Raw genomic sequence first — 56,268 nt, 5'->3', positions numbered from 1 at the left:
TTCGGCGGGCTGATCGCGCATGCGATCGCGGCCCTGCTGCAGGAAACCGGTGACCGGGTCGGGCTGCTCGCGCTGCTGGATTCCGATACCGCCGACGTCGACGGCGACGCCGTCGAGCAGCTCACGGCGGGAGCCTTCGTCAACAGTTTCGGCGCGATCTTCGGGATCCACGACGTGCCCGCCGAGGCCACCGCGGGCGAGGCCGCTGACCTCATCCGCGACCGGCTCGGCGGACTGACGATCGTCGACGCGGACATGATCGAGCGGCTGGCCGAGTCGTACAACGCGGCGGCGCGTGCCCGAGCGGGCTATCAGCGGCCGGTATTCGACGGTGACGTGCTGTATTTCAGCGCGACCGTGGACAGCTCCGACGTCGTCGGCCCGCACGGCTGGCGGCCGTACGCGACCGGGGACGTCCTCAACTACGACATCGACGTCACCCATAACGAGCTGACCGCGCCGCACGTACTGCCGGTCATCGCGCGCGTACTCGACGAACATTGGAAGGGACAGGCATGAATTCCGATCAGGGCGTAGTCGTCGAGGGAGTCGAGAAATCGTTCGGCGCCGTCAAGGCGTTGCGCGGAGTCGATTTCGCGGCGGCGCCGGGTGAGATCCTCGGCATCCTCGGCCCGAACGGCGCGGGCAAGACCACCATGGTGAACATCCTCTCGACGCTCATCGCGCCGGACCGGGGCCGGGCGCTGGTCGCCGGGCACGATGTCGTCGCCGATCCGGCGGCGGTGCGCCGATCCATCATGCTGACCGGACAGTATGCCGCGCTCGACGACATGCTCAGCGGCTACGAGAATCTCGTGATGTTCGGCAGGTTGATGGGACTGCGCAAGCGGGCCGCCCGTGCTCGCGCGGACGAGCTGATCACCGAGTTCGATCTGGTCAGCGCGGCAGGCCGCCGGGTCGGCACCTATTCGGGAGGTATGCGGCGGCGTATCGACATTGCCTGCGGTCTTGTCGTCCGGCCGGATGTGGTGTTCCTCGACGAACCGACGACCGGGCTGGATCCGCGCAGCAGGCAAGGGGTTTGGGATCTGGTGCGCAGTTTCAAGAAGGCGGGCATCACCACGTTGCTCACCACTCAATATCTGGAAGAGGCCGACGCACTGAGTGACCGGATCATCGTGATCGATCACGGCGTGGTGATCGCGCAGGGCACCGCGGACGAACTGAAGTCGCGGACCGGTGGCAGTTACTGCGAAGTGGTGCCGCTGGATCTGAAGGATCTGTCCGTCATCGCCGATGCGCTCGGAACGCTGTTGCCGGAGGACAATCGAGCCGCGATGACACCCGACTCGGACCGCATCACCATCCCCGCTCCGGACGGCGCGAAGACACTCGCGGAGGCGTTGCGCCGCTTGGACGGGGCGGAGGTGGAGCTGGTCGACATCGCGCTGCGCAGGCCTTCGCTCGATGATGTGTTCCTCCAGTTGACCGGGCACCTTGCTTCCACCGACGGCCATATCGACGCGAAAGCTGTTGATGTGGAGGCGGTCTCGTGACCGCGGGTACCTGGCTGGCCGATGTCAGAGCGACGCCGGATCGAGCGCGGCAGTGGTGGGTGCTCACGACTCGGCTGATCGTGCCCTCGGTCAAGACCGGTGAGGTACTGACCTCGATCTTGGCCCCCGCGACCTTCACCGCCGGGTTCTACATTCCGTTGAAGACGGTGATGACGTTCGCGGGCACCGGATTCAGCAGCTATGCCCAGTTCATGATGCCCCTCGTGGTGCTGCAGGCCGCCGCGTTCACCGCCATCTCGGCGGCCTTCCGGTCGGCCACCGACTCGGTGGCCGGTCTCAATCGGCGATTCGGGTCGATGCCGGTCGGGCGGCTCGTGCCCGCCGCGGCACGGATGTCCGGCAATGTCTTCCGGCTGGCGCTATCGCTGTGTGCTGCCATTGCCTGTGGTTACGTCATCGGGTTCCGGTTCTATCTGGATACCGCGCACACCATCGGCTTCCTGCTGTTGTCGATGCTCATCGGCACCGCACTGACGCTCGGCGCCGATGTGATCGGCACGGTGTCACGCAGCCCAGAAGCGGTTACCCAGGCACTTGTGCTGCCGCCCTTGATCTTCGGCATGCTGTCGGCGGGCCTGGCTCCGGCACACCAGTTTCCGGCGTGGGTGCAGCCGTTCGTGCGCAATCAGCCGGTGTCGCAGTTCGTGCTCGCCCTGCGCGCATTGGCCGGCGACACGTTGGGCAACGCGGGCCAGGTGACGTGGTCGCTGATGGGGCCGTCACTGGCCTGGACGGCCGCGATTCTCATCCTGTGCATTCCGCTGACCATCCGGCTGAGCTCGGGGAGGGCATGATGGCACTACTCGCCGATCGCACCGAAGATGTCCGCAGCCAATCCGAGGTATCGTCCGCATCTCTGGTGCGGCACACCATGATTCAGACGCAACGCCTGCTGCTGCGCTGGGTGCGTAACCCGATCACCCTGCTGGAAGCCCTGATCATCCCCTGCCTGCTGCTGATCATGCTGGAAACGGTTGTCGGCGGCCAGATTCGGAAGTTCACCGGCGACAGCGCCCTCTACGGTTCCGTCCCGATGGTCACCATCACCGGTGCCGTCTCCGGCGCCGTCGCCTGCGGTGTCCTGCTCGGCCGCGAACGTGAAGCAGGCCTACTCGCCCGCTTCTGGGTGCTGCCTGTACACCGCGCCTCCGGCCTCGCCTCCCGCATCATCGCCGAAGGCTGCCGCATCTTCGTAGGCACCCTGGCCATCATCCTCGTCGGCTACCTACTCGGCTTCCGCTTCCACCAGGGCTTCCTCCCCACCCTCGTATTCCTCACCATCCCAGTACTTTTCGGCCTGGCCTTCGCCACCGTGGTCACCTCGGTAGCCGTCTTCACCGCCAAAGCCGCCCTGGTGGAAGGCATCACCATCCTTACTTCCCTGATGATGTTCTTCAGCACCGGTTTCGTCCCCCTGGCCGCCTACCCCCACTGGATCCAACCGGTAGTCCGTAACCAACCCATGTCCGTCGCCGTAGACGCCATGAAAGCCCTTGCCTTGGAGGGCCCGCTCGCCCGCCCCTTAACCCTCACCCTCACCTGGTGCCTCGGCGCGATCATCCTCTTCGCCATCCCCGCGACTATCGGCTACCGACGCGCAAGCAGGAGATAACGGGCCACTCCGCCTGGCCAGGCGATCGTTAGTCGTGACGCTCACCGGACAGGGGTGGGCGATCAGCTACTCAGTAGTCGCTTTTTGCAGTGGGTGGGACAGATTTCGCTGATTCGCCAGCGCGCCGCGACGCTTCGCGCTGGGCCCGGGTGGTTCGGCCTGCTCCCCAACCGGTGAGTGGCAGCTCGACCCCGGTGGCCCAAACGCCCACCGGGGCCGAGGGATTCGGCGGGTTACTGGACGGAGAATTGGCGGGCCAGGGCCCAGATCACCAGGATGTCGATGGCGATGATGACGAGGGCCCAGAAGGGGTAGATGGGGGCGAAGAGGAAGTTGTCGAGGATGCTGATCGAAGCCATCACGATGCCGGCCAGGTAGCCCCAGGTCTTTCCGGTGACGATGCCGAAGCCGGCGATCAGGACCAGGGCGGCGATGGCCAGGTGGATCCAGCCCCAGGCCGAGACGTCGACCAGGAAGACCTGATCCTTCGCGACGACGAAGATGTCGCGACCCGCGATGGCGGCGATGGCGCTCAGCAGGTGCAGCAGGCCGGTGATGAGGATAAGGACGCCGGCGAAGATGGTCATGTCGTTGAGCACCGGGCCGGTCCGTACGGGGCCGGGACTGGTCATAACACACACTCCTTCCGAAACGCGTGAGACATCTTTCGGCCCAACGTAGCCGGTGATCAGGCAAAACCGGCGGAGGTCGGCAAACAATCGGCGATCTCACGCGGCGCGCCAGCACCGATGTGGCTGTTCGCGCGATCGTGGCGCAGAATAGGGGGCCGCGCGCGATGGCTCCCGGCGTTTCCCGCCTCGGTGACACGCATCGCAGCGACACAAGGTGTTGTGCTGCACGGACTTGTCACCCCCAAGGAGTAGTGTCCGTGGGAGATAATCCGTCGCGGCAGCGGGCTCGGGAAAGGTGTGGAGGCAGGATGAAACTGATCGATCGGGTATCGGCCATCAACTGGAATCGGGTGCCCGACGAAAAGGATGCCGAGGTCTGGGACCGGCTGACCGGCAACTTCTGGCTGCCCGAGAAGGTTCCGGTGTCCAACGACATCCCCTCGTGGGGCACGTTGACCGCCGACGAGAAGCAGCTCACCATGCGGGTCTTCACCGGCCTCACGCTGCTGGACACCATCCAGGGCACCGTCGGCGCGGTGAGCCTGATCCCGGACGCGCTCACCCCGCACGAGGAGGCGGTGTACACCAACATCGCGTTCATGGAGTCGGTGCACGCCAAGAGTTACAGCTCGATCTTCTCCACGCTGTGCTCCACCAGGGAGATCGACGACGCGTTCCGCTGGTCGGAGGAGAACCGCAACCTGCAGCGCAAAGCCGAGATCGTGCTGGACTACTACAACGGCGACGATCCGCTCAAGCGCAAGGTGGCCTCGACGCTGCTGGAGAGCTTCCTCTTCTACTCCGGCTTCTACCTGCCGATGTACTGGTCCTCGCGGGCCAAGCTCACCAACACCGCGGACCTGATCCGGCTGATCATCCGCGACGAGGCCGTGCACGGCTACTACATCGGCTACAAGTACCAGAAGGGCCTGGAGCTGGTCAGCCAGGCCGAGCGCGACGAGCTGAAGAACTACACCTTCGAGCTGCTGTTCGAGCTGTACGACAACGAGGTCGAGTACACCCAGGACCTCTACGACGAGGTCGGCCTCACCGAGGACGTCAAGAAGTTCCTGCGCTACAACGCGAACAAGGCGCTGATGAACCTCGGCTACGAGGGCCTGTTCCCGAAGGACGAGACCGAGGTGAATCCGGCCATCCTGTCGGCGCTTTCGCCGAACGCGGACGAGAACCACGACTTCTTCTCCGGATCGGGTTCGAGCTATGTGATCGGCAAGGCCGTGAACACCGAAGACGAAGACTGGGAGTTCTGAGCGACACTCCCGGTTGCGACGGCGGCGGATTATTCCGCCGCCGTTTCGCGTCCCGGGGATGAGGTGCGGCGACGCTTGCGTTGACACCGGCGACAACGTTTAGCGTGGCCCTGACGGTCGCTCGGAGGAGGTCGGATGCTGATCGGTGAGCTGGCGCAACAGGCCGGCACGAGTACCCGCACCCTGCGGTACTACGAGCAGCACGGGCTGGTGCGGGCGCGGCGCTCCACCAACGGGTATCGAGTCTACGACGAGACGGAGCTGCCGGTCGTCCGGAAGATCCGGCGGCTGCTCGACGACGGTTTCGATCTCGACGACATCCGCCCGTTCGTCAGCTGCCTACGGGCAGGCAACAGTTCCGGCGACGGCTGCCCGGATTCGGTGGCGGTGCTGCGACGCAAGCTCGACGAGGTGGACGACGCGCTCACCCGGCTGACCGCGTTGCAGGCCGAACTGCGAGTCCGGCTCGCCGGGGCCGCGAAGCCTGCCTGCGAATTCGGGTAATCACCTGTCCGACAGCCGGTTTCGATAGGCCGGTTGTGCGATCGTCGCTGCCACGTCACCCGAGGAACGCTCGATGAAGTTTGCGATCAGTTACAGCACACCGTTTTACGGCACAGATCCCGATCGGATCATCGCCTTCGCCCAGCATGCGGAGGCCTGCGGATTCGAGGGGCTGTATCTCCCGGATCACATCGCGCTGTATCCGGGAGCGAAGGTCGGCAATTTCGAGATGCCCGCCACACTGCCCTATCCCGATCCGCTCGACTGCCTGAGCTTCGTCGCCGCGGCCACCCAGCGGATCCTGCTCGGCACGGGGGTGCTGCTGCTGCCGTATCGGCACCCGGTCGTGCTGGCCAAGCGGCTCGCGACCATCGATGGGCTGTCTCGCGGACGCATGCGGTTGTTGACCGTCGGGCTCGGGACATTGCCCGGTGAGGCCACCGCGACGGGTGTCGACTTCGCCACCCGTGGCCGACGGGCCGATGAGGCGATCGATGTACTGCGGCTGCTGTGGTCCGGCGGCGCGGCGGGGGTCAGCTTCGACGGCGAGTTCTTCGCCTTCGACTCGCTGGTCAGTTTCCCGAAACCCGTTGGCGTGTCCGAGTTGCCGATCCACGTCGGCGGCTCCAGTCGCGCCGCCGCCCGGCGGGCCGGGCGACGGGGCGACGGGTACTTCCCCGGCGGCATGCTCGGCCCCACCGAGCGGGGCATCCAACTGGACCTTGCCAGGTCGGAAGCCGTTGCCGCGGGACGTGATCCGGCGGCGCTCGAGTACACGCGCTGGGGATCGATCGATATGCCCGTCGAACGTGTCGAAGGTCTTGCGGCAGAGGGCGTTACCCGAATCGTTGTCGGCAGTATCGATCCCGAGGATCAATTCGACCAAATGTCGCGCTTCGCTGAGCGATTCGGTCTCAACGGCTGACCTGACCGATCCGCCCTACTCGGCCCCGGCACTCCCCTCCGAGTGCCGGGGCCACGCACTGTCCGCCCCGTGTTGCCCGCCGAACAACCGGTAGCCACGGATGCACCGGAGAATGCACAACACATCTGCACTGTCCGCTGCGAGACCGCCCACATCGAAGCGGATGGCACCGACGGCCACCTCCAGCGATCGCAGTCGCTCCTCGATCCGCCCCGTTCGGTCCGCGAGCACCGATAGTCCGAACTCCACGTGGGACTCCCGATTCGCCACGGCATCCAGCTGGCATTTCATGTCTTCGCACACTTTTTAATTGAGCCTTTCCGATAAGGAATTGCCGTTCTGGATTGTTCCTGTTGTCGTGCGGCACTGAGCAATTCGGCAATTCGGTGCACCTCCATTACAGTCAGCTGATTGTATGAGCACGGAAGCCGATCGGGGTCGGCTTTCTGACAGACCAGCGGTGCAACTTTGCGGCCAAACATTTGGAACATTCCAGGACTGAGCTCGCCAGCATTTCGGGAATGTTCCACAGTTGCTGCCGCATATGAATTCCACAACAGACCCTCTTCAGCAACCTTCGGAGATGCCACCATGACGACTGGTTCGACCCTTCCGCGCAGGCTACTGGCCCGCGAGCTTCGCAATGCCCGTGCGGCGGCGCGTATGAGCTCGGAAGCCGCGCGGAATCAGATCGGTGTCAGCAAACAAACGTTCTGGCGCATGGAGAACGGAATCCCGACCCGGTTGAACCCGTTGTTCGTCAAGCGGTTATGCGAGATCTACGGGATACCGGCCGACCTGACCCAGGTGCTGCTCACGCTCGTCGAAGAGACCAAGGACAAAGGGTGGTGGCTTGCGTTCGATGAGGCGATCCCCAAGAGCTTCGAGCTGTTCCTCGGACTGGAAGACGCGGCCGACCGGGTCATTTCATATCAGACAACGTTCCTGCCCGGAATGTTGCAAACCAACGAGTACCGCCGCGCAATGCTGTGGATCGAGAAGCCGAACAGGCCGGAATCGAATGTCGAGACGGCGATCAATATCGTGGCACTGCGACGGGCTCGACTGTTCAGTGCCGCCGATCCCCTGACAATGGATGCGTTCATCGACGAATCGGCGCTACGCCGCTCGACCGGCGACGCGGGAGTCATGGTCGGCCAGTTGACGCATCTCGCCGAAACCGCACAGCGGCCGAATGTTTCCGTGCGTGTTGTGCCGACTTCGGCAGGCACCTATCAGGCCCTGACGTTCGGCACCTTCGTCCTGCTCGAGTTCCCGCCACACCCCGTCGCGCAGCTGACGGAGCCGCCGGTGGTCTACGTCCAAGGCTTCACCGACGATCTGTATTTGGAGAACCCCGAGGAGGTTGCGATGTATCGATCGGCGCACACAGACCTCGAGCGCCTGGCATTGAGTGCGGCAGATAGCGAAGCTCTCATCCTCGATATCGCAAAGGAGTTCGGCGCGTGAAAATCGATCTGACTCACGCACGATGGTTCAGCAGCACGCACAGTGCTACTACGACAAACGGTGTGGAAGTAGCACATCTCGATAGCGGCCAAGTCGGTATCCGCGACTCCAAGAACCCCTCCCACCCCGCCCTGGTCTTCACCCCGGACGCCTGGGACACCTTCACCGCCGGCATCGTCCACGGCAATTTCAGCCGCCCATAGATCGACTCGACACACGAGACCCCCACTTCCCGTGGGGGTCTCGTGCTCTGCGTCGAACTACTTGTCTCCGTTGGGCTTCCGCAAAATGCGCAGAATCTGCGCGACATCGGACTTGATCTCACCGACATCGGACTCCACTGTTGCCAGGCGGCCGTTCATCGAACCGACCTGGCCACCCAACGACCCGACCTGGCCACCCAACGACCCGACCTGGGCGCCCAACGACCCGATCTGGCCGTCCATCGACTCGATCCGGGCGTCCATCGACCCGATCCGGCTATCCATCGACTCGATCCGGGCGTCCATCGACCCGATCCGGCCATCCATCGACTCGATCCGAGCCTCCATCGACTCCTGCCGAGACATCAGATTGCCGATGTCGATATTCATCGAAATCAACCGGGACGCAACCGAGCGCCCGTCCAAATCGCCGATACGGCTGTCCAAACTATCAATTCGGCTGTCCAGGACGCCGATGCTGGCCTGAATACCGTGCAGGCCGACGTAGACGGCGTCGAACTTCTCCTCGAATCCGGTCACTGTGACAGTATCGCGCGTAATTTGCTGATCCCGCCACCGTTCTAGCTGAGAAACACGTGCTTCCAAAGACTCCTTGCTGCTCATGGGTCGAGCTCTCCCCTCGTCCGCTACTGCATCGAAAAATACGAACGGATCGTATCCCTGGTCACCGACACTTAATTGCTATGCGAGAGAGCGGATTTCAGAATGTGTGCGTTTGCCGCACGGCATCTGCGATGCAGGCACCAGTGCCCCATGATCGTTCGAGCAGGTCAGTGGCCGACTACTACCAGCACGAACTGCTGGGTCGGGTTGTTCTGCGCCGGACGGCTGACGACGCCGTAGTCCTTTTCGGCGTATTCGTGGGCGTCCATGTAGCGGTTGTTGGAGGCTTGCTGGAAGGTGTACTTGCCTGCGCCGATGGAGTTGATGTGCCAGACCTGGGTGGGGTTGTCCTGGGCGGGGCGGGTGACCAGGTGGTAGTCGAGGGACTCGATCTCGTGGGCGTCGAGGTAGCGGTGGCTGCTCACTTGCTGCACGGTCCCGGTCCCGGTGCCGCTCTGATCCCAGTGGATGCGCCACTGCTGGCTGGTGTCGCCCTGCTTCGGCCGGGTGACGACGTTGTAATCGTGCGTGCCGTCGGCCCATGCGTCGAGATAGCGGCCGCTGGATACCTGCTGGATGGTGACGACGTCATCCGGCTGTGCGGCGTTGGCGGTGGCGGGAACTGCGCCGATGCTGACGGCGGTGAGGGTTCCGAAGAGCAGTCCTGCTGCTGCGCGGCTGATGAAGTGTGTCAAGGACTGATCTTTCTGGTGGAAGTTGTTGCGTTGCTTGTCTGAACCAATGTTCGAGCAAACGCAACCACTCCATAAGGCACCCTTGGGCGGTTGCCGAGCCGCTGCGGGGTGCGGAAATCACCCCCGAGGGTGGCCCCCGATGCTGAGCGTTCTCATTCGGTCAACCGATGGCGGCGAGGTATTCGCCGTAGAAGAGCATCAGGCCGACTGCGGACGCGATGCCTGCCAGTAGCCAGAAGCGGATGATGACGGTGGTTTCGGCCCACTCGCTGAGTTCGAAGTGATGATGGAAGGGCGCAAGTTTGAACAGTCGGTTGCCGGTGGTGCGGAAGACGACGATCTGCAGCAGGACCGAGAGGATTTCGGCGAAGAAGAGGGCGCCGACTACCGCGGTGAGCAGCTCGGTGCGGGTGGTGACGGACAGGCCCGCGAGCAGGCCGCCGAGTGCGAGAGAACCGGTGTCGCCCATGAATATTTTGGCCGGGGCCGCGTTCCACCACAGGAATCCCATGCAGGCGCCCGCACCGGCGGCACAGACCACGGCGAGGTCGAGTGGGTCGCGCACGTTGTAGCAACCCGCGTTCGGGGTGGCCGCGCAGGAGTTGGTGTACTGCCAGAAGGTGATGATCACGTAGGCGCCGAGCGCGAAGCTCATCGATCCGGCGGCCAGACCGTCGAGGCCGTCGGTGATGTTCACCGCGTTGGACCAGGCCACCACCAGGAAACTGACCACGAGCAGGAAGCCGATCAGCCCGAACGACACGGTCTCCACGTCTCGCACATAGGACATGTGCCGACTGCCCGGCGTCAGCCCGGTGCTGTCCGGAAACCGCAGCGCGAGCACGCCGAATATGATCGCGGCGCCGAGCTGGCCGATGTACTTGCCGGTCGCGGTCAACCCGAGATTGCGCCGCTTGTGGATCTTGATGAAGTCGTCGAGGAAGCCCACCACACCCAGCGCGGTGGCCAAGCCGAGCACCAGCAGCCCCGACACGGACAACCCCTGCGGATCGTGCCGGATGCCGAGCAGATGCGCGCCGAGATACCCCGCCCACATACCGATCAGGATCGCGATGCCACCCATCGTCGGCGTGCCACGCTTGGCCTGATGGCTGGCCGGTCCTTCGGCCCGGATCTCCTGCCCGACCTTTCTCCTGGTCATCACCTTGATCAGCAAGGGTGTCAAGGTGATCGAGACCGCCAGCGCGATCATCGCCGAGTACAAAATCTGTCTCATGCGCCCCTCATGCGGCCGTCGTCGGAAAGTCGAGTAATTGAAACATCAACGCACGGGCACCTTTTCACTGCCCGGCCTGGTCGATACCCGACGCACGCTCATACCGCTGCCGTCCACCGAACCCGCCATCGTCCCTCGCGAATCGCCCCGACGTTAGCAAGCCGAACGGATGTATGCGGACTCCTGAAGCTGGGCTAAAAGCCGCTGCCGCGACCGTCCACCAGGACGGTCGCGGCAACGGTAGGCGTCGGCTCAGATACCGAGGACCACCTTGGCGGTGGTGAAGTAGATGATCAGGCCGGTGGCGTCGACAAGGGTGGTGACCATGGGCGCGGACACCACCGCGGGGTCGATCCGCAGCTTCTTGGCGAGCAACGGCATGGTGCCGCCGATGGTCGCGGCCCAGCCGCAGATCAGCACCAGGGTGATGCCGACGACCACCGCGACGCGCGGGCCGACGAACAGCCCGCCGATCACCAATCCGGCTGCGGCGAGCATGGATCCGAGCACCAGGCCGACCCGGCATTCGCGCCAGATCACCTTGAACAGGTCGGACACCCGGACCTCGCCGACGGCGAGCGCCCGCACACAGGAGGTCGCGGCCTGCGCTCCCGCATTGCCGCCCGCACCGATGAGCAGCGGAATGAACAGCGCGAGATGCGCGGCCTGCTGCAGCGTGCCTTCGAACATGTCGGTGACGCTGACCGTGAGGGTCGCGGCGAACAGCAACAGCAGCAACCACATCGCGCGATAGCGCGCCAGCTGGAACACGCCGGCGGCCATGTAGTGGCCCTCCCAGGGCGCCGAGCCCGCCTGCCTGGCCACGTCCTCGCTGTCCGCGGCCTCGATGACCTCGACCGCGTCGTCGATGGTGAGCAGGCCGACGAGCCGGTTCTCGCTGTCCACCACGGGCATGTTGAGGTCGTTGGTCTCGCGCATCAGCCGGGCCGCCTTCTCGGCGGAGTCGGTGGCGCGGGCGCAGACCGGTTCGGTGACGACCAGCTCGGCGATCATCGTGTCCGGCTTGCTGAGCACCAGCTCGCGCAGTTCGACGATGCCGGTCAGCCGTCGGCCCGCGTCGACAACGGGCAGCGTGTAGACGGTTTCGGCGTTGGCGCCCTTGGCCCGCACCATGGCCAGCGCCTCGGCGACGGTCAGGTTCTGCGGCAGCGCGACGACCTCGGGGGTCATGTACTGGCCCGCCGAACCCTCCGGGTAGCCGAGCAGCGCGGCGGTCATCCGCCGTTCGCGCGGGCTCAGCCCGGCCAGCACCTTCTTGGCGACCTTCGCGGGCGCCTCACGCAACATCCGGGCCCGGTCGTCGGGCGCCATGCCCTCGATCAGGTCGCGGAAGCTCTGGTCCCGCAGGCCCTGCAGGATCTGCTGCTGGTCGACCGGTTCGAGTTCTTCGAAGACCGCCAGCGCCAGGTCCTTGTCGAGCAGCCGGAACGCCATCCCGGCCTGGACGGCGTCCATCCGGGCGAGCTGGTCGGCGATGACATGTGGCGGGTGGTTGTCGAGCCAGGCGAGCGCGGCGTCGACGCGGTGGCTGTCGTCGATGTCCTGCAGGGATTCGGACAGCGTCGGACGTACTTCGATGATCTGCGACATGGGATGTCCTCAGCAAATACGCGTGAGTGAATGGGAGCGCGAAAATTCACACCGCGGGCGCCGGCCCCATCCGTCGCTGACTACTCAGGAGTGCGAAGGGGCGACGCCGCGCGGCCTTCGACTGGGAGGTTCGCTGCGCATGGCAACCCCACCTCCTTCTCGTCGCTGCCGCAGACCTGACTCGCCTGCACCATCGGTGAAACGTTGATCGGATGCGAAAGCATCCTTGTGCAGGATACAGCCAAACGGTTGAAGTTCTCACCACGAACGAGCGCGATGGTCAGCCGACCAGCGTGTCTGTGATCGCGGTCTCCACATCGCGCCACGTGAGCACGTGCCGCACCCAGTCGGGCACCGGCTCCGATTGGACGCCGAACAGGTAGCGGTGCGGCACCAGGTCGCGCAGCGCGTGGTGCACGTCGATCCGGTCGTCGATCATGTGTGTGATGCCGAGGTCGGCACAGCGGCCCGCCTTGTCCGCGCGCTCGCGGCAGAAGCGCAGGTTGTCCCGCGCGATCCCGGTGCGGTCGTAGAAGTCGTGATGGTCGAGCCATTGCCGGGTGCGCTGTTCGATCCGCTCCCCGCACTTGGAGATCACCCACGCCCGGCCCTCGAACAGCTGGACCAGCCGGGGCAGGACGTCGAAAGCGTTGGGGCTGGGCGGAGTTCGCAAGGCCTCGTCGAGTCCGCCTGCGAGGAATACCGTGTCCGCGGCACCGGCCCGCAGGGCCGCCCCCTGGATGACGCGGCCGAAATCTACGCCGAGTCTTGGTTGTCTATCTCTATTCATTTCCGTCCAAGCATGACCCGGATGACAGTGCCGAAGCGAGCGAATTTCCTTCCCGCGCAGCGGATCAGACCGGCGGCATCGGGTCGTATTGGATGAGGCGGCGCACCTCCTTGGCGCGCTCGGCGCTCGCCAACCGTCGCACCAGGTGCAGTGCCATGTCGATGCCGGCGGAGACACCTGAGGAGGTGATGATGTCGCCGTCGTCGACGTATCGCTCCTCGGCGCGTACCTCGATGGTGGGATCCAGTTCGGCGAGCCGATCGAGTGACCTCCAGTGGGTGGTGGCCGGTCGACCGGCCAGCAGACCGGCCGATGCGAGGACCAGCGAACCGGTGCACACGCTGGTGATCAGCGGTGTCGTTTCGCGTTGGGCCCGGGTCCAGGTGAGCATTGCCTCGTCGTCGATCATCGGCCGGGTGCCCATGCCGCCGGGGAAGATCAGCACGTCCCGGCGCGGTGCGGTCTTGAACGAGTACTCCGCCTCGATCGTCAGGCCTTTCGCACACTTGACCGGTCCGCCGTCCATCGAGAACGTGAACGCCGCGTAGCCGTCGTCGGGGTAGTACTGGGTCCAGAAGGCGAGCACCTCCCACGGGCCGACCGCGTCGAGCTCTTCGACTCCGGGGAACAGCAGCAGGCCGATGGTGCGCGTCATAACTCTCCTCATGCCGGAAGCACTCGTTCAGACCGTAGCGGTCGATGCGGACGGCAGCGTGTCCCGGACTGTCCGCCAATCGTTTGCCAGGAAACTCGCAACGGGTTAGAGGCTTTCTCGTACCTCAAGTTTTGTTCCCACCCACCCGACCGACCGGGCATCACGGCCTAGCTTCAAAAGCCGCTTACATCACGCTTTACGGTCCAGAGAATCACGGACCACAACCCTCTTCCATGGGCCATAACGTTATCTCCGAACAGGTGACGCGACTATTAGCTGCAAGTTAGCCTGTGGCATGACCAAAATACTGGCATTCACCTCACCGGCAAAAGGACACCTGTATCCGGTCGCGCCGGTCCTGGCGGAGCTGGTATCGCGCGGTCACGACGTGACCGTGCTGACGCTGCCCGGCAGCGAAGCGGCCTTGGAACCGTTCGGCATCACGGTGCGCGACCTACCGCCGGCGCTGGCACGCGACACCCTCGACGACTGGGCCACCACCTCGCGGATCGCGACCCTGCGCGCGGCGCTGCGCGCCCTCATCGGCCGCATCCCGGACGAGATCCAGGCCTTGCGCAGCGCGATCATCGCCGAACGACCAGATGTGCTGCTGATCGACGTCACCGCGCCCGGCGCCCACATCCTCGCCGAGGCCAGCGGACTGCCGTGGGCGTCGTGGGCACCGGCGCTGCTGCCGATCCCCTCGCGCGACGCGCCGCCCTTCGGCCCCGGACTGCGGCCGCGCACCGGCCTGCTCGGCCGTGCCCGCGACAACAGCCTGGCCTGGTTCCTCAATCGCCGGTGGAACGAGGTGCTGCCGCAGCTCAATCACATGCGCCAGTACTACGGACTGGATCAGCTGGACAACACCGTCGACTATTTGCGGCAGCCACCGCTGATGCTCAACTTCACCGCGCCGCCGTTCGACGACGCGCGCGGCGACTGGCCGCTGACGGTGCATCAGATCGGGCCGGGCCTGTGGGCGCCGGACGTCGAACCGCCCGGGTGGCTGACCGAGATCGATCGGCCGCTGGCGCTGGTGACCTGTTCGACCGAGTTCCAGGACGACGGCAAGCTCGCGCAGGCCGCGATGGACGCGCTGACCGACAGCGGGCTGTACACGGTCGTCACTTCGGGCGCCATCGACCCTGGCACGTTCACCGTCCCGTCGAACGCGCGGGTCGAGCAGTTCGTGCCGCACCACCTGCTACTCGACCGAGCCGCCGTCGTCGTCTCGCACGGCGGCATGGGGATCACCCAAAAGGCTTTGGCCGCAGGCGTTCCGGTGTGCGTGGTGCCGTTCGGCCGTGGCCAGTCCGAAGTGGCGCGGCGGGTGGTCACCAACGAGGCGGGCAGTTGGGTGTCCGCGAAGCGGCTCACCGTCGCCACCCTGCGCGCCGGTATCGACAAGGCGATGGCCTGTCGCCCAGGCGCGGCCAGAGTGGCTGCCGGGTTCGCGGCGGCCGGTGGCACGCTGCGCGGCGCCGAGCTGCTGGAACGGCATTTCGCCGGGCACCCGATCGGGCACGCGGCCAAGACCGGTGCCATGCCGATCCATAGTTCACATCCCTATCCGACCAATGAGGTTGCGCCGGAGATCACTCAGGGCGAGCCGGACCCGATTGTCCTCCCGCCCAACGACTCTCCGCCCACCGAAGACCGCTATTGGACGACCTGGCAGCGCCGCGATCACTGACCCGGCAGCCGGCAGCCATGGTTACTCGGCTGCGCGCCGAACCCGACAGCGCCGCGATCGGCGTGACCATCGGCGACTTCGCGACAACTGGGGTCGACGGCCCGTTTTCCGTCGCCTACCTGGTCTTCAACACCATCATGAACCTGACGACACAAGCCGAGCAGGTCGCGTGTTTCGCCAAGGTCGCCGCGGCCGAGGCGAATACCGATCGATCCCGTTCCGCTATGCGTGGCCCGCCGAGCTCGATCTGATTGCCCAGCTCGCCGGGCTGCGATTGCGCGAGCGCTGGGGTGGCTGGCTGCGCGAGCCCTTCGCCAACGAGAGCCGCAAGCACGTGTCGATCCGGGAAAAGCCCATCGGCTGACAGGGGTAGACGCATTCGGCGTCGAAGGGTTGTTCGCGCGACCGAGTATCTGGTGGTCCACGCCACGATCGACCCCATCACGGGATGATTGACTAGGTTTGGGGCAAACACACGAAGGAGAAAACTGTGCGCTTCGGCATCTTCATCCCGCAGGGCTGGCGGCTCGACCTGGTCGGCATCGACCCGGCGGACCAGTGGCGGGTGATGCGGGATCTCGCGCAACGCGCGGATGCCAGTGACACCTGGGAGTCCCTGTGGGTATACGACCACTTCCACACCGTTCCGGTGCCGACCGAGGAGGCGACGCACGAGGCGTGGACCCTCATGTCGGCGTTCGCGGCGACCACCTCGCGGATCCGGCTCGGGCAGATGTGCACCGCGATGAGCTACCGCAATCCGGCCTACCTGGCGAAGGTCGCGGCCACCGTCGACCTGATCTCGGGCGGCCGGGTCGAGATGGGCATCGGCGGCGGCTGGTACGAACACGAATGGCGCGCTTACGGTTACGGCTTCCCTGGCGCGGGCGAGCGGCTCGGCCGGCTGGACGAGGGCGTGCAGATCTTCCGGCAGGCCTGGACCACCGGTAAGGCCACCCTGGACGGCAAGCACTACCAGGTCGACGAGGCCATCGTGCGGCCACTTCCGTTGCAGGACGGCGGGATTCCGCTGTGGATCGCCGGCGGCGGCGAGAAGAAGACGCTGAAGATCGCGGCGAAGTACGCCCAGTACACCAACTTCAGTGGCGCGCCGGACGAGTTCGCGGCCAAGTCCGAGATCCTGCGCGCCCACTGCGCCGACGTCGGCACCGATTTCGACGCCATCGTGCGCTCCTCGAACTTCAACGCGGTGATCGCGTCCACCGAAGCCGAAGTCGAAGAACGACTGGCCGAAGTCCAGGCCAAACTGGCCTCGGTGATCGGCGACGACCAGGCAAAAACCTTCGTCGACAACATGTTCCGCCCCTCCTTCGCGGTCGGCACCCCGGAACAGATCATCGAACGCCTCACCCCCATCCGCGACCTCGGCCTCGGCTACGCCATCTTCAACTTCCCCGAGGCCGCCTACGACACCTCCAGCATCGAGCTCTTCGAAAAGGAAGTAGCCCCCGCCCTCGCCTGAGTTCGACGAACACGGGGAGCCGGTGCCGCCACCGGTCCCCGTGTTCGCTCGATCGGTTACTCGAAGCGACGGTGGATTTCATATTCCGCTGTCAGACTTGGCGCATGTACGACTTCGACGTGCTGGTTCTCGGGTCGGGTCCCGGCGGCCAGAAGGCGGCGATCGCCACCGCCAAACTGGGTAAACGGGCTGCGGTGGTGGAGCGGCGGGACATGGTCGGTGGGGTGTGTATCAATACCGGCACTATTCCGTCCAAGACGCTGCGCGAGGCGGTGCTCTACCTGACCGGGCTGAGTCAGCGCGAGATGTACGGGCAGAGTTACCGGGTCAAGGACGACATCACCGTCGCGGACCTACTCTCCCGGGCCCAGCATGTGATCGGCCGTGAGGTCGACGTGGTCCGTAATCAGTTGTCCCGCAACCGGGTTGCCATGTTGCCCGGTCTCGGATCGTTCGTGGACGAACACACCGTCGAGGTGATCGACGGCACCGGTCAGGAAACAAAGGTGACCGCGGAGAACATCGTGATCGCCACGGGCACCCAGCCCGCCCGGCCGGACACGGTGGACTTCGACGGCAAGACCGTCATCGACTCCGACGGCATTCTGGAGCTGGAACGCGTGCCGCAGTCGATGATCGTGATCGGCGCCGGGGTGATCGGCATCGAGTACGCGTCGATGTTCGCGGCGCTCGGGTGCAAGGTGACCGTGGTGGAATCGCGGGAGCGGATGCTGGACTTCTGCGATATCGAGGTGGTCGAGGCGCTGAAGTACCACCTGCGCGATCTCGCAGTGACCTTCCGCTTCCAGGAGACGGTCACCGCGGTCGAGCGGCATCCGCGCGGGGCCATCGCGATCATGGCGAGCGGCAAGAAGATTCCGGCCGAGGTGGTCATGTATTCGGCGGGCAGGCAGGGCATGACCGCGAGCCTGCGGCTGGAGAAGGCCGGGCTCAGCGCGGACAAGCGCGGCCGGATCGCGGTGGACGAGTTCTTCCGCACCGAGGTTCCGCACATCTACGCGGTCGGCGACGTGATCGGGTTCCCCGCGCTGGCCGCGACCTCGATGGAACAGGGACGGCTCGCCGCGCACCACGCGTGTGGCGAACCGGTGCAGGCACTTTCGGCGTTGCAGCCGATCGGCATCTACACGATTCCGGAGATCAGCTTCATCGGTCAGACCGAGGACGAGCTCACCGCGGCGCGAATTCCGTTCGAGGTGGGCGTTTCCCGGTATCGCGAGCTGGCCAGGGGCCAGATCATCGGCGACTCCTACGGCGTGCTCAAGCTTTTGGTCTCGTGCGAGAACCGGTCGCTGCTCGGCGTACACGTATTCGGCACCGGCGCAACCGAACTCGTGCACATCGGCCAGGCGGTGATGGGTTGCGGTGGCACGGTGGACTATCTGGTGGACGCGGTGTTCAACTACCCGACGCTGGCCGAGTCCTACAAGGTGGCCGCGCTGGACGCGATGAACAAGATCCGGCAGATCGAGCGGATGGACTGACCGGCGTCACTGCGGCCCGGCCGCCACCGCCGGGCGGTGACTGAGCACCGTCCGGCGATGGCAGCGGATCCAACCTCAGTGTGCGGGTGGGTCCGGGAGCTCCAACGCAGCGAGTTGGGCGGGGTCGGACACGATCGCGATGGCGGTGATTCGGTGGTCGGTGACGGTGAACGAGATGACGGAGAACACGGATCCGTCCATTCGCCAGGAGACATACCCGGGCCGGCCGTTGACGAGCACCGCCCGCTGCTGAGCGACCGTGCCCGCGAACATTTGCGCACCCGAGGCGACCTCGGTGGCGCCGAGGACGACGATCTCCCCGCCCGGGCTGGCGACAGTCAGTCGCACGTCCGGGTCGAGCACCCGCAGCAGCGCCGCGAAGTCACCGCCGAACGCCGCCGCACGGAAGGCCTCGACCACCGCGCGCTGCTCGCGTCCGGCGGCCGGCGGCGGCGAGGTCGACCGCACCTTTCTACGGGCGCGGCTGGCGATCATCTTGGTGGCGTCGGCGGACTTGCCGAGGATCTGGCCGATCTCCTGGAACGGCACCGCGAACATGTCGTGCAGGACGAAGGCCAGTCGCTCGCTCGGCGTCAGCGAGTCGAGGACGACGAGCAGCGCGAGGCCGACCGAGTCGGCGAGCGCCGCGTGCTCGGCCGGTTCGGGCGCGTCATCGGCCGTCACCACGAGCTCCGGCAAACGGTCGCCGTAGGACGCTTCGGGATGAGTGTGGCGCGACCGCAACACATCCAGGCTGATCCGGCCGACCACCGTGGTCAGCCAACCCGCCAGATTGTCGATAGCCGCCGCGTCCTGACGGGCTAGCCGCAGCCAGGCTTCCTGCACCACGTCCTCGGCGTCGGCGTGCGAGCCCAGCACCCGATAGGCGACCGCACGCAGCCGATCGCGCTGAGCCTCGAATGCCTCGGCCACCAGATCCGGACGGTCAGCCATCGGTGCGCCGCTGTTGCCGGAGCGCAATCCGGTTACCGTCCGGATCCACCGCGTCGATCCGGACTCCGAACGGATAGTCCGTCGGCTCGGGCTGCGTGAATGTCACGCCGCGTTGCCGAAGCACCTCGAAATCCTTCCTCAGGTCATCGAATTCGAGGATCACCGGCCCGGGAACCTCCTCCGAGGCCGCCGCAACCGGCTGCCCCGCCGACGGCGCATGCGACCACAGAACGATCCCGATCGGATTGCCGGGAACACCGACAGTGAGGAACCGTCCAGTGGGCCCCGTCACGTCGATACGCTTCTCCAAGCCGAGCCTGTCCGTATAGAACGCCAGCGCCCGGTCTTGATCGGTCACATAAATCGTCGTGTACATGATGTTCGTCAGCACCAGTCTGCTCCACTCCCATTGTCGCCAAACGACCTCGGAAATTCGGTCGTCGCCCATATGACGGGTGCCGACGCGAGAAGGTAACAGAGACCTGTCGGTGGCGACGCCTCACACACGAAAACCCCAGTGCGGCAATGACACTGAGGTTTTCGCGAACTAGCGATAGGGGTTGATCCCTACAGCATGCAGGAGACGCAGCCCTCGACTTCGGTTCCCTCCAGGGCCATTTGGCGCAGGCGGATGTAGTAGAGGGTTTTGATGCCCTTGCGCCAGGCGTAGATCTGGGCGCGGTTGAGGTCGCGGGTGGAGGCGGTGTCCTTGAAGAACAGGGTCAGCGACAGGCCCTGGTCGACGTGCTGGGTGGCGGCCGCGTAGGTGTCGATGATCTTTTCGTAGCCGATTTCGTAGGCGTCGTCGTAGTACTCGAGGTTGTCGTTGTCGAGGTACGGCGCCGGGTAGTAGACGCGGCCGATCTTGCCTTCCTTGCGGATCTCGATCTTCGACGCCACCGGGTGGATGGAGCTGGTGGAGTGGTTGATGTAGGAGATCGAACCGGTCGGCGGGACGGCCTGCAGGTTCTGGTTGTAGATGCCGTGCTCCATGACCGAGGCCTTGAGCTCGCGCCAGTCCTCCTGCGTCGGGATCTTCACCTCGGCGTCGGCGAAAAGCTGCGCCACCCGTTCGGTTTTCGGCTCCCACGCCTGCTCGGTGTACTTGTCGAAGTACTCGCCGCTGGCGTACTTGGACTCGGGGAAGCCGCCGAAGTAGCTGCCGCGCTCCTTCGCGATCAGGTTCGACGCTCGAATCGCGTGGTAGACCACGGTGTAGAAGTAGATGTTGGTGAAGTCGATGCCCTCTTCGGAGCCGTAGTGCACCCGCTCGCGGGCCAGGTACCCGTGCAGGTTCATCTGGCCGAGGCCGATCGCGTGCGACTCGTTGTTGCCCTGCTCGATCGACGGCACCGAGTAGATGTGCGTCTGATCGGACACCGCGGTGAGCGCCCGGATGGACGTCTCGATGGTCTGCGCGAAGTCGGGTGAGTCCATCGCCTTCGCGATGTTGAGCGACCCGAGGTTGCAGGAGATGTCCTTGCCGACCTTGGCGTAGGACAGGTCGTCGTTGAAGATCGACGGCGTCGAGACCTGCAGGATCTCCGAGCACAGGTTCGAGTGGGTGATCTTGCCCGCGATCGGGTTGGCCCGGTTCACCGTGTCCTCGAACATGATGTACGGGTAACCGGATTCGAACTGCAGCTCGGCGATGGTCTGGAAGAACTCGCGCGCCTTGATCTTCGACTTGCGGATCCGCTTGTCGTCGACCATCTCGTAGTACTTCTCGGTGACGTCGATGTCGGCGAACGGCTTGCCGTAGATGCGTTCCACGTCGTACGGCGAGAACAGGTACATGTCCTCGTTCTTCTTCGCCAGCTCGAAGGTGATGTCGGGGATCACCACGCCGAGCGAGAGGGTCTTGATGCGGATCTTCTCGTCCGCGTTCTCCCGCTTGGTGTCCAGGAACCGGTAGATGTCCGGGTGGTGCGCGTGCAGATACACCGCGCCCGCGCCCTGACGCGCACCGAGCTGGTTGGCGTAGGAGAACGAGTCCTCCAGCAGCTTCATGATCGGGATGACGCCCGAGCTCTGGTTCTCGATCTGCTTGATCGGCGCGCCGTGCTCGCGAATGTTGCTGAGCAGCAGCGCGACCCCGCCGCCGCGCTTGGACAGCTGCAGCGCGGAGTTGATGGAGCGCCCGATGGACTCCATGTTGTCCTCGATGCGCAGCAGGAAGCAGGACACCGGCTCGCCGCGCTGCTTCTTGCCCGAGTTGAGGAAGGTCGGGGTGGCCGGCTGGAAGCGGCCGTCGATGATCTCGTCGACCAGCTTGCCCGCGAGTACCTCGTCACCGGCGGCGAGGGTGAGCGCGACCATGCAGACCCGGTCCTCGAACCGCTCCAGGTAGCGCTTGCCGTCGAAGGTCTTCAGCGTGTATGAGGTGTAGTACTTGAACGCGCCGAGGAAGGTGGGGAACCGGAACTTCTTGGCGTAGGCCTGCTGGAACAGCTGCTTGATGAACCCGCGGCTGTACTGCTCGAGTACCTCCGGCTCGTAGTACTTCTCGTCGACCAGGTAGTCCAGCTTCTCGTCCAGGTTGTGGAAGAAGACGGTGTTCTGGTTGACGTGCTGCAGGAAGTACTGGTGCGCGGCCTCGCGGTCCTTGTCGAACTGGATCTCGCCGTTCGGGCCGTACAGGTTCAGCATCGCGTTGAGGGCGTGGTAGTCCATGACCTCGCCGGCCTCCGCACCGCGGCCCGATGACTGCTCTAAGCGAGCCGTTTTTCCGGCCGGTGCTGTCGTTGTTGTTGCCAAAACAATCCCAATCCCTCTCGGACGCGCTCGACGTCCTCAGCGGTTCCCATGAGTTCGAAGCGATACAGGTACGGCACCCCGCATTTACGCGAGATCACGTCTCCCGCATAGCAGTAGGTATCGCCGAAGTTCGTGTTTCCCGCCGCGACCACCCCGCGCAGCAGAGCGCGGTTGTGCGGATCGTTGAGGAACTTGGCGACTTGCCGCGGCACGAAATCCTTGTCGGATCTGTTCCCACCCAGAACGTGCCGACCGCCCCCGTAGGTGGGGACGATCAGCACGAAGGGTTCGTCGACGCGCAGCGAATCGGCGGTGTGCAGTGGAATGCGAGTTGCCGGGAGACCCAGCTTCTCGACGAAGCGGTGCGTGTTCTCCGAGGCGCTGGAGAAGTAGACGAGCGCGGCCTGATCGGACACGGTCACCCTCTCCTCCCGGAGGAACGAAAGCGGAAGCGGTCAGGCCGCCACGGTGGCGAGCGACTTGATGCGGTCGGGGCGGAAGCCGGACCAGTGGTCCTCGCCGGCCACCACGACCGGAGCCTGCAGGTAGCCGAGGGCCATGACGTAGTCACGTGCCTCGTCGTTCTCGGAAATGTCGATCACCTCGTAGTCCACCCCGGCCTTGTCGAGGGCCTTGTAGGTGGCATTGCACTGGACGCAAGCGGGCTTGGTGTACACGGTGACGGTCATTGGATTCCCTCTTCTCCTGGTGCCTGATCCACAGCCTGTGATCCGTATGCCGACCATTGCTAGTGACCTGCAAGCAGTCACTAGCGACGCACTATCCGACCTTGCTGCGCAAACTCCTGGATCTGGCTGTAAATCCCCTGCTCAACCCCTTCGGGCCGATGCTCGCAGAGCGGGGTGTCATGCCGTCTTCCAGTACCGAAGACACTACACCTAGTGGCCGACAGAATCATCCAACACGACATGTTGCGAGTCACATTGATGAAATTCGAAGGCGGTAAGTACCTGGACGCTCGATTCGCAACCCGACACGACCGTGGTGCAGATCACAATTTCGTACCGTAGCTGATTTCCAGCAAACCCCCGGATCAGACAAAGAGGGCCACCTCCGCCGCGCGGAGATGACCCTCGAGAAGACCGGACGCGAAGCTTACACGGCGGCGAATTCGCCCCGAGTGGCCTGCACCAGTTCGTGCACGGTGGCGGCCAGCTTGGTGAGCGCCTCGGCATCCTCGCGCGGATGCGTCGCGCCGAACCGCTCGCCGATCGTCGCGAAGTGCAGGTGCGCGGACTCCACCACACTGGCACCCGCCACGCCGAGCGACTTGACCGTGTCGCCGTGCGCCCACTGCGCGGCGTTCGGGCTGATCGACGCGCTGACCACAGCGGTCGGCTTGGCCTTGATAGCACCGGCGCCGTACGGACGGGAGGCCCAATCGATCGCGTTCTTCAACACACCGGGCAGCGTGCCGTTGTATTCGGGCGTCACCACGAGCAGGCCGTCCGCTGCGGCGACCGCGTCGCGCAGCGCCTGTGCGGCGGCGGGTACGACACCCTCGACATCGAGGTCTTCGTTGTAGAACGGAATGTCGGCGAGGCCTTCGTAGATGGTGATCTCGACGCCCGCGGGGGCCGTCTGTGCTGCGGTCTCGGCCAGCTGCCGATTGATGGACGCGGCGCGGAGGCTGCCGACGAGAGCGAGGATGCGGGTCTGGCCCATGACAACTCCTGGTGTACTGAGTAAGTGGTGTCCGAACTTTCATCGATGACTAACCGGACCGTGGTCCGATTACTTCCCGCGGAGATTGCGTGGCTGCTGTGAGCTACCCCACATCGGATCTCCCCATGCCCGGGACACGTCCGCTGCTCGGGATCGGCGCGCCGCTACCCGGCGCGGCCGGACCGACCGAACGCGCCGACGCGGCACGCAACCGGCAGCTGCTGCTGGACGCCGCGCAGCAGCTGGTGCGCGAGCAGGGCGTCGACGGCCTCACCATGGACGCGCTGGCCAAGCGGGCCGGGGTCGGCAAGGGCACCGTCTTCCGGCGGTTCGGTAGCCGGTCCGGGCTGCTGCTCGCGCTGCTCGATCACTCCGAGCGCAAGGCGCAGGAGGCGTTCATGTTCGGGCCGCCGCCGCTGGGTCCCGGCGCGGCGCCGGTGGAGCGGCTCGTCGCGTTCGGGCGCGCGCGGCTGCTCGATATCGATGTGGAAGGCGAGTTGTATCGCGCCGCGGAGGTGGGCGAGGCGCGCGACCGCTACTCGGGTGCGCCCTATCTGTTGCTCAAGGCGCACGTGTCGATGCTGCTGCGGCAGGCCGGAGTGCCCGGGGAGATCCCGTTGGTCGCCGACAGCCTGCTCGGTGCGCTCAGCGCCGCGCTGATCATGCATCAGATGCGCGCGCAGGGATATACCCGCGATCAGATCGGTGACAACTGGGAAGCCTTGGTTCGCCACGTTGTTTCGCGGTGAACAGTCAGTAAAGTGGGCTGCCATGCGGAACCTGCGCGAACAGATCATCACGGAATTGGGCATCCAGCCGACCATCGAACCGAAGATCGAGGTACGGCGGCGGGTCGATTTCCTCAAGGATTATCTGAAGGCCACTCCCGCAAAGGGTTTCGTGCTCGGCATCAGCGGCGGACAGGACAGCGCGCTGGCCGGTCGACTGTGCCAGTTGGCCGCGGAAGAGTTGCGAGCCGACGGTGCGGACGTGACGTTCCTCGCGGTGCGACTGCCCTACGGCGTGCAGGCCGACGAGGTCGACGCGCGCACCGCGCTGCGGTTCATCCAGCCGGACAGGTCGGTGTCGGTGAATGTCCGCCCGAGCGCGAACGCGACCGCGGGCGAGGTGGCCTCCGCGCTGAAGATCGATAAGCTCCGGGATTTCGTGCGCGGCAATATCAAGGCGCGCGAGCGGATGGTGATCCAGTACGCGATCGCCGGTCAAGAGAACCTGCTCGTGGTCGGCACCGACCACGCGGCGGAGGCGGTCACCGGCTTCTTCACCAAGCACGGCGACGGCGGCGTCGACCTGACCCCGCTGACCGGTCTCACCAAGCAGCAGGGCGCCTCGCTGCTGCAGGAGTTGGGCGCACCGGCCAGCATCTGGTCGAAGGTCCCCACGGCCGACCTGGAAGACGATCGGCCGGCGCTGCCCGACGAGGAAGCGCTCGGCCTGACCTACCGCGAAATCGACGACTACCTCGAGGGCAAGGACGTCACCCCCGAGGTCGCCGAGCGAATCGAGTCGATCTATCTGAACACCAGGCACAAGCGCACGGTTCCGGTCACCCCGCTCCACGCCTGGTGGCGCGACTAGCTTGTCGCAGTGCCGGGCGGGTCGGCGCTGGCGGCGTAGTTCTGCATCGCGTCGGCGATCGCGCCGGTGTTGTCGGTCAGCGCCTTGTCGCTGATGTTGGTGGTCGTGTCGCAGGACCGGTGGTAGCAGGAGTCGTAGGCGCGGCCCGCTTGGCCGCCGAACATCTGCTGTTCCTGCTGTGTCTTGATGCCCTCCGCGCCGGTGAACAAGCCACCGACCGCGATGCCGGCGCGCATGAAGGCACCGTAGTCCGAGCGGCCGTCGAGCGCAGCACCGTTGTGCCGCAGGCCTTTCGAATCGAAGTAGCGGGCGAAGTTCTGCTCGATCTGGGCGGAACCGGCCGGGCCCTGGCTGCCGTTGTAGATCTTGTAGGCGTAGTTCGGCGAGCCGATCATGTCGAAGTTGAGATACAGCTCGAGCTTGGCGCGGTTGGCTGCGGACAGGTTCGCCACGTAGTACTTGGAGCCGACCAGGCCGAGTTCCTCGGCGCCCCACCAGGCGAACCGGACCTTGTTCTTCGGTGTGGTCGTGGCCATGTGGAGGGCGACCTCGAGCAGGCCCGCACTGCCGGAACCGTTGTCGTTGATGCCCGCGCCGGCGCGCACCGAGTCGAGGTGTGCCCCGGCCATGACGACCTTGTCCGGGTTGCCCTGCGGGGACTCCGCCAGAATGTTGTGCGTGGTGGCCGGGAGGGACTCGGTGTCCGTCTTGAGCCGGACGACGGTGTTCGCCTTGGCCAGGTCCTTGCCGACGGCGAAGCTGGTGGCGACCACCGGCACGGTGATGCCGGTCTCGTCGAGCGGCTCGGCGAAGGTGTCGGTGCGGCCGGGCTGGCCCTCGTTGCAGATGATGACGCCGGAAGCCCCTGCGGCCTGGGCATTTCGGGCTTTATCGGCGGACGTGCAGGTGCCGCGCTGCAGCAGCGCGATATTGCCGCGGGTGAACTCGGCGAAGTCAGCGGTGTCGCAGCCGGAGGTCGAGGCGTTCGTCGTCGAACCGGGCGACAAGGCGAGATCGACGCCTTGGACGGTCGCCTTCGTTTCGCCCGACCCCGAATAGGTCAGGGTGGCGAAGTCGCCGAGCTGGCTGCGGTCCGGTGCGCTCGGCTTGTATGCCGTGTGGGCGGACGAAACCCGTTCCAGGACCGGCGTGGTCCGTTCCCGGAAGGACTGAAAGGTGAACGGCTGCAACGTCACCTGGTAACCCGCGCGGCGAAGTTCGCCCGCCACGTAGTCGCGGGAGGCATCGTAGCCTGCGGTGCCAGCGGCCCGGGTACGGCCGTTGGCATTGGCGATCGACTGGAACTTCTCCAGGTGTTGCTTAACGGCGGGCGCCTTGATCGAGTCGGCCAGTCGCCCGGGCGGCGGACTGGGGTCGGCATAGGCCGACCCCGCGATGGCGAGGGATAGCGCTATCGGCAGTGCGACGGCGGTGGCGATGACGCGACCGGCGGTGGCACTGCGGAAGATTCGGGGCATAGTCAGCTCCTCCAAAGGGACGGATGAATCCCGATGGATCGGAGATTAAGCCGGGGCGTCAGCTTGATGAAACCCCAGTTGTAGTGGGGAAACAGGTTGGGCCAGTGGGCAATCCACCCGCACACCCCCCCGATCTCACCCCGCGTGCGGCTCGGGTTGTGTTGCCCCATAACCCATCAACTCATGCGAAACGCAGGCCGTCCGAGGTCGCACTAGCGACGATGAAACCTACCTGTGCGCAATGGCTTCCGGGGTTTCGGCAGGGTAGAACATTGAATCCAAGATATGTGAGATGTCGTCCGGTTCTCCCGGTATGTGCCCGAAGGGGTAGCTGAATCCGATCTTCGGTGGACCACCATTCGGGTCGATCCAGACTTGCACTGTCCACAGCCGCGGGTGGGCGATTCCGAGGGGCGTCAGTGACAGCAGCGGAGGCTGCGACCATCCTTGGACTTGACCGGGCCATTGCTCGGCCGGTGGGTCCATCACCATTTCCATTCCGGGGAACACGTGCACGCCTCGTTCGTGGACGAACCACTCCTGGGCCGGTATGCACATCCCCGTCGCGACCGGGACCGCCCCGGGGTTGTAGGCGGTTCCGTATACCCAGCCGACGAGTTGATAGGGAAAGCTGGGCACCGACGTGCTTCCGGTATCGGCCGCCTCGGTGGAATATCGGGGAGCGTAGAACAGATCCGACGGCCGTCCGGCGACGAAAGTCGAGGTAGGCAGGAAAATGTGCTGCAGCGCTTGGGCGCCGTCGGAGACCACGACACCCATATTCTCGAACGACTTCATTCCGTGTGCAACGGACACGTACCCGTAGCCGGCGAGATCGGCCACGTCTTGCGGACCGGTGAGGGTGATGAGATGACCGAGTTGCTGAACGATTTGGTCCTGCCCCTTTTGCAGCGAGTAATCGCGGTCCGTCGGACTGCATTCCCCGCCGGCCGGCGGCTCAGCGCCGGCGGTCTGAAAAGCTGATAGACACAACACAACCACCGACGCCAGACTGCACGCCATTCGAATAGCGCGTCGAAGCATCATCGAACTGGTTGACATGGACGCTGACGGTACCGGCGTGCACACCAATTCTTTGCCAGGTCACACGATCGCCCGGCGTGTTGCGGTCGGCCAACTCTGTCTCCCGCGGTCGCCCGCCGACGGCCGGGATGAACCGCCCGACCTCGGCGGTACAGGCGTGGTAGCGATCGCCGTGCACGTCGCGCAGCGACTTGCCGCACGACACACCGTCTACCGCATCAAAGGGGGTGCGGGGATGCCGCTCGCGCTACCTCGGCGAGGCGCCGGGACAGGAAGCGGTGGACCTGTTCGTTAGGCGTATGTTCCAGTGCGGTACGGTAATTCGCTGCCGACTCCGGGTAGCGGCCCGCGCGGCGGAGCAGGTCGGCCCGGGTGACGAGTACGAGGTGTGAGGCGGCCAGCCGTGGGTGGTCGGCTACCTCATCGAGGGCGGCGAGGCCGGCGTCGAAGCCGCACAGGAAGCCGACGGCGATCGCGCGGTTCACCGCGACCATGGGCGAGTCGGAGTACGTGATCAGCTCATCGTAGGCGGAAACTATTGCCGCCCAATCTGTTTGCTCCCAGGTGGCGGCGATGGCGTGGGCGCCTGCGATGCGGGCCTGGGCGAGGTAGGGACCGGCACCATCCGCGGCGGCGGAAATCAGACAGCGCAGCCCGGCTTCGATCTGCGGCCGGTTCCACGCGGTGCGATCCTGGTCCTCGATCGGCACCAATTCCCCTTCCGCACTACGCCGTTGGGCGCGACGGCTGTCGTTGAGCAGCATCAGCGCGAGCAGCGCCCGCGCCTCCGCATCGTCCGGCAACAGACCGCACAGCAACTTGCCGAGCCGAATTGCCTCGTCGCACAGCTCATCTCGGACCGCAGTCGGTCCAGCGGTGGCGAAATAGCCTTCGGTGAAGACCAGATAGACGCACGCCAGCACCGCGGGCATGCGCTCCGGCAACAGCGGCGCTGGCGGCACCCGCAGCGGAATGCCCGCCTGCCGGATCTTCGCCTTCGCACGGGTAAGTCGTTGCGCCACAGTATGTTCGGGCTGCAGGAAGGCCCTGGCGATCTCCGCAGTCCGCAACCCGCACACCAGCCGCAGCGTCAGCGCCACCTGAGACTCCGGCGACAGCGCCGGATGACAGCAGGTGAAGATCATGCGCAGCTGGTCGTCCGATACCGCCGACATGTCGGCCTCCTCGCTCGGCACGGCCAGCAGGGCGGCGTCCTGCTCCTTGCCGCCTCTGGCCGACTCGCGCCGTAACCGATCCAGTGCGCGATTACGCGCCGCGGTGGTGATCCAGGCACCCGGATTGGCAGGCACACCGCGGTCCGGCCAGCTGCGCAACGCGTCGGTGAACGCCTCCTGCACCGCGTCCTCGGCCAGCCCGATGTCGCCGACCAGCCTGGCGACGGTGGCCAGGGCCCGGCCGAATTCGGCACGGTAGACGCCGTCGATGGCCGGGCCCGGCACGATCAGAAACCGACGTCGACGATGCGGCGAATCTCCGAGCGTCCGTGCGGTCGCCGCGGAATCTGGGCCGCGATCTCCGTGGCCTCCGCCGGACTTGCCGCCGTGAAGACGTACAGTCCGTCGACCACCTCGGCGCCCTCGGTGAACGGGCCATCGGTGAGCAGCAACTTCCCGTCGCGCACGCGGACGATGGTCGCGGTATCCGGCGCCTGCAATGCCCCGCCACCTCGAATCGCCGCGCCGACCTTCGCCGCGAACTGCCCGTGTTCGACGGCCATCTTCTCCCACTCCGGGCCGCCCGGGGCGATCATGTCTGCCTGCGACTCCCACAGCAGCGCGGCCCACCAGTCCGCGCCCGGCGTGTCGTGCGGCGCCCACATCGCCATCGGGCGCACCTCGATCGCGTTGTGCAGGGCGGCCGGAATCTGCCGGGCGAGCTGAATGGCCTCGTCCAGATCCTGCACGTCGAACACGTAGAACCCGGTGACCACCTCGGCCTGCTCGGTAAAGGGTCCGTCGGTCACCAACGTCTGCTCGCCACTGCCCCGGACGTTGACCGCGGTGGCCGCCGGGAACAGCGCCGCGCCACCCGCGATCGCCGCACCGGCCGCCTCCTGGAATGCCGCATATTTCTCGACCCCCGCAGCGAACTCCGGCGATCCCGGCTGGGCCGTCTGCTCGTTTCCCACAATCGTCGCCAAGTAGTGCATGGTCGCCAACCTTCCGCTGATGGAAGAGTCCGTCACCCTTCCCTACCCAGACGACGAACAACGCACGGCGATATACACATCGCCGCAAATTATTTCTACTCCGGTTTCGCGTGATCCCGACGCAGCAGTTCGGTGGTCATCGCGTGGATCGCCCTGGTCAGCTCGGTGTTGGTTTTGAGCTCGAGCTCCTGCTGGGTGAAATCGTGGTCGGCCTTGATCTGCTGGAACTGGGCTTGACGGTTCTGGCCGATCATCACGAACGTGGACAGGAAGATCGCCTCCAGCGAGACGATCAGGGTCAGCGTCGGCCAGGGGTTCGACTCGCCCCACACCATCCACACGACGAACAACACGGCGTGGATGTAGACGAACTGCATGGACCCGGCGAACTTGGTGATGGCGTCGGCGAGCCGGAGTTGCAGGCTGGACGCCCGGATCTCCTCCTGCCGCAGGATCGCGGGATGGCGTAGGAATTGCGGCGACTGTGACATGTCCGGTCGGCCTCCTCGATCGGCGAAAGGCGTTGGCGCGCCGATGCTAACCCCCTGGCGCCGACCGAGCACGCAACCGCGCGCCCTAGGGCTGGCTCAGCCGCCCGCGAACGGCGGCAGCACGTCCACTCGCGGCGTCAACGCGGTGTGCGGGTCGCGGGTGAGTTCGTCGCCGACGAGGTAGGCACACACCGACAGCATCTTGTCGAGGTTCGGCCCGTACGAGGCGGACAGCGTCGAGCGCAGGTCGGCGACGGTGGCGCCGCTCGGCAGGTCGAGGGTCTCCCGGTCCTTGCCGACGGCGTCGGCGATGGCGGCGAAGTAGCGGATCTCAACCACCGATGGCTCCCATCGTGCGTTCCGGCGGCACGAAGCCCTCGATGTCGATGCCGTGGCCTGCCCACTTGTTCCACATCGCGCCGCGCCACAGCGTCGCCAGTTCGGCGTCGTCGGCGCCGGAGCGCAGCACCTGCCGCAGGTCGTACTCCTGGTCGCTGAACAGGCAGGAGCGCAGCATGCCGTCAGCGGTGAGCCGGGTGCGGTCGCAGGTGTCGCAGAACTTGCGGGTGACCGAGGCGATGATGCCGACGGTCGCGGGGCCGCCGTCGACCAGCCATTTCTCGGCGGGCGCCGAGGGATCGTCGCGGCCCGCCGGGGTGAGGTCGAAACGGGCGCCGAGCACGCCGAGCAGTTCGGCGGCGGTGACCATGTTGGCGCGGGCCCATTCGTGATCGGCGTCGAGCGGCATCTCCTCGATGAACCGCAGCGAGCACGATTCGTCCAGGCACCATTGGAGCAGATCCGCTGCGCCGGACAGGGTTTCGCGCATCAGGACGGCGTTCACCTTGACCGGGGCCAGCCCGGCGTCGCGGGCGGCGCGAATGCCGGCCAGCGCCGAGTCGAGCCGGTCGCGCCGGGTCAGCTTGGCGTAGCCGGCGCGGTCGACAGTGTCCAGCGAGACGTTCACCCGGCTCAGTCCGGCCGCCGCGAGCGCGGGCGCACGGTGCTCGAGTCCGACGCCGTTGGTCGTCATGGCCAGGGGTGTGTCGGGCACCTGTTCGTGGCAGCCCGCGATGATCTTTTCGAGGTCGCGGCGCATCAACGGCTCACCGCCGGTGAACCGGACCTCCTGCACGCCGAGCTCGCGCACCGCCAGCGCCACCAGGCGCACGATCTCCTCGACGGTGAGCAGTTCGTGGTGCGGTATCGCGGGCAGCCCTTCCTCGGGCATGCAATACGTGCAGCGCAACGAACACTTCTCGGTGATGGAGACGCGCAAATCGCGGGCCACCCGCCCGAATCGGTCGAGCAGGAACGGCGTATCGGGGCGCCCGTCGAGCGAGGGACGCCCGGAACGCACGGCAGGAATCCCCATCTCGACCAGAGTCACCTGTCCATTATGACCTCTGCCCGCCGTTGGTCAGTCGCAGAAGGTACGGAATCGCGCACCGCGCGCCGCACGAGATTGTGAGGTTCACACAAGCCAGACGGCCGATTGACCTCGATCGGCGGACGTTAGGCTGGCTCATATGAACCCTCGGCCCGCCAGCGTCTCGGCCCGGCCCGTCGACGACTACCGAGACAGCATCGAACAGCTGCTGCGGCCATTGGCCGCGCGCTCGATCGAAGACGTCTCGGTGCCGGAGGCACTCGGCAGGCAACTGGCCGACGACCTCCGCTCCCCGGTGGATCTGCCGGTGTTCCGCAATTCGGCGATGGACGGCTATGCGGTGCGCGCCGCGTCCGTGGTGGTCGCGCCGGTCACGCTGCGGGTGGCCGGTGTCGTCGCGGCGGGCAATGCCGGGCAGACGCCGCTGCCGCCCGGCGCCGCGATCAAGGTGATGACCGGCGCGCCGATCCCGCCCGGCGCGGACTGCGTGGTTCCGGTGGAGGACGTGCGCGCCGGCAACGGCACCATCACCATCGAACGCGGCCGCAGCGCAGGCGAATTCGTGCGCGAGGCGGGTACCGACGTGCGCGCCGGCGACCTGCTCGTGCACGCGGGCACCACGCTCGAGCCACGACACATCGCGGCGCTCGCCGCGGTCGGGTTGCCGACCGTGCCGGTGTTCCGCACGGTCCGGGCGGCGGTCATCACGACCGGCGACGAGCTCGTGCCTGCGGGCAGCACGTTGACGCCGGGGCAGATCTACAACTCTAACGGCATCGCGCTGGCCGCCGCGCTCACCGCGAACGGGGTCACCGTCGTCTCGGTCACGCACAGCACCGACGATCCCGACCGGTTCCGCGCGCTGCTGGCGGATGCGACCGGATCCGCCGATGTCGTTTTCACCTCCGGCGGGGTGTCCAAGGGTGACTTCGAGGTGGTCAAGGACGTGCTCGGACCGCTCGGCGGCACGTTCGGCTCGGTCGCCATGCAGCCGGGTGGGCCGCAGGGCCTGACCGTGGTCGACGGCGTGCCGGTGCTCAGCTTTCCCGGTAATCCGGTCAGCACCATGGTGTCGTTCGAGGTGTTCGCCCGGCCGATCCTGCGCGGCCTCGCCGGGCTGCCGCACGTCGACATCTACGAGCTGCCGCTGCGCAACGAGGTGGCCCGCTCGCCGCACGGCAAACGGCAGTTCTTGCGCGGCAAGCTGATTCGCGCGAAGCACGGCGATCTGCCCGCGCTGCACCGGCATCCGGAGGCGGTGGAGGTGGTCTCCGGTCCCGGGTCCCATCTCGTCGCGAGCATGGCGTGGGCGGATGTGCTGATCGATATTCCGGCCGAGGTCACCTCGCTGCCCGCTGGTGCCGTCGTACGCGTGTGGTCGCTGTGATCCGCCCTGTCCCAGGAGTTTTCGATGAGTGAGTTGTCCCATGTGGACGGCGAGGGCCGCGCCCGCATGGTCGATGTCAGCGCCAAGTCCGACACCACCCGGATCGCGGTGGCCGGCGGCGAGCTGCTGACCACCGCCGAGGTGATCGCGCTGGTGCGCGCCGACGACATGCCCAAGGCCGACGTGCTGTCCACCGCGCGGATCGCGGGCATCGCCGGGGCGAAGAAGACCTCGGAGCTGATCCCGCTGTGCCATCAGCTCGCCCTGTCCTCGGTGCAGGTCGAATTCGGCTTCACCGAGTCCAGCATCACCATCGAGGCCACGGCAAAGACCAAGGGGCCCACCGGCGTCGAGATGGAAGCGCTGACCGCGGTCGCGGTCGCCGGGCTGACGCTGCACGACATGGTGAAGGCGGTCGATCCGGCGGCGACGCTCAACGGAGTGCGGCTGCTCACCAAAGAGGGTGGCAAGCATGGACATTGGGTGCGTCCCGAGTCCGCCGACCATCAGCAGGGTAGCGCCGCAACGAAACCCGTCCCCGGCGAGCCACACGCAGCGAGCACCGCGTCGCCAGCACCCATTTCGGGCGCTCGATCCGCGGTTGTCCTCGTCGCCTCGACCGGTGTCGCGGCGGGCACCCGGGAAGACACCACCGGGCCGGTACTCACGGAATGGCTTGCCGGTCTCGGCTTTTCGGTCCGCGGACCGCTCGTCTACGCCGACGCCGACATCGCCGTCGGACTGGCCGACGCGCTGCGCTTCGAGCCGTCGCTGGTGATCAGCACCGGCGGCACCGGCGCCTCGCCCACCGATGCCACCCCGGAGGCCACCCTCGCCGTGCTGACCCGCGAGCTGCCCGGCGTCGCCGAGGCGATCCGCCAGCGCGGCACCGCGAAGTTCCCGCTGGCCGCGCTGAGCCGCGGCGTGGCCGGGCTGGCCGGACGGTCGGTGCTGGTGAACCTGCCGGGCTCCCCCGGCGGCGTCAAGGACGGCATCGCGGTGCTCGAACCGCTGCTCGATCATCTGCTCGCGCAAGTAGCCGGAGGCGGAAGCCATGACAACAACTGAACCCACCGTCCGGCTGGCCCGGATCAGCGACCAGCCGCTCGACGCCGCCGCGGTCGAGGCCGCGGTGACCGGGCCGCACTACGGCGCCGTCGTCGTGTTCACGGGCAAGGTCCGCGACCACGACGGTGGACAGGCCGTTTCCGCGTTGGAGTACTCGGCGCATCCGGAGGCCGAGCGCTTCCTGCACAAGGTCTGTGCCGAGCTAGCCGAGTCCGCGGGCCTGCCGGTCGCCGCCGTGCACCGGATCGGCGCGCTGACCGTCGGTGACGACGCCATCGTCGTCGCGGTCGCCGCCGCGCACCGCGCCGAGGCCTTCACCACCTGCGCGGCCTTGGTGGATCGGATCAAGCACGAGGTGCCGATCTGGAAGCGACAGCTGTTTGCCGACGGGTTGTCCGAATGGGTCGGCGCCTGCGGTTAACCGATCCGTGACAAGAACCCCATGACGAATCAACACGCCGGAGATAGCGTTTCCGCGCACGCAGTTCGCCGGAGGCGCGGGAGGACGCGATGGGTACCGATCAGGTTTTGCTGCACCGGTTCGTTATCTCTCAACTCAGCGCGGCCGGTCTCGATCGCGATCGACTGATCCGCGAGACCGGGCTGCCCGAGTGGACGCTGGCCGGTGACGACGTGCACCTGCCCAGCCACACCTTCTCCCGGCTGTGGGAGATCGGCGAACACGGGCTCGGCGATCCGGACGTCGCGCTGAACGTGGCCAAGCGCTACCAACTGCACACCCTCGGCCTGTACGACTATCTGTTCTCCACTGCGCCCACGCTCGGCGCGGGCCTGGCCACCTGCGGGCCGTACGTCACCGCGGTCACCACCAACCACCGCTTCGACCTGGTCGCCGAGCACGACGGGGAGGTGACGCTCTACCTCGACATGATCAAGGGCGAGGGCCGCGGCCGCGACCTCACCCAGCTGTGGGGCCTGGCCGCCGTACTCAGCCGGGCCAGGCGGGTGGTCCGTGAGCCGGTGATCCCGCTGCGGGTTTCGCTGCGCCAATCGGCGCCGGTCAAGGTGGAGACGTTCGTCGAGGTGTTCGGCACCGCCGCCATCGAATTCGACGCACCGTTCGACGCGATGGTCTTTCGCGCCGACGATATGGACCTGCCGCTGACCACCAGCGATCCGGTGCTCGCCGCGGTGCTGCGGCCGCTCGCCGAGGCCTTGCCGCCACCGCCGCCGCTGGCCACCGCCTGGCCGGCGCGGGTCGCGGCCGCGCTCGCCGACGCGCTGGAAACCGGCGATGTCTCGCTCGATCAGGTGGCGCACCGGCTGGCCACCAGCCCGCGCACGCTGCAGCGTCGCTTGATGGAGGCGGGCACCACGTGGCGGCACGAACTGGATCGGGCGCGCAGCGCGCGGCTCAACGAGGCGACGTCGGCCGGTCCGCTCACCAGATCCCGACAGGCCGAACTGCTCGGCTACTCCGACGCGGGCTCGATGCGCCGCGCGGCCCGGCGGTGGTCGGCGGCGCCCCGCGGACAACAAGCCGCCCGCTTCGACTGAGATCTCACGGTTTGAGGAAACGCGCCACGGTGCCCCAGAACGTGGTGTCCTCGATCGCGCGGAAATCCCAGCCGTTGGCGATGGCATGTGATTCGGCGACAATGCCGGGAACGTCGAAGTCGTAACGCGTGGCGGTCCCCTTGGCCTCCAGCGCTTCGATCACGTACGCGGTGGCGCTCTCCAGCGAATCTGACATGGAAAACTCCCATCGGTCGCAAAACGAATCGTCTCGATCATGATCGGTGCGCCGACCCGACACCACGCGCGGCATATCGCACCATTGCGTAAGTGCCGACGCGGCGGGCACCAGGACAGTCTCGTGTCCGCCCGACGCCGCCGGTAGCACCGAACGCGCCAGATTTCTGCCGAACGCGCCAAACTCGTCGCTCAATGCGGCGTGTAGCGCCACACGCCGAGCATGGATTGTGCGTCCAGCGGGGCTTCGTCGAGGTGCACGGTGTCCTGCAACCGTTTCGTAGCCAGCTCGGCGTCCATGCCCGCACCGATCAGCACCAGCTGGGTCGCACGGGATTCGCCGCGCGCCCAGTTCGCCGACTCGAACACGAGATGGCGACCGACCAGGTGCAGCACGAACTTGCGGCGCTCGTCGGCGACGGCGAAGGCGGCGAAGCCCTTGGCGCGGAACAGGCCGGGCGGCGGGTCCTCCAGGAAACCGATCAGGCCGCGCGGGTCCAGCGGCTGCCCGCTGGTGAAGGAGACGCTGAGGTAGTCGTCGTGCAAATGACGGTGCTCGGTGTGGTCGTGATCATGGTCATCGAGCAGTTCGTCGAAGCTCAATTGCTCGGCGACCCTAGGAGTTTCACGCAACGGCTCATCGAACAGCAAGCCGGGCTCGAGCCGACCGTGCGTGGTCGCATACACCGGTACCTGGCCGATCAGCTCCGCGATGTCCTGCCGCAATGCGCTCAGCTGCGTGGCGGGCACCCGGTCGGCCTTGTTGACCACCACCAGATCCGCCAGCCGCAGATGCGTGGTCAGCTCGGGATGACGCGCGCTGCTCGCCGGGAACTGCTCGGCGTCGACCACCTCGACCAGGCCGCCGTAGCGGATGCGCGGGTTGTCGCTGCCCACCACCATCCGGATGAGGTTGCGCGGCTCGGCGAGGCCGCTGGCCTCCACCACGATCACGTCGATCTTGGCGCGCGGCTGGGCGAGCCGGGTGAACAGCTCGTCCAACTCGCTGACGTCGACCGCGCAGCAGACGCAGCCGTTGCCGAGCGAGACCATCGCGTCGACCTGCCCGGCGACCAGCATCGAGTCGATGTTGATCGCGCCGAAGTCGTTGACGACCACGCCGATTCGAGTACCTCGGCTGTTGCGCAACAGGTGGTTGAGCAGCGTTGTTTTCCCGGAACCGAGAAACCCCGCGACGATCACAACAGGAATCCGGTCAGCCACGCCGACCACCATACTTGGCGACGCAACGGGCCAGGAAAGACCGAACGTCACCCTCGGCGAGGGTGACGTTCGGTCGTACGGCGGGTGCTATTTGGCGGGGGCGATGAACTTGGCCGCCAAGGCGTAGGCGAGGTTGATCAGCTCCGCGGTGACCAGGTTGTTGTCCACGCCGAGGGACTTGGCCAGCGGCATCAGCAGGGTCAGGACCATGTCCATGATCTCGCGGACGGACTGCATATCGCTCGACTCGCCGGGCACTGTCGGGTGGGAGCCCGGCAGTGACGGGCTCTGCTGGGTACCGGGGGCGGTCGGCGATTGCTGGGTGCCCGGCCACGTGCCCGGACTGGTCTGCGCCGGTGGTGTGAAGGGTGACGCCTGGCCCTGGGGTGCGGTCTGTCCCTGCGGCGCAACCTGGCCCTGCGGTGCGACCTGGCCCTGCGGCGCGTTCAGCGCCTGGGCGCCTGCCGGAGGTTCAGTGGACGCCGGATACGGCTGCAACTGCGGCGAATTCGACTGCACCTGCGGTGCGTCCAGCGCCTGCGGAGCCGCCGCGCCCGCCGGGGGCTCGGTCGACGCCGGATGCGGCTGCATCTGCGGTACGGCCTGCGGCGGCGGCCCGGCCAGCGCCTGCGGTGCCGACTGCGCGGGCGGTTCGATCGCCGCCGGTGCGCCCGCCTGCGGTTCGGTCGATGCCGGATGCTGCTGCGGCAGCGGTGCCGCGGCGGGCCGCTCGCCCGTCACATTCGGCGTCACCGACTGCGGCCCGAGCAGATAACCCACCAGCCCGGTGGTAATGGCGACGGCGTGCTCGAGCTGACCTTCCTTACTCTCCAGCACCGCGGCATCCTCGGCGTTCGCGCCGTTGCCCATCTCGATGAACACATCCGGCACCGCGGTGAGCGCGGGTCCCGCAATGTCCTTGCGCGGCATCAGACCGTCCGCGCTCGCGTACTTCGCCGGCGCGAACCCGGCCCCGAGGTAGGCGTCGCGCATCGCGGTCGACGCGGCCAACCCGGCATTGGACTGGATCGCATTGATCGTCGGGTCGGGAATCGGCAGTTCGGGCACGATCAGGTGGAAGCCACGCTGGTCGGCGGGCGCACTGTCGGCGTGAATGCTCACCGCGACGGCAGCACCGGACTCGTTGGCGGCCTTGGCGCGGTCATCGATGCAACCGCCCCAGCCCTGATCATCGAGGCGACTCAACTTCACCTGCGCGCCGAACTGTTCCAGCGCGGTCTTCACCAACTGCGCGACATTCCAGTTGATGGTGTGCTCGGGCACCCCGTTCACGGTGACCATGCCGGTGGTCTGGCAGTCCTTCGTGCCACCGCGACCGTCGCTGACCTGCTTGGCGACATTCTCGCTGTGGCCGGGACCCTGATGGCCCGGATCGAGGAACACGGTCTTGCCCGCGAGCTTGGTGGTCAGATCCGGCTGGGCCGGATCGGCGGTAGCGGTTACCGGAACCAACCCGGACAGCGTCACCGTGACCGCGGCCGTGACGGCGGAACAGATTCCGGCCCTGATGATGCTTGGTTGCTTCATGTTCGGTCGGCGCCCCGGGGACAGGGCACCCCTCCCTTCCCATTAGTAACACCAAACCCAGTGGTTCACTCTCGCAACGCAAGCATCAGCATAGCAACCCCAGTTACCTAACCGTTACCGCTGGCGCGGCGTGTTCAGGAGCAATCAGGCGCCGCGGGGCAGGCTGCGTAGCGAACGCAGGGCATAGTGCACCCGGGTCTTCACGGTGCCGACGGGGACACCGATGTCATCGGCCACTTCCTGATAGGCGCGGTCGCGCAGGATCACCTCGACCACGGCCTCGCGCTGCGGGTCGGGCAGCATGGCCAGCAGCTCCGCGACCAGCAGCCCGTCCACCAGCCTGTCCGAGAAATCGGGATGGGCGTAGCGGATGTCGCTGAGTTCGCTGACCTCGTCCCAGCCGGTGTCCCCCGGCCGGGACGCCCGCGCGCGCACGGTGTCGATGATGACGTTGCGCAGGATCGCCAGCAGCCAGGTCCGCACGCTGCCCTTGGTGTTGTCGAAGAACGCGCACGAGCGCCACGCCCTGAGCAGCGACTCCTGCACCGCCTGCTCGGCCAGCCCGCTATCGCCTAGCGCACGCATCGCCCGCCAATGCAGCAACGCTCGGTCGGTTGCCAGCACCGCGGCCAGCCCGTCGTCGGTGCATAGTCCCGCGCACTGCGCGCCGCATGAGGTGGGCTGCCGCACCGTCCGGACGGACTCGAGCCGAGCGCATGTCATACCTCGGATATCGCGGCACGCCCGGTCGATGACAACATCGTGCGCGATTTGATAATGCATCCGCACAAGAAATGTGGAATGCGGCACATTCAGCTGGGCGGTCTGGTAGACCTTGGCCCCGGAGATTCGGGGATCTCCCAGGTCAGCCGCTGTGCGGCGGTTGCAGCACGATTCGAGGAGAACATCGCCATGCGCGCAAGCACACTCCTCATCGCCGGCGCCATGACGTCCGCGATGACCATGCTCGGAGCCGCGACGGCGGCGGCCGAACCCGCGAACACGATGCCCGTGGACGGCGTCTACCTGGTGGGCGTCGACATCTTCCCCGGCATCTGGGAGGCGCCCGGCACACCCGACCCGGCCTACGGCTGCGATTGGCGCAGGCTCTGGAAGGTGGAGGGCGACAACACCAAGATGGAATACATCATCGGCGACAACTTCACCCGGCTCGGCCCGATCCGCGCGGAGATCAAGCCGACCGACGTGGCCTTCAAGACCACCAACTGCGGCCCGTGGCGGCTGCTGCCCCCGCCGCCGCGTACCGGATCGTTCGGCGGCTGAGGCCGACGCCTCGCTAGGGTCGAGCCCATGACGAGGACCAAGATTCTGATCACCGGCGCCAGCGCGGGCCTCGGCGCCGCGATGGCACGCGACTTCGCGAGCAAGGGCCGCGATCTCGCGCTGTGCTCCCGGCGGCTGACCGCACTCGAGGCGCTGCGCGATGAGCTCGTCGCGGCCCATCCCGGCATCACCGTCGCGGTCCGCGCGCTCGACGTCGACCAGCATGCGGCGATACCGGGCATCTTCGGCGAGCTGCGCGACGAGCTCGGCGGACTGGACCGGGTGATCGTCAATGCGGGCCTCGGTAAGGGCGCGGTGCTCGGCACCGGCCGGGCGGCCGCCAATATCGCTACGGCGACAACGAATCTCGTCAGCGCCCTCGCGCAGGCCGAGGCGGCATTGGAAATCTTCCGCGCGCAGAACTCCGGCCACCTGGTGCTGGTGTCCTCGATGAGCGCGGTGCGCGGGCTGCCGGGCAAGAAGGCGGCGTACTCGGCGAGCAAGGCGGGCCTGGCTGCGCTCGGGCAGGCGCTGAGCACCGAATTGGCGAAGTCGCCGATCGCGGTCACCACGCTGCTGCCGGGGTTCATCGCCACCGACATGGCGGCCAAGGCGGGCGACACCCGATTGGTGGCACCGCTGGACAAGGGTGTTGCCGCGATGGTCGGCGCGATCGAGAAGGAGCAGCGGCGGGCGTGTGTTCCGGCCTGGCCCTGGCGCGTGCTCGATCTGGTGCTGCCGGTGCTGCCGGGCGCGGTGGTTTCCCGCATCAGCTGAATCCGCGCGTTCGGCAAAAACACGAAATAACGTGTCGCGCGCCACATTATCGGATGCTAAAAGTTAGCCAAATGTCCGAATTTATGTTTCTTTAACACATTCCACTTCTATTTGACGCTTCCTTTGCGCCCGCTGTTACATCTTCGTAATAAATTGCGACGAGCCTTTGCGGAGGTTCGTAACGATGGGCCGCGCCGGCTCGAGTCCCAACGAAGGGCCGAAGGTGCTCCTGCTGAGGAAAGTGTTTGAAAAGTATGAGGGTCAAGAAGTTCGCTGCCGCGTCCACGCTGGTCATCGCGGCTGTTGGGATCACTAGCGGCACCGCCTACGCAGAGCCTGCCGCACCGGCCCCCGTTCCGGGGTCGACCGTGCAGACCGACATTCTGCCCGGTATCCACTACACCGCGAATGTGGTGGATAACTCGGTCGTACTGAAGACCGAGGCCGGGTCGTTGACGACACAGGGCACACAATTCCAGGTTCTGGATAACCAGGGACGTCTGGTTGCTGGCATGCCGCTGACCTACCTGAAAGACGGCATGGAATGGCCCATTGCGGCCCAGATCGACGGCAACACCGCCACTTTCACCCCGAGCACCAACGCGGCGGACGCGCACCCCGCCGCGATGCTGAAGCCGGTTGACGCGAAGGATGTCGCGGGCGTCGACTTCAACACCGCGCTGAGCACGGCGGCCACCCAGTTCGGCCTGGCCACCGCCATCGGCACCCTGGTCGGCACCATCGTCGGCGGCGCGCTCGGCTGTGTCGCGGGTGCGATCATCGGCGCACCGCTGGTCGTGCCGACGTTCTTCGCCGGTCCGATCGGCCTGTGCATCGCGGGCGCCGGCGTCGGCATCGCGCTCGGCGCCGCGGCGGGCATGATCCTGCTCGGCGTTCCGGTCGGTATCGCCAGCGCGGTCCAGTTCTTCAGCTCGGTGTATGGGTAAATAACACCGAATACCGCCGAGGCCCGGCAGGTGACTCTTCGTCGCCTGCCGGGCCTCGTCGTCGTTGTCTGACCCGCCACTCCCAGCGCCAGGGCCCAATGCTCGCCGCTGGGGAATACTTCTGCCTCGAAGGTCGTTCAGCCGAACGAGACCGTTGCGCGCCGAAGGTCGAACCTGTACTCTCGGCCACGTCTTCTACTTGTGGATGTAGGTAGTTCTCCCACAAGAATTCCGAGATCCCCTTCCGACCCGGTCAACAGAGCCGTTCCGGAATATCACTCAGGATCCTGCCCCGCGACGTGCCCTACGCCGTCGCATTCACGGCTGTTCGCCGTACCCACAACTCACTCCTCAGAAGGAAATCCCATGAACACCAACACAATCAACGAAACCAATACCGACGTCCCAGCGGCCGAACAGCATTCGACTCGCACCGTCACCGGCATCCTCGACCTGCACGACAACCGCGGCACCCTGCGCCTCGACGGCTACCTGCCCGGACCACACGACATCACGGTGCCACAACGCCTGATCCGCGAACACCGCCTGCGTCGTGGCGACTTCCTCACCGGCACAACACAATCCGCAGGCGCAAACGGCAAACCCGCGCCGCTGCACAGCGTCGGCACGGTCAACGGACAGCAGCCGGACAAGATCCGGCACCGGCCCGCCTTCGCCGACCTGGTGCCGATCTACCCCAACGAACGCCTGCGCCTGGAAACCGAACAGCACGCCATGACCACCCGGGTCACCGACCTGGTCATGCCGATCGGTAAGGGTCAGCGCGCACTGATCGTCGCGCCGCCGAAAGCTGGCAAAACCTCTGTGCTGCAAGCTATCTCGCACGGCATCGCGAAGAACCACCCGGAATGCGAGCTCATGCTGGTGCTGGTCGGCGAGCGGCCGGAAGAGGTCACCGACCTCACCAGGGCGGTGCCGGCCGACGTCGCCGCGGCCACCTTCGACCAGCCCGCCCGCGAACACATCGCGGTCGCCGAACTGGCCATCGAACACGCCAAACGACTCGTCGAGATGGGTCGCGACGTGGTGGTCCTGCTCGATTCACTGACTCGCCTGGCTCGGGCCTACAACCTGGCCAGCCCGGGCTCCGGCCGGGTGTTGTCCGGCGGCGTGGAGGCCTCCGCCCTGGCCCCGCCCAAGCGTTTCCTCGGCGCGGCCCGCAATATCGAGAACGGCGGATCGCTGACCATCATCGCCACCGCGCTGGTGGAGACCGGCTCGCTAGCCGACACGGTGATCTTCGAGGAGTACAAGGGCACCGGCAACGCCGAGCTCAAACTGGACCGCGCCGCCGCGAACCGCCGGGTCTTCCCCGCCGTCGACATCAATCAGTCCAGCACCCGCAAGGACGAACTACTGCTCGCACCCGACGAGCTGGCCGCGACCCAGACCCTGCGCAAAACCCTTGCCACACTGGACAACCAGCAGGCCCTCGACCTGCTGCTGGAAGGCCTGCGCAAGTCCGAGACGAACGCCGAGTTCCTCGCCCCGATGCGCGCCGGACGCGGCTGAGCGGATTTTCGCCATGGAAGGGTAGTGGCGTAAACCCGCCAGAGCCGCGAGCGCGCCGCTGGTGGACTTGGCGAGGTGTCCACACTTCTCACCACCTCCGCCCCGGCGCCCGCCCGCAGCACACTGACCGGCTGGCTCGCCGTCGTCTCGGTGATGATCGCGATCTTCTCGATCGTCACCACCGAGATCCTGCCGATCGGTCTGCTCACCTCGATCGGCGGCGACTTCACCATCTCCGACGGCATGGCCGGGCTGATGATGACCATGCCCGGACTGGTCGCCGCCGTCGCCGCGCCGGTGGCGACCGTCGCCACCGGGCGGATCGATCGGCGAATCATGCTGTGCCTGTTCATGTTTCTGCTGGTCCTTGCCAACGCGCTGATGGCGGTCGCGCCCGAATACTGGGTGGTGCTGGCGTCCAGGGTGCTGATCGGCATCACCATCGGCGGGTTCTGGTCGATCGCGGCCGGTTTGGCCGAACGCTTGGTACCCGTGGCCGTGGCGAGCCGGGCCAATGCGGTGATCTTCTCCTCGGTGCCGCTCGGATCCGTGCTCGGTGTACCCGCAGGCACGCTGCTCGGCGAGATCGCCGGCTGGCGAACGGCATTCGTGGTGGTCGGGGTGCTCTCAGCGGTGGTGCTCGGCATGTTGCTGACGTTTCTGCCGCCGCTGCCCACTCGGACCGTCACCCGGGCGTCCGTGCTGCGCGGACTACTTCGCGGTATCAATGTCCGATTCGCCTTGCTGGCAACGTTTCTCGTCGTGCTCGCACAGTTCGGCGCCTATACCTATGTGACACCGTTCCTCGAACAGGTCACTCACGTCGGTCCGGGCATGATCACGTTGCTGCTCCTGATCTACGGTGTCGCAGGCATTCTCGGCAATTTCCTCGGCGGCGCCGCGATCACCCGGCGACCACGCGCCACCCTCGGCTGCGCCGCGGCGCTGATCGCAATCGCCACGCTGGGGTTTCCCCTTCTCGGCCGATGGGAGGCAGGAGCGCTTGTGCTGCTGATCATTTGGGGTATCGGGTACGGCGCGGTGCCGGTGTCCACCCAGGCCTGGTTCGCCAAGGCCGCGCCCAACGCGCCGGAGGCGGCCTCGGTGCTGTTCACCGCCTCGTTCCAGGCGACGTTCGCGCTCGGCGCACTGACCGGCGGGCTGGTAGTGGACCGGGGCTCGCCCGCCACGGTGATGCTGCTCGGCGGGCTCACCGCAGCGCTGGTGATCGTCGTGGTGGTGGTAACCCACGCCGCGCAGCGCCGGACCTGGCCGGACCGGTAGGCCTTACCTCGCGGGTAATCGACCGGCGGCGCCGGATCGGGCAGGATCACGTCATGATCGATGAGACGGGCACCAAGCTGTTCCACCAGACCATGCCGTTCACCGAGCGCCTCGGCATCGAGGTGCTCGAGCACGGGCCCGAACTGGTGCGCAGCCGCATCGCCTGGGACGAATCGCTGTGCACGCTGGGCGGTGTGCTGCATGGTGGCGTACTGATGTCGCTGGCCGACGCCACCGGCGCCGTGTGTGCCTACCTGAATCTGCCGGAAGGCAAGGCGGGCACCACCACCGTCGAATCGAAGACCAACTTCGTCAGGGCGGTCCGCTCGGGCTACGCCACCGCCTCGTCGACCGCGCTGCACGCGGGCCGCACGTTCATCGTGGTGGAAACCGAAATCCGCGATGACGCAGGAAAACTGGTCGTGAAGGTGACGCAGACCCAGGCTGTACTGTAGGCGACCCGGAAAGAGTTGTCGCCGACCACACCCGAGCCAGATCGAGCAATTGCCGGAGTTCGGTGTCGAAATCATCGGCGAGCCACGGCAACTGCCCCGCACCACCGGAACCGATCGGCCGCAGGCCGTATTTCCTGGCATGGGCGGCATGGGCCAGCTGTTGCGCGTAAGCGATTGTCGTCCAGTCGGATTTGCCGCGCCGGACCGGTTCCGGTCCCGGAACGTCCGGCGCGGCAGGCAGATACGGTCCGAGATGGAGCAGCGCGTCCCGGATCTCGACGGTCATCCTGAGCAGCCGTGCGGTGGCATCGACGCGGCGCGGCTCGGCCGGGGACAGCACGATCTCGGGCACCGCAGCGGTCAGATCTCGCCAGAGCGGCGACAGTCTGCGGCACGAGCGCGCCGCACTGTCCAAGCCCGCCTGCATGCCAAGGAGCCGAACCAGCGGGACGGCGACAACGGTGACATTGACGATGACGCAGAGCGTGAAGGACGCCGCGATGCGCGGCAATTGCGGGCCGAGCGCAGGCCATCCGGTGAACGACTGGCTTATCGAAAGTCCTTCGCAGAGCCAGGTGTACGCGGTGGAGACGAACATGATGCCGAGCACGAGCCGCTCCCAAACGGGCGGGTCGCCGGACCTCAGTTCGCGGATACCGAGCCGGCCGTACACCACCGTGTGCCACAGCAGTGGCACGCCGAAGGCGAGGCCGGTGACAATGCCTTCCCAGTCGGGATTCATCGCGACCAGGCGTCCGTCGTTCCGTGCCGACGTTCCTGCGACGACGATAGTCACCGTCGCACCCAGCGCGATCAAGCTGCGGAGCCGATGGTATCGCCACACGATGCCCGGATCGGCCTCCGCCGCCGCGTCCGCCGACCTGCCGATCGTGGCCATATACGTCGTGGTCATCAGGATGCAGCCCAGCGCGAGCTGATTCGCCAGCGAGGTAATGGTCGGGGTCAGCGTGCACCGGTACAGCAGCAGGGCGGCGAGACTCCACAGGAACAGCCGATTGATCAGCTGGTCGAACAGGGCTTCTCGGACGAGAAGCAGCCGCCCGCCCACAATGATCGCGACGTAGCCGATCACCGACCAGGCAACCGGTGCCGAGGTCAGCCACGCCGTCAATGCCGCTCCCCGGAACCCGACACTGCCTGCACTCCAGCGGGATACCGCCGACCTCGACTCGCCATGGACCCACGACAACACGGCAAAGCCCGCTCTGGCAACAGTTCTCGTTGCCGGAGCGGGCTTCCCAGGTTCAGCCGAACAGGACCACACCCAGGGCCGCGATGAAGACGACCTGAACGACGAGGCGCAGCGGCAGCGGCATGGTCTTGATGCCGAGATCGGCCTTCGCGGCGCGAATGTTGGCCGGGAACAGGCAGATCAGCAGCACGATCAGTGCGCCGGCGGCGAGCTTCGAGGTGGCCGGGATGAGTAGCCCGGCCCCGCCCGCCAGTTCGAGGACGCCGGTGAGAGCGACCAGTGCGGCCGGGTTCGGCAGCTTCGGCGGCACCATCGCGATAAGCGCCTCGCGGCGCGGGGCCAGGAAGTGCGCGCTGGCGGTCAGCACGAACATGGCCGCCAGGCCGAGTGCGACGGCGTGCGGCCAGGAATCCAGCCATTCGGGTCCGGCCAGCCAGCCGATGAGCCGGGCCAGTGCGGTAACGACGGCGAGTACAACCAGCGGGGCCATCAGGGTCTCCTACGTTCTAACGATCAATCTTGACACTGGAAAGATTAGAGCTGACGCGGAAACTTGTCAATGGCTAGATTCTCGGGCACCATCGAGTCATGGCGAAAAGCGGTTATCACCACGGGGATCTGCGGGCCACCATCCTGGCCGCGGCGGCCGACCAGATCGCGAGCGACGGCGTCGACGCGGTGTCGCTGCGCGAGCTGGCCCGCCGGGCCGGCGTCTCGCACGCGGCGCCCGCGCACCATTTCGGCGACCGGGCCGGCGTGCTGACCGCGCTGGCCATCGAGGGTTTCGAATTGCTCACCGCGGAGCTCACCCTGGCCGGCGCCGACTTCCGCGAGGTCGCCGCCGCCTACATCCGGTTCGCGCGCGAACATCCCGGGCATTTCGATGTGATGTTCCGGCACAGCCTGTTACACGCCGACGATCCGCGACTGGACGAGGCCAGACTCCGCTCCGCGGGCGCGCTGCGCTCCGGCGTGTCCGGCATCCACCCCGGCAATGCCGAACGGCAGCAGGCCACGCAGCTGGCCGCATGGTCACTGGTGCACGGGTTCGCCGCGCTGTGGCGCGAAGGGGCGCTGGATAATTCGAGCCTGGCCGCGGGCACCGACCCCGAGGTGCTCGCCCGCCGTATGCTCGCCACCGTGCGCTTCGACTGACCGGCAAACTCCACCGTCCGACAGCAAATCCCGGACAACGCGAGCAACCGCCGCGCGCGTACGGCACAGTGGGGCACCAGGATTGCGGAAAGGAGTTGGCGCCACCACCGGTGGCTGCCGTCGACACCATGGACATCCATGCTTACCCGACCGAGTGCACCACTCCGGTGACGCTCGCCGAAGCGGAACGTCTCACCGAGCGCTACCTGGCCTTCGACGACGACGCCGGACGCGGAATCACCAATCGGATCACCGAATTCGACAGCTGCTTCGTGGTGGTCGCCATCTTCGCCCCGCCGCCGCCGACCGAAACCCGCACTCCGCCAAGCCCGCTGCCCATCGGCGGCACGGTCAGCACCATCGACAAGGCCAGCGGCGCCATCACCCTCTGGCCGACCTACCCGCCCGACCTGGTCGCCGAACACCACGCGGCGGCGGTGCGCACGGACCGGCTGATCATCGAGGAAACCTGGCCCGCGAGTAGCTGAGCACGCCGGCGCGGCGGTCGCGGTCGCGGGTAGCCGGACGACCAGCAGACCACGAAATCGAAACGGCCGTCAGGAATTACGGCCGGGGTCGGCATCATCGAATCGACCAGCCGCCGCCACCGCGCCCGGTTGCGGCGCGGCGACCGGGTCGGCCGAGCCCGCCGGCCGCGAGATCCACCTGTCACACTCGCGCGCCCGGAATCGTCATCTGTGTGAAGAGCTGCCGAGGTGGCCGGGAGCTCGGCTCTCGGCCGGTACGAGAGGGAACGATCATGACTGGGACGATTCTGGTTACCGGTGGGACCGGCACATTGGGGCAGCATGTTGTTCCGCTGCTGGTGGATGCCGGGTCGAAGGTGCGGCTGTTGAGCCGCAACGCGCATGAGTCGGCGGCCGGCATCGAGTACGTGACCGGGGACTTGTTGAAGGGTGAAGGGGTGGCGACCGCGGTCGCGGGCGCCGAGGTCGTGCTGCATCTCGCGGGTGGACCGAAGGGAGACGAGGTCGCGACCGCGCACCTAGTGGACGCAGCGGCGCGGGCCGGTGTGCGGCACCTCGTGTACATCTCGGTCGTTGCGGCGGAGGCGATTCCGCTCGGTTACTTCAAGGCCAAGGCGGCGGCGGAGCGGATCGTCGCCGAGTCGGGGATGCCGTTCACGACCCTGCGGGCCGCGCAGTTCCATGATCTGGTGTTGAAGGGGGTGCGCGGGTTGGCGAAACTGCCGGTGGTGCCGATTCCGGGTGGGGTGCGGTTGCAGCCGGTCGATTCGCGTGAGGTCGCGGCTCGGCTTGTCGAGTTGACGTTGGACGAACCGGCCGGGCAGGTGCCGGATCTGACCGGGCCGACGGTGTATGGGCTGGCCGAGCTGGTGCGTGGCTACCTGCGGGCGAGCGGAAAGCGGCGGCCGCTGCTGCCGGTTCGGCTGCCGGGCAAGGCGGGCAAGGCGTATCGGGCCGGGGCGAACATGACCTTCAACGGCACCCAGTTGGGGCAACGGACCTGGGAAGAGTTCCTGGCCGAGCAGTTCGGCTGATACGACCCGCGATGGACCTCGCCCAAGAGGTTGAGCGGGGATCAGACCGGAGAGTGAGGCGATAGCGGGCGCGGGCAGTTCAGACTGATATCTGTGAGACCTATCAATGCGGTTACCCGGGCCGCGGGTGCCGTCGATGACGTGACACGGCGGGTGACCGAACGGTTCGAGCGATTCTCGCCCGGTGCAGTCGATCTCGTGCTGACCGCGGTAGTGACCGTCGTCACCGTCGGACCTGCCGTGCTCACGGGCCAGTCGTGGTGGGTGATCGTCGTGTCGGCGGTCGCGTCCGTGCCGGTGCTGTGGCGGCGGCACGCGCCGATCACCGTATTCCTGGTGGTCGGTCCAGCGATGACCGTGCTCGCCTGCCTGCACGCCATGCCCGATCTGCCCTACGGCACCGTGGTTTGTGCGTACACGATCGCCGCGTACAGCCCGCCGGTGCGGCGGCGCGCCGCCTTTGTGTCGGGCACCGTCGGCATCCTGCTCTCCCTGGTGATCCCCGACGAGAGCCCGGATTCCTACGCCTACGCGGCCATGTCCTTCCTCACCGCGTGGGCGCTCGGCACCGGCGTCCGGGCCAGGCGGGCGCAGATCGAGATGCTCGAGGAACGCGCCCGCCGACTCGACGAGGAACGTCTTGCCGCCTTGGACCGGGAACGCCTGCGGATCGCCAGGGACATGCACGATATCGTCACGCACTCGGTGGGCGCGATGATCGTCCAAGCCGAGACCGGCCCGCTGTTCACCGGCCCCGACCCGGCGCGAGCGGACGCCACCTTCGCAACCATCGCGGAAACGGGTCGTGTTGCGGTGCAACAACTTCGGCGCAGTCTCGATACGCTGCGCGGCGAATCCGCCGACCCCCGCCACCAACCGGGCATCGAGGCGATCGCCGACCTGGTCGAGCTGTCGCGGCGCGGCGGGCTCGCCGCGTCACTGGACGAGAACGGACCGCGGCGCGCGGTGTCCGACGATGTCGGCGTCACCGCGTATCGCGTGGTGCAGGAGGCGTTGGCGAACACCATGAAGCATGCGCGGGCCACCGGCGTGCGGGTGTCACTGCGCTGGTCGGATCAGCTACTGACGGTGCGGGTTTCCGATGACGGCGCGGGGCCGGCGCACCCGAAGCCCGGTGGATATGGACTGCTCGGAATGCGCGAACGAGTCACCGGCAACGGGGGAACGCTGCGACACGGCCCCTCGGACAGCGGTTTCGACGTCGCCGCCGAACTGCCGCTCGGACAAAGGAGTTGACCGTGCGCGTACTGGTGGTCGACGACCAGGACCTGTTCCGCGCCGCCTTCAGCCTGATCCTCGACGCCCAACCGGATATCACTGTGGTCGGCGAGGCCGCCGACGGGCTGGAGGCGATCGAGAAAGCCGACGCCCTGGCACCTGATGTGGTGGTCATGGACGTCCGAATGCCGCGCCTGGACGGCGTGGCCGCTACCCACCGCATCTGTGCCGAGACCTCAGCGAAAGTGTTGGTGCTCACCATGTTCGACCTCGACGAGTATGTTTTCGATGCCCTGCGCGCGGGGGCGAGCGGGTTCCTGCTCAAAGATGTTCGGCGCGAGGAACTGGTCGAGGCGGTCCGCATCGTCGCCAAGGGCGAGGCCCTGCTCGCGCCGACGGTGACCCGGCGCCTGATCGCCGAGCTCACCGAGCGCGGGCACCCGCGTCCCGAGCTCACGCGCCGCCTCGACGAGCTGACCGAGCGGGAGCGAGATACGTTGCGCCAGTTGGCGCGTGGGCTCTCGAACGCCGAGGTCGCGGCGGCGCTGATGGTCAGTGAGCACACGGTGAAGACCCACGTCAGCTCGGTGCTGGCGAAGCTCGGACTGCGCGATCGGGTGCAGGCGGTGGTGTTCGCGTATGAGGCGGGTCTGGTGCAACCGGGAGCCGCGCAACCGAGTTGACCCGCCGCACGAGGGAGATCTAATTCGGTCGTCTCGGCGATGTGCCCGACCGGTCGCGCACCGAATATCGAAGGGGTGAAACGCTTTCTGCTCGCCGTGTCGGCGATCCTGATCTCCGCGCTGCTGTGGCATTTCGGCACCGGCCTGCGGCCGCTGCCCGGGCTGGCCTTCCTGGCCCCGTTGCCGGTGCTGCTACTGATCCCCAGGGCGTCCGCGGCGACGGCGTTTCTCGCCGGAGTCCTGTCCTGGCTGGGTGGCGAGCTCCCGATGTGGTCCTACTTCACCGAAACCCTCGAACAGCCGGTCCCGGTGACCGTAGTGCTGCTCGGCGGAACCGCCCTGCTGTTCGGCGTGATCGTCACCGTGACGCGTGCGCTGCTGCGACGCGGGCGACCCGGTCTCGCGGTGCTTGCGCTGCCCGCCGGTTGGGTGAGCGTGGAATTCCTGCTCGCGGTGGCGGGTCCGTTCGGCGCGTGGTGGAGCATCGCCTACACCCAGGCCGACGTGCTGCCGGTGATCCAGACGGCCTCGCTCACCGGCGCGTGGGGTGTCACCTTTCTGATTCTGCTCGTGCCGTCGGCGATCGCACCACTGATTGCGCCGGAAGTTACACGGGCGCAACGCCTTCGAGTGATCGGCGCGACGTCGGCGGTACTGATTGTGCTCGGCACCTTCGGCTTCTGGCGGTTGGCCGCGCCGCAGCAGGGAGCAGCGGTGCGGGTCGGATTGGTGGCGGTGGCGCAGCCGCCCGACTACGTTCCGGTCGATTCGGCCGACGGCCGTGACATGGTGGCGCGGGTCGTCGTCGAGATCGAAAGACTGGCCGACCAGGGCGCACAGATGGTGGTACTGCCGGAAAAGTCCTGGCGCGCCGATGATTCCACCATCGGAGTGCTGTCAGGACCGCTGACGGAGGTCGCTACCCGCCGCAACATCGACGTGATCGCCGGACTGATCCTCACCACGGGTGGCATCAGCTACAACGCCGCGATCGACTATCCCTCCGGCGTGCGCTACGACAAGCACTATCTGATTCCCGGACTGGAGGACGAGCACCAGCCGGGCACCCAGTGGCAGAGCGTGCCGGGCAAGCCATGGGCCTTGGCGATCTGCTACGACCTGGACCACCCGAACCTCGTCCTGGCCAATCAGCGCCGCGGCGCGACATTGCTGCTGGTCCCCGCGCTCGACTTCACCGACGATTACTGGCTGCACAGCCGGATGGCGGTGCTGCGTGGCGTCGAATCCGGGATGGGTGTGGCGCGGGCGCCGCAACTCGGTGAACTCGTGGCCAGCGATTCCCGCGGGCGGATACTCGCCTCCGCGACAACGGATGTCACGGTTACCAGGGTGGTGCTCGCGGAAATCCCGTTGACCTCGGGCAACACCTTGTACGCGCGATTCGGCAACTGGTTCGGCTGGGCCTGCGTCGCACTGTTCGGCGCCGCGCTCGGCGCGACGGTGTGGCGACGGCGCACGGTCTGACCGACGCAGTTCGGCCCCGCCGACCGAGCAACCTCGGCGGGGGGCGGAGCTGCCCGGTTGCGGGTCCGTTATCAAGTCGTTACCATTCTGACATACACGCACTTCACCGCAGGTCGTGACGTCCGTCCGGCGTGTACGCACCAGGGCGTCACTGTTTGCGCCGATGGCAACGTGGGTATCGGTCTAATTCGTGCCCGGTCTCTGGTGTCAGGACCCGGAGGTAGGACGAAACGAGGTCCGCTCGACGGGCTGGAGAGGACACGTACGTGACTGACGGGGACCCAGAGAGCTTTCCGCTACGGCGATCGGTCGCCGCTTCCGCGATGGGCAATGCCACCGAATGGTTCGATTACGGCGTCTACGCCGCGACGGCCACCTATCTGACCGACGCCTTCTTCCCTGGAAATCTCGGCACGCTCGGCACCATGCTCGGCTTCGCGGTCTCGTTCCTGCTGCGCCCGCTCGGCGGCATGGTATGGGGCCCGCTCGGCGACCGGATCGGCCGAAAAGCCGTGCTGGCCACCACAATCCTGCTGATGGCCGCCGCCACCGGCGCCATCGGTATCCTGCCGACCCACGCCCAGGTCGGCGTGCTCGCGCCGATCCTGCTGATCTCCCTGCGCGTCGTGCAGGGCTTCTCGACCGGCGGTGAATACGGCGGCGCCGCAACCTATCTGGCCGAATGCGCGAGCGACAAGAAACGCGGCTTCCTCGGCAGCTTCCTCGAATTCGGCACGCTCGCAGGCTTTGTCGGCGGCTCGGCGACGGTGCTCGTCTGCCAGCTCGCGTTCGGCTCCGACGCGATGCACAGCTGGGGTTGGCGTATCCCGTTCCTGCTCGCCGTTCCGCTGGGTCTGGTCGGCTGGTACCTACGCTCGAAACTCGATGAGAGCCCTGTGTTCAGCGAGGTCGCCGAGGAGGACACGAAGCATCCGCCCGGTGGGCTGCGCGGCCTGCGCGAGCTGGTCACCACCTATCGGCGTGAGCTGCTCACCATGGCCGGGCTGGTCGTCGCCCTGAATGTCGTGAACTACACGCTGCTCACCTATCAACCCACTTACCTGCAGAAAACCATCGGCATGGGCGAATCGACCGCCACCACGATGATGCTGATCGGCCAGACGGTGATGATGCTGGTGCTGCCGTTCTTCGGCCGGCTGTCCGACCGGGTGGGCCGCCGCCCGATGTGGCTGTTCTCGCTGGTCGGCCTCGGCCTGCTCGCCATTCCGATGTATTGGCTGATGGGCCAGGGCACCGGGTGGGCCATCACCGGCTTCATCGTGCTCGGCCTGCTGTACGTCCCCCAGCTGTCGACGATCAGTTCGACCTTCCCCGCGATCTTCCCGACGCAGGTCCGCTACGCGGGTTTCGCGCTGGCCTACAACGTGTCCACCGCGGCGTTCGGCGGCACCGCCCCGCTGGTCAACGAGGCCGCGATCGAATGGACCGGCTGGTCGCTGTTCCCCGCCGCCTACATGGTCGGCGCGAGCCTCATCGGCCTGGTCGCCTGGTGCTTCCTCCGCGAGACGGCCGGCACGTCGCTGCGCGGCACGGAGGTCCCCGACGCGGGCGACGACCTCTCGCTGGACTCATTGCTGCCCAACAAGGCCGCTGTAGCCCCGTAACCGGGCAGTGCACGGACACTGCTGAGCATCTTCGCCTCAGCCATCTCCGTGCACTGCCAATTATTCGCGATTCACGGGTTTAATTTCGTTCGATTCGGGAATAGGCCACGACCGGTAAATGGCCGGACTCGATTAATTCGAATTCCGGCCCGGTGCGTTGCCGGGGCGTGATCGCCAGTGACTTGCCTGGCCTACCGGCGTCCTGCTCATTTCGAAGTAGCGGCACTAACGTGTGGAACGTTTGCACAGCATGTACCACTTCGAAGCGAGAAGGGGCTACACATATGATTTGCAAGATCGGAGCCGCGGCCGCCGCAGGGCTGACCGCGACACTATTGCTAACCGGTGCCGCCGGGGCGAACACATTCCAGACCGATCAATCGGCCGGCGGATTCACGGTCGTCAGTAAGCAAGACCCCGAGAAGTGCAAAGAGGGCAGCACGGACGGCAAGAAGAAGCAGAGCGACCCCGCCCCGAACGGTGCGGCTCCCGCACCAGGCGCGGCAGGCAGCGACCCCGAGCCGTCGGGCGCGGAACCCGCGATCAACCCACCGGCCGCGCCCGCCGGTATCTTGCCGGGCACCGGCAGCGCAACCGGCAAGACCACCCGCGACCCCGGCGCCGAAGAGGGCAAGACCGACCCGAAGAAGAAGGAATGCAAGACCCCGAGCACCGGCGATAACAGCACCGGCACGACGGATGAGTCCGGCGCAGGCACCCCCAGCACCGGTGGCGGCGCGGGCACTCCCAGCACCGGCGGCGGCGCGGAGACCCCCAGCACCGGCGGCACACCCGGAACGGGTAACAGCACCACCCCCGGAACCGGCGCAGGCACACCTGGCGCGGGCACACCCACCCCGGGCAACGGCCTCACCACTCACTGAGACTCGCCCTGGTGCAGTCCTCCGACTGAACAGACGATCGGCCCGCCCGACGTGTGTACCAAGGATCCTCGCCGCCCCAGCTTCCGCAGGTGGTAAGGGTCAGGCGTCGAAGCGCGATCAGAACTGTTCGGCGTCGTCGCCGTGCTTCTGCCCGGCGACGACGCGCACCGGCTTCAACTCCGCCTCGACGCGTCGAGTTGAGCAAATCCGCAAATCCGGCTTCCTGCCGCCCGCTTCCTCGACCGTCCGCCGGAAATGGCGCTGAAACGCCTCGCCGACACGGACCAATTCCCCCACGTCACACCCATTTCATACCGACCAGTTTTGCTCATTGTGATGTGAGCCACTATCGTGTTGAACGTTTGATCAGCATGTACGGATGTACCACTTCGATACGAGAAGGGGCTCCACATGAAAATCATGCTAGGAACCGCGGCCGCCGCAGGGCTGACCGCGTCACTCATATTCACCGGTATCGCGGGGGCGGAAACCCCGCAGGCCGGCGGATTCACCTCGGTCAGCCAACCCCCGTCGGGCGGCGCAGGCGGTGGCGCAGGCGGCGCCGGCCAGGTCAACCCGCAGGGCGGAAGCGGACAGGGCAAGGTCGACACCCCCAACGGCGGCGCAGGTGGCGCCGGCCAAGTCAACCCACAGGGCGGAAGCGGACAGGGCAAGGTCGACACCCCCAACGGCGGCGCAGGTGGCGCCGGCCAAGTCAACCCACAGGGCGGCGGCGCGCAAGGCGGTGCGAAAACTCCGGCCATGCCGGACTTGAGCCAAGTGCCGGGAGTCGGCGGCCTCGTGCCGAAGGGCCTGCTTCCTGGTGGCACACCAGGCGCTCCCGGCGCCACCCCCGGCGCACCGGGAGCAGCACCAGGCGCTCCCGGCACCGCGCCCAGCGCTCCGGCCGGTACCGCACCCGCCCTGCCGAACTTGGGCAACCTGTTCGGTTTCGGCGGCTGAACGCAGTGAAGTAACGCTGCTCGTCCAGCCGGGCCAGTCAGCCGGGCCTTTTCGCCGGAACGCGCCCTGGTGCGATTCGACTCCTGAACTGGCGCTCGGCCCGCTGGACGTATTCACCGACAATCCACGTTGCCGCCGCGGCTGCGGTCAACTCGAGCGGCGAGGATTGCGCGTCGAAGCGATGCCGAACTGGTCAACGTCGTGGGCGGTCCGCGGGCGGGGCGGCGACGGGGCGACCCGCAAGCGGACCCGCTGACAA

General features: G+C 66.6%; 61 protein-coding genes and 1 pseudogene (1 of these 62 cut by a window edge). 34 read left to right on the top strand and 28 right to left on the bottom strand.

Annotated features, from left to right (window positions below):
• The 4 genes in view from ABZ942_RS01480 to ABZ942_RS01465 are tightly spaced (each overlapping or abutting the next) and all read left to right on the top strand, a layout consistent with a single transcriptional unit that may run on beyond the window.
• Positions 1-519 carry the 3' portion of an amino acid adenylation domain-containing protein gene (locus ABZ942_RS01480; protein WP_357377911.1) on the top strand. 12,927 nt of this gene lie to the left of the window's left edge, so only the last 519 of its 13,446 coding nucleotides appear in the window; its start codon lies beyond the left edge, outside the window; its stop codon occupies positions 517-519.
• Entirely contained in the window at positions 516-1,517 is a 1,002-nt protein-coding gene (locus tag ABZ942_RS01475; protein WP_357377909.1) for an ATP-binding cassette domain-containing protein, read from the top strand. Before ABZ942_RS01480 ends, ABZ942_RS01475 begins: the two co-directional genes overlap by 4 nt.
• Entirely contained in the window at positions 1,514-2,332 is an 819-nt protein-coding gene (locus ABZ942_RS01470) for an antibiotic transporter (protein ID WP_357377907.1), read from the top strand. Before ABZ942_RS01475 ends, ABZ942_RS01470 begins: the two co-directional genes overlap by 4 nt.
• Positions 2,332-3,150: an ABC transporter permease gene (locus ABZ942_RS01465; RefSeq protein WP_357379319.1), complete on the top strand. Its 819-nt coding sequence runs from the start codon at positions 2,332-2,334 to the stop codon at positions 3,148-3,150. The genes ABZ942_RS01470 and ABZ942_RS01465 overlap by 1 nt, the downstream gene beginning before the upstream one ends.
• A gap of 233 nt (positions 3,151-3,383) precedes the next feature.
• Here the strand turns inward: ABZ942_RS01465 and ABZ942_RS01460 are convergent, their stop codons facing one another.
• Positions 3,384-3,782: a hypothetical protein gene (locus ABZ942_RS01460; RefSeq protein ID WP_357377905.1), complete on the bottom strand. Its 399-nt coding sequence runs from the start codon at positions 3,780-3,782 to the stop codon at positions 3,384-3,386.
• A gap of 308 nt (positions 3,783-4,090) precedes the next feature.
• Between ABZ942_RS01460 and nrdF the strand changes: the two genes are divergently transcribed.
• From nrdF to ABZ942_RS01435, 5 genes are all read left to right on the top strand, one after another.
• Positions 4,091-5,053, top strand: coding sequence for a class 1b ribonucleoside-diphosphate reductase subunit beta (gene nrdF, locus ABZ942_RS01455; protein WP_357377903.1), 963 nt, complete (start codon positions 4,091-4,093; stop codon positions 5,051-5,053).
• Positions 5,054-5,188: 135 nt separating this feature from the next.
• The gene (locus ABZ942_RS01450) at positions 5,189-5,557 is read left to right on the top strand and encodes a MerR family transcriptional regulator (RefSeq protein ID WP_357377901.1); all 369 of its coding nucleotides are present in this window, start codon (positions 5,189-5,191) and stop codon (positions 5,555-5,557) included.
• A gap of 73 nt (positions 5,558-5,630) precedes the next feature.
• Positions 5,631-6,482 (top strand): TIGR03619 family F420-dependent LLM class oxidoreductase, encoded by an 852-nt coding sequence (locus ABZ942_RS01445; RefSeq protein WP_357377900.1) that lies wholly within the window; start codon positions 5,631-5,633, stop codon positions 6,480-6,482.
• Positions 6,483-7,073: 591 nt separating this feature from the next.
• Positions 7,074-7,952: a helix-turn-helix transcriptional regulator gene (locus ABZ942_RS01440; RefSeq protein ID WP_357377898.1), complete on the top strand. Its 879-nt coding sequence runs from the start codon at positions 7,074-7,076 to the stop codon at positions 7,950-7,952.
• Positions 7,949-8,155, top strand: a complete 207-nt coding sequence (locus tag ABZ942_RS01435; protein WP_357377896.1) for a DUF397 domain-containing protein — start codon at positions 7,949-7,951, stop codon at positions 8,153-8,155. Before ABZ942_RS01440 ends, ABZ942_RS01435 begins: the two co-directional genes overlap by 4 nt.
• Before the next feature lie 57 nt (positions 8,156-8,212).
• Here ABZ942_RS01435 and ABZ942_RS01430 read toward each other — a convergent pair whose 3' ends face one another.
• The 6 genes from ABZ942_RS01430 to ABZ942_RS01405 form a co-directional block, all read right to left on the bottom strand.
• Complete coding sequence (locus tag ABZ942_RS01430) at positions 8,213-8,695, bottom strand: hypothetical protein (RefSeq protein ID WP_357377894.1); 483 nt, start codon at positions 8,693-8,695, stop codon at positions 8,213-8,215.
• A 251-nt stretch (positions 8,696-8,946) separates the two neighbouring features.
• Positions 8,947-9,474 carry an RICIN domain-containing protein gene (locus ABZ942_RS01425; RefSeq protein WP_357377892.1) on the bottom strand — a complete coding sequence of 176 codons (528 nt, stop codon included), beginning with the start codon at positions 9,472-9,474 and terminating at the stop codon, positions 8,947-8,949.
• A gap of 160 nt (positions 9,475-9,634) precedes the next feature.
• A complete protein-coding gene (gene mraY / locus ABZ942_RS01420) occupies positions 9,635-10,711 on the bottom strand; it encodes a phospho-N-acetylmuramoyl-pentapeptide-transferase (RefSeq protein WP_357377890.1) in 1,077 nt (358 codons plus the stop codon).
• Positions 10,712-10,963: 252 nt separating this feature from the next.
• Positions 10,964-12,322 carry a magnesium transporter gene (mgtE, locus tag ABZ942_RS01415; protein WP_357377888.1) on the bottom strand — a complete coding sequence of 453 codons (1,359 nt, stop codon included), beginning with the start codon at positions 12,320-12,322 and terminating at the stop codon, positions 10,964-10,966.
• A gap of 280 nt (positions 12,323-12,602) precedes the next feature.
• Entirely contained in the window at positions 12,603-13,112 is a 510-nt protein-coding gene (locus ABZ942_RS01410) for a hypothetical protein (protein WP_357377886.1), read from the bottom strand.
• Between the two features lie 64 nt (positions 13,113-13,176).
• Positions 13,177-13,767, bottom strand: a complete 591-nt coding sequence (locus ABZ942_RS01405) for a DJ-1/PfpI family protein (protein ID WP_357377884.1) — start codon at positions 13,765-13,767, stop codon at positions 13,177-13,179.
• Between the two features lie 295 nt (positions 13,768-14,062).
• Here ABZ942_RS01405 and ABZ942_RS01400 point away from each other — a divergent pair, with 295 nt between their 5' ends.
• From ABZ942_RS01400 to sthA, 4 genes are all read left to right on the top strand, one after another.
• Complete coding sequence (locus tag ABZ942_RS01400; RefSeq protein ID WP_357377882.1) at positions 14,063-15,463, top strand: nucleotide disphospho-sugar-binding domain-containing protein; 1,401 nt, start codon at positions 14,063-14,065, stop codon at positions 15,461-15,463.
• Between the two features lie 17 nt (positions 15,464-15,480).
• Entirely contained in the window at positions 15,481-15,714 is a 234-nt protein-coding gene (locus ABZ942_RS01395; RefSeq protein ID WP_357377880.1) for a hypothetical protein, read from the top strand.
• A gap of 239 nt (positions 15,715-15,953) precedes the next feature.
• Positions 15,954-16,946, top strand: a complete 993-nt coding sequence (locus ABZ942_RS01390) for an LLM class F420-dependent oxidoreductase (RefSeq protein WP_357377878.1) — start codon at positions 15,954-15,956, stop codon at positions 16,944-16,946.
• Positions 16,947-17,050: 104 nt separating this feature from the next.
• Complete coding sequence (gene sthA, locus ABZ942_RS01385; protein ID WP_357377876.1) at positions 17,051-18,451, top strand: Si-specific NAD(P)(+) transhydrogenase; 1,401 nt, start codon at positions 17,051-17,053, stop codon at positions 18,449-18,451.
• A 75-nt stretch (positions 18,452-18,526) separates the two neighbouring features.
• Here the strand turns inward: sthA and ABZ942_RS01380 are convergent, their stop codons facing one another.
• The 6 genes from ABZ942_RS01380 to ABZ942_RS01355 form a co-directional block, all read right to left on the bottom strand.
• The gene (locus tag ABZ942_RS01380) at positions 18,527-19,405 is read right to left on the bottom strand and encodes a sigma-70 family RNA polymerase sigma factor (protein ID WP_357377874.1); all 879 of its coding nucleotides are present in this window, start codon (positions 19,403-19,405) and stop codon (positions 18,527-18,529) included.
• Positions 19,398-19,796: a VOC family protein gene (locus ABZ942_RS01375; protein WP_357377872.1), complete on the bottom strand. Its 399-nt coding sequence runs from the start codon at positions 19,794-19,796 to the stop codon at positions 19,398-19,400. The genes ABZ942_RS01380 and ABZ942_RS01375 overlap by 8 nt, the downstream gene beginning before the upstream one ends.
• Before the next feature lie 176 nt (positions 19,797-19,972).
• Positions 19,973-22,078: a class 1b ribonucleoside-diphosphate reductase subunit alpha gene (gene nrdE / locus ABZ942_RS01370; RefSeq protein ID WP_357377870.1), complete on the bottom strand. Its 2,106-nt coding sequence runs from the start codon at positions 22,076-22,078 to the stop codon at positions 19,973-19,975.
• 38 nt (positions 22,079-22,116) lie between these two features.
• On the bottom strand, positions 22,117-22,578 hold the full coding sequence (nrdI, locus tag ABZ942_RS01365; protein WP_357377868.1) for a class Ib ribonucleoside-diphosphate reductase assembly flavoprotein NrdI: 462 nt from the start codon (positions 22,576-22,578) through the stop codon (positions 22,117-22,119).
• 39 nt (positions 22,579-22,617) lie between these two features.
• On the bottom strand, positions 22,618-22,851 hold the full coding sequence (locus tag ABZ942_RS01360) for a redoxin NrdH (RefSeq protein ID WP_069163300.1): 234 nt from the start codon (positions 22,849-22,851) through the stop codon (positions 22,618-22,620).
• A 427-nt stretch (positions 22,852-23,278) separates the two neighbouring features.
• Entirely contained in the window at positions 23,279-23,848 is a 570-nt protein-coding gene (locus tag ABZ942_RS01355; protein ID WP_357377866.1) for an NAD(P)H-dependent oxidoreductase, read from the bottom strand.
• Positions 23,849-23,973: 125 nt separating this feature from the next.
• Here ABZ942_RS01355 and ABZ942_RS01350 point away from each other — a divergent pair, with 125 nt between their 5' ends.
• Together ABZ942_RS01350 and nadE are read left to right on the top strand one after the other, a co-directional pair.
• On the top strand, positions 23,974-24,597 hold the full coding sequence (locus ABZ942_RS01350) for a helix-turn-helix domain-containing protein (protein ID WP_357377864.1): 624 nt from the start codon (positions 23,974-23,976) through the stop codon (positions 24,595-24,597).
• Positions 24,598-24,619: 22 nt separating this feature from the next.
• Positions 24,620-25,447 carry an ammonia-dependent NAD(+) synthetase gene (gene nadE, locus ABZ942_RS01345; RefSeq protein WP_357377862.1) on the top strand — a complete coding sequence of 276 codons (828 nt, stop codon included), beginning with the start codon at positions 24,620-24,622 and terminating at the stop codon, positions 25,445-25,447.
• On the opposite strand, the gene ABZ942_RS01340 is transcribed toward nadE, so the two are convergent.
• The 8 genes from ABZ942_RS01340 to moaA form a co-directional block, all read right to left on the bottom strand.
• The gene (locus ABZ942_RS01340) at positions 25,444-26,925 is read right to left on the bottom strand and encodes a M28 family peptidase (RefSeq protein ID WP_357377860.1); all 1,482 of its coding nucleotides are present in this window, start codon (positions 26,923-26,925) and stop codon (positions 25,444-25,446) included. The two genes, nadE and ABZ942_RS01340, sit on opposite strands and share 4 nt — an antisense overlap.
• Before the next feature lie 228 nt (positions 26,926-27,153).
• Complete coding sequence (locus ABZ942_RS01335) at positions 27,154-27,768, bottom strand: hypothetical protein (RefSeq protein ID WP_357377858.1); 615 nt, start codon at positions 27,766-27,768, stop codon at positions 27,154-27,156.
• A gap of 115 nt (positions 27,769-27,883) precedes the next feature.
• A complete protein-coding gene (locus tag ABZ942_RS01330; RefSeq protein ID WP_357377856.1) occupies positions 27,884-28,174 on the bottom strand; it encodes a hypothetical protein in 291 nt (96 codons plus the stop codon).
• 13 nt (positions 28,175-28,187) lie between these two features.
• Positions 28,188-29,429: a sigma-70 family RNA polymerase sigma factor gene (locus ABZ942_RS01325; protein ID WP_357377854.1), complete on the bottom strand. Its 1,242-nt coding sequence runs from the start codon at positions 29,427-29,429 to the stop codon at positions 28,188-28,190.
• Positions 29,430-29,431: 2 nt separating this feature from the next.
• Positions 29,432-30,175, bottom strand: a complete 744-nt coding sequence (locus ABZ942_RS01320; protein WP_357377852.1) for a YciI family protein — start codon at positions 30,173-30,175, stop codon at positions 29,432-29,434.
• Positions 30,176-30,234: 59 nt separating this feature from the next.
• Positions 30,235-30,630, bottom strand: a complete 396-nt coding sequence (locus tag ABZ942_RS01315) for a DUF1003 domain-containing protein (protein ID WP_357377850.1) — start codon at positions 30,628-30,630, stop codon at positions 30,235-30,237.
• Positions 30,631-30,726: 96 nt separating this feature from the next.
• Positions 30,727-30,969, bottom strand: coding sequence for a MoaD/ThiS family protein (locus ABZ942_RS01310; protein WP_357377848.1), 243 nt, complete (start codon positions 30,967-30,969; stop codon positions 30,727-30,729).
• On the bottom strand, positions 30,962-32,020 hold the full coding sequence (moaA, locus tag ABZ942_RS01305) for a GTP 3',8-cyclase MoaA (RefSeq protein ID WP_357377846.1): 1,059 nt from the start codon (positions 32,018-32,020) through the stop codon (positions 30,962-30,964). The genes ABZ942_RS01310 and moaA overlap by 8 nt, the downstream gene beginning before the upstream one ends.
• Positions 32,021-32,159: 139 nt before the next feature.
• Between moaA and glp the strand changes: the two genes are divergently transcribed.
• From glp to ABZ942_RS01285, 4 genes are all read left to right on the top strand, one after another.
• Positions 32,160-33,407, top strand: coding sequence for a gephyrin-like molybdotransferase Glp (glp, locus tag ABZ942_RS01300; protein WP_357377844.1), 1,248 nt, complete (start codon positions 32,160-32,162; stop codon positions 33,405-33,407).
• Positions 33,408-33,431: 24 nt separating this feature from the next.
• A complete protein-coding gene (gene moaCB / locus ABZ942_RS01295) occupies positions 33,432-34,475 on the top strand; it encodes a bifunctional molybdenum cofactor biosynthesis protein MoaC/MoaB (RefSeq protein WP_357377842.1) in 1,044 nt (347 codons plus the stop codon).
• Entirely contained in the window at positions 34,462-34,896 is a 435-nt protein-coding gene (locus ABZ942_RS01290) for a molybdenum cofactor biosynthesis protein MoaE (RefSeq protein ID WP_357377841.1), read from the top strand. Before moaCB ends, ABZ942_RS01290 begins: the two co-directional genes overlap by 14 nt.
• Before the next feature lie 89 nt (positions 34,897-34,985).
• A complete protein-coding gene (locus ABZ942_RS01285; RefSeq protein ID WP_357377840.1) occupies positions 34,986-35,993 on the top strand; it encodes an AraC family transcriptional regulator ligand-binding domain-containing protein in 1,008 nt (335 codons plus the stop codon).
• Positions 35,994-35,997: 4 nt separating this feature from the next.
• Here ABZ942_RS01285 and ABZ942_RS01280 read toward each other — a convergent pair whose 3' ends face one another.
• The 4 genes and pseudogenes from ABZ942_RS01280 to ABZ942_RS01265 all read right to left on the bottom strand — a co-directional run bounded on the left by ABZ942_RS01280 (position 35,998) and on the right by ABZ942_RS01265 (position 39,683).
• Positions 35,998-36,402, bottom strand: a complete 405-nt coding sequence (locus tag ABZ942_RS01280; RefSeq protein WP_357377838.1) for a hypothetical protein — start codon at positions 36,400-36,402, stop codon at positions 35,998-36,000.
• Positions 36,381-37,424, bottom strand: a complete 1,044-nt coding sequence (locus tag ABZ942_RS01275) for a CobW family GTP-binding protein (RefSeq protein ID WP_357379317.1) — start codon at positions 37,422-37,424, stop codon at positions 36,381-36,383. Before ABZ942_RS01275 ends, ABZ942_RS01280 begins: the two co-directional genes overlap by 22 nt.
• A gap of 753 nt (positions 37,425-38,177) precedes the next feature.
• Positions 38,178-38,960 (bottom strand): annotated as a pseudogene (locus ABZ942_RS01270) (N-acetylmuramoyl-L-alanine amidase); the annotation flags it as partial.
• A 144-nt stretch (positions 38,961-39,104) separates the two neighbouring features.
• On the bottom strand, positions 39,105-39,683 hold the full coding sequence (locus ABZ942_RS01265; RefSeq protein ID WP_357377836.1) for a sigma-70 family RNA polymerase sigma factor: 579 nt from the start codon (positions 39,681-39,683) through the stop codon (positions 39,105-39,107).
• Between the two features lie 189 nt (positions 39,684-39,872).
• On the opposite strand from ABZ942_RS01265, the gene ABZ942_RS01260 reads away from it, so the two are divergent.
• From ABZ942_RS01260 to ABZ942_RS01235, 6 genes are all read left to right on the top strand, one after another.
• Positions 39,873-40,244, top strand: coding sequence for a hypothetical protein (locus ABZ942_RS01260; protein ID WP_357377834.1), 372 nt, complete (start codon positions 39,873-39,875; stop codon positions 40,242-40,244).
• A gap of 27 nt (positions 40,245-40,271) precedes the next feature.
• The gene (locus ABZ942_RS01255; protein ID WP_357377832.1) at positions 40,272-41,021 is read left to right on the top strand and encodes an SDR family oxidoreductase; all 750 of its coding nucleotides are present in this window, start codon (positions 40,272-40,274) and stop codon (positions 41,019-41,021) included.
• 254 nt (positions 41,022-41,275) lie between these two features.
• On the top strand, positions 41,276-41,968 hold the full coding sequence (locus ABZ942_RS01250; protein WP_357377830.1) for a hypothetical protein: 693 nt from the start codon (positions 41,276-41,278) through the stop codon (positions 41,966-41,968).
• 366 nt (positions 41,969-42,334) lie between these two features.
• Complete coding sequence (locus ABZ942_RS01245; protein ID WP_357377828.1) at positions 42,335-43,501, top strand: transcription termination factor Rho, short form; 1,167 nt, start codon at positions 42,335-42,337, stop codon at positions 43,499-43,501.
• A 75-nt stretch (positions 43,502-43,576) separates the two neighbouring features.
• On the top strand, positions 43,577-44,785 hold the full coding sequence (locus tag ABZ942_RS01240; protein WP_357377826.1) for an MFS transporter: 1,209 nt from the start codon (positions 43,577-43,579) through the stop codon (positions 44,783-44,785).
• Positions 44,786-44,838: 53 nt separating this feature from the next.
• Entirely contained in the window at positions 44,839-45,240 is a 402-nt protein-coding gene (locus ABZ942_RS01235) for a PaaI family thioesterase (protein WP_357377824.1), read from the top strand.
• On the opposite strand, the gene ABZ942_RS01230 is transcribed toward ABZ942_RS01235, so the two are convergent.
• The gene (locus ABZ942_RS01230; protein WP_357377822.1) at positions 45,161-46,372 is read right to left on the bottom strand and encodes an MAB_1171c family putative transporter; all 1,212 of its coding nucleotides are present in this window, start codon (positions 46,370-46,372) and stop codon (positions 45,161-45,163) included. The genes ABZ942_RS01235 and ABZ942_RS01230 overlap by 80 nt on opposite strands.
• 133 nt (positions 46,373-46,505) lie before the next feature.
• Positions 46,506-46,943: a hypothetical protein gene (locus ABZ942_RS01225; RefSeq protein ID WP_357377820.1), complete on the bottom strand. Its 438-nt coding sequence runs from the start codon at positions 46,941-46,943 to the stop codon at positions 46,506-46,508.
• A gap of 98 nt (positions 46,944-47,041) precedes the next feature.
• On the opposite strand from ABZ942_RS01225, the gene ABZ942_RS01220 reads away from it, so the two are divergent.
• The 8 genes from ABZ942_RS01220 (at position 47,042) to ABZ942_RS01185 (ending at position 55,046) form a co-directional block, all read left to right on the top strand.
• Positions 47,042-47,608, top strand: coding sequence for a TetR/AcrR family transcriptional regulator (locus ABZ942_RS01220; protein ID WP_357377818.1), 567 nt, complete (start codon positions 47,042-47,044; stop codon positions 47,606-47,608).
• Between the two features lie 128 nt (positions 47,609-47,736).
• On the top strand, positions 47,737-48,096 hold the full coding sequence (locus ABZ942_RS01215; protein WP_357377816.1) for a hypothetical protein: 360 nt from the start codon (positions 47,737-47,739) through the stop codon (positions 48,094-48,096).
• A gap of 272 nt (positions 48,097-48,368) precedes the next feature.
• On the top strand, positions 48,369-49,130 hold the full coding sequence (locus ABZ942_RS01210; protein ID WP_357377814.1) for an NAD(P)H-binding protein: 762 nt from the start codon (positions 48,369-48,371) through the stop codon (positions 49,128-49,130).
• A gap of 93 nt (positions 49,131-49,223) precedes the next feature.
• Complete coding sequence (locus ABZ942_RS01205) at positions 49,224-50,387, top strand: sensor histidine kinase (RefSeq protein WP_357377812.1); 1,164 nt, start codon at positions 49,224-49,226, stop codon at positions 50,385-50,387.
• Positions 50,384-51,052: a response regulator transcription factor gene (locus ABZ942_RS01200; protein ID WP_357377810.1), complete on the top strand. Its 669-nt coding sequence runs from the start codon at positions 50,384-50,386 to the stop codon at positions 51,050-51,052. The genes ABZ942_RS01205 and ABZ942_RS01200 overlap by 4 nt, the downstream gene beginning before the upstream one ends.
• A 75-nt stretch (positions 51,053-51,127) precedes the next feature.
• Positions 51,128-52,537: a nitrilase-related carbon-nitrogen hydrolase gene (locus ABZ942_RS01195; RefSeq protein WP_357377808.1), complete on the top strand. Its 1,410-nt coding sequence runs from the start codon at positions 51,128-51,130 to the stop codon at positions 52,535-52,537.
• A 323-nt stretch (positions 52,538-52,860) separates the two neighbouring features.
• The gene (locus ABZ942_RS01190) at positions 52,861-54,162 is read left to right on the top strand and encodes an MFS transporter (protein WP_357379315.1); all 1,302 of its coding nucleotides are present in this window, start codon (positions 52,861-52,863) and stop codon (positions 54,160-54,162) included.
• A 284-nt stretch (positions 54,163-54,446) separates the two neighbouring features.
• Positions 54,447-55,046, top strand: coding sequence for a hypothetical protein (locus ABZ942_RS01185; RefSeq protein WP_357377806.1), 600 nt, complete (start codon positions 54,447-54,449; stop codon positions 55,044-55,046).
• Between the two features lie 117 nt (positions 55,047-55,163).
• On the opposite strand, the gene ABZ942_RS01180 is transcribed toward ABZ942_RS01185, so the two are convergent.
• Positions 55,164-55,343: a hypothetical protein gene (locus tag ABZ942_RS01180; protein WP_357377804.1), complete on the bottom strand. Its 180-nt coding sequence runs from the start codon at positions 55,341-55,343 to the stop codon at positions 55,164-55,166.
• 114 nt (positions 55,344-55,457) lie between these two features.
• On the opposite strand from ABZ942_RS01180, the gene ABZ942_RS01175 reads away from it, so the two are divergent.
• Positions 55,458-56,009, top strand: a complete 552-nt coding sequence (locus ABZ942_RS01175) for a hypothetical protein (protein ID WP_357377802.1) — start codon at positions 55,458-55,460, stop codon at positions 56,007-56,009.
• The last annotated feature ends 259 nt before the right edge of the window (positions 56,010-56,268 follow it).

Source organism: Nocardia sp. NPDC046473, assembly GCF_040645995.1.
Taxonomy (GTDB): domain Bacteria; phylum Actinomycetota; class Actinomycetes; order Mycobacteriales; family Mycobacteriaceae; genus Nocardia.
This window is presented reverse-complemented; position numbering and strand designations above follow the sequence as displayed.

Coding starts and splice junctions, on each gene's coding strand:
- ABZ942_RS01285 (WP_357377840.1), top strand. CDS start 34,986: ATGGGTACCGATCAGGTTTTGCTGCACCGGTTCGTTATCTCTCAACTC.
- ABZ942_RS01210 (WP_357377814.1), top strand. CDS start 48,369: ATGACTGGGACGATTCTGGTTACCGGTGGGACCGGCACATTGGGGCAG.
- mgtE (WP_357377888.1), bottom strand. CDS start 12,322: ATGTCGCAGATCATCGAAGTACGTCCGACGCTGTCCGAATCCCTGCAG.
- ABZ942_RS01260 (WP_357377834.1), top strand. CDS start 39,873: ATGCGCGCAAGCACACTCCTCATCGCCGGCGCCATGACGTCCGCGATG.
- ABZ942_RS01190 (WP_357379315.1), top strand. CDS start 52,861: ATGGGCAATGCCACCGAATGGTTCGATTACGGCGTCTACGCCGCGACG.
- ABZ942_RS01315 (WP_357377850.1), bottom strand. CDS start 30,630: ATGTCACAGTCGCCGCAATTCCTACGCCATCCCGCGATCCTGCGGCAG.
- ABZ942_RS01290 (WP_357377841.1), top strand. CDS start 34,462: ATGACAACAACTGAACCCACCGTCCGGCTGGCCCGGATCAGCGACCAG.
- ABZ942_RS01445 (WP_357377900.1), top strand. CDS start 5,631: ATGAAGTTTGCGATCAGTTACAGCACACCGTTTTACGGCACAGATCCC.
- ABZ942_RS01475 (WP_357377909.1), top strand. CDS start 516: ATGAATTCCGATCAGGGCGTAGTCGTCGAGGGAGTCGAGAAATCGTTC.
- ABZ942_RS01450 (WP_357377901.1), top strand. CDS start 5,189: ATGCTGATCGGTGAGCTGGCGCAACAGGCCGGCACGAGTACCCGCACC.
- ABZ942_RS01215 (WP_357377816.1), top strand. CDS start 47,737: ATGGACATCCATGCTTACCCGACCGAGTGCACCACTCCGGTGACGCTC.
- glp (WP_357377844.1), top strand. CDS start 32,160: ATGAACCCTCGGCCCGCCAGCGTCTCGGCCCGGCCCGTCGACGACTAC.
- nrdF (WP_357377903.1), top strand. CDS start 4,091: ATGAAACTGATCGATCGGGTATCGGCCATCAACTGGAATCGGGTGCCC.
- nrdE (WP_357377870.1), bottom strand. CDS start 22,078: ATGGACTACCACGCCCTCAACGCGATGCTGAACCTGTACGGCCCGAAC.
- ABZ942_RS01355 (WP_357377866.1), bottom strand. CDS start 23,848: ATGGGCCAGACCCGCATCCTCGCTCTCGTCGGCAGCCTCCGCGCCGCG.
- ABZ942_RS01400 (WP_357377882.1), top strand. CDS start 14,063: ATGACCAAAATACTGGCATTCACCTCACCGGCAAAAGGACACCTGTAT.
- ABZ942_RS01220 (WP_357377818.1), top strand. CDS start 47,042: ATGGCGAAAAGCGGTTATCACCACGGGGATCTGCGGGCCACCATCCTG.
- ABZ942_RS01395 (WP_357377880.1), top strand. CDS start 15,481: ATGGTTACTCGGCTGCGCGCCGAACCCGACAGCGCCGCGATCGGCGTG.
- ABZ942_RS01350 (WP_357377864.1), top strand. CDS start 23,974: ATGCCCGGGACACGTCCGCTGCTCGGGATCGGCGCGCCGCTACCCGGC.
- ABZ942_RS01410 (WP_357377886.1), bottom strand. CDS start 13,112: ATGAATAGAGATAGACAACCAAGACTCGGCGTAGATTTCGGCCGCGTC.
- mraY (WP_357377890.1), bottom strand. CDS start 10,711: ATGAGACAGATTTTGTACTCGGCGATGATCGCGCTGGCGGTCTCGATC.
- ABZ942_RS01175 (WP_357377802.1), top strand. CDS start 55,458: ATGAAAATCATGCTAGGAACCGCGGCCGCCGCAGGGCTGACCGCGTCA.
- ABZ942_RS01360 (WP_069163300.1), bottom strand. CDS start 22,851: ATGACCGTCACCGTGTACACCAAGCCCGCTTGCGTCCAGTGCAATGCC.
- ABZ942_RS01440 (WP_357377898.1), top strand. CDS start 7,074: ATGACGACTGGTTCGACCCTTCCGCGCAGGCTACTGGCCCGCGAGCTT.
- ABZ942_RS01185 (WP_357377806.1), top strand. CDS start 54,447: ATGATTTGCAAGATCGGAGCCGCGGCCGCCGCAGGGCTGACCGCGACA.
- ABZ942_RS01235 (WP_357377824.1), top strand. CDS start 44,839: ATGATCGATGAGACGGGCACCAAGCTGTTCCACCAGACCATGCCGTTC.
- nadE (WP_357377862.1), top strand. CDS start 24,620: ATGCGGAACCTGCGCGAACAGATCATCACGGAATTGGGCATCCAGCCG.
- ABZ942_RS01250 (WP_357377830.1), top strand. CDS start 41,276: ATGAGGGTCAAGAAGTTCGCTGCCGCGTCCACGCTGGTCATCGCGGCT.
- ABZ942_RS01225 (WP_357377820.1), bottom strand. CDS start 46,943: ATGGCCCCGCTGGTTGTACTCGCCGTCGTTACCGCACTGGCCCGGCTC.
- ABZ942_RS01255 (WP_357377832.1), top strand. CDS start 40,272: ATGACGAGGACCAAGATTCTGATCACCGGCGCCAGCGCGGGCCTCGGC.
- ABZ942_RS01380 (WP_357377874.1), bottom strand. CDS start 19,405: ATGGCTGACCGTCCGGATCTGGTGGCCGAGGCATTCGAGGCTCAGCGC.
- moaCB (WP_357377842.1), top strand. CDS start 33,432: ATGAGTGAGTTGTCCCATGTGGACGGCGAGGGCCGCGCCCGCATGGTC.
- sthA (WP_357377876.1), top strand. CDS start 17,051: ATGTACGACTTCGACGTGCTGGTTCTCGGGTCGGGTCCCGGCGGCCAG.
- ABZ942_RS01275 (WP_357379317.1), bottom strand. CDS start 37,424: ATGGTGGTCGGCGTGGCTGACCGGATTCCTGTTGTGATCGTCGCGGGG.
- ABZ942_RS01405 (WP_357377884.1), bottom strand. CDS start 13,767: ATGACGCGCACCATCGGCCTGCTGCTGTTCCCCGGAGTCGAAGAGCTC.
- ABZ942_RS01245 (WP_357377828.1), top strand. CDS start 42,335: ATGAACACCAACACAATCAACGAAACCAATACCGACGTCCCAGCGGCC.
- ABZ942_RS01460 (WP_357377905.1), bottom strand. CDS start 3,782: ATGACCAGTCCCGGCCCCGTACGGACCGGCCCGGTGCTCAACGACATG.
- ABZ942_RS01265 (WP_357377836.1), bottom strand. CDS start 39,683: ATGACATGCGCTCGGCTCGAGTCCGTCCGGACGGTGCGGCAGCCCACC.
- ABZ942_RS01340 (WP_357377860.1), bottom strand. CDS start 26,925: ATGCCCCGAATCTTCCGCAGTGCCACCGCCGGTCGCGTCATCGCCACC.
- ABZ942_RS01465 (WP_357379319.1), top strand. CDS start 2,332: ATGGCACTACTCGCCGATCGCACCGAAGATGTCCGCAGCCAATCCGAG.